Origin of the sequence: Cryobacterium sp. Y50 (assembly GCF_002929805.1) — a bacterium.
Lineage (GTDB): Bacteria > Actinomycetota > Actinomycetes > Actinomycetales > Microbacteriaceae > Cryobacterium.
Genome location: NZ_PJJM01000094.1, coordinates 1 through 57,671 on the forward strand (window position 1 = coordinate 1; position 57,671 = coordinate 57,671).

General features: G+C 63.8%; 47 protein-coding genes and 3 tRNA genes (1 of these 50 running past the window's edge). 29 read left to right on the forward strand and 21 right to left on the reverse strand.

All coding sequences use genetic code 11. The features are described 5' to 3' along the window. Positions 1-149: 149 nt before the first annotated feature. Genes CXY73_RS12045 through paaI form a run of 3 tightly spaced genes read right to left on the reverse strand, consistent with a single transcriptional unit; the run spans position 150 to position 2,555 of the window. Positions 150-749 carry a TetR/AcrR family transcriptional regulator gene (locus CXY73_RS12045; protein WP_104136255.1) on the reverse strand — a complete coding sequence of 200 codons (600 nt, stop codon included), beginning with the start codon at positions 747-749 and terminating at the stop codon, positions 150-152. A gap of 40 nt (positions 750-789) precedes the next feature. Next, positions 790-2,109, reverse strand: coding sequence for a phenylacetate--CoA ligase PaaK (paaK, locus tag CXY73_RS12050; protein ID WP_104177839.1), 1,320 nt, complete (start codon positions 2,107-2,109; stop codon positions 790-792). Between the two features lie 17 nt (positions 2,110-2,126). After that, a complete protein-coding gene (gene paaI, locus CXY73_RS12055; protein ID WP_104136250.1) occupies positions 2,127-2,555 on the reverse strand; it encodes a hydroxyphenylacetyl-CoA thioesterase PaaI in 429 nt (142 codons plus the stop codon). Positions 2,556-2,747: 192 nt separating this feature from the next. On the opposite strand from paaI, the gene paaA reads away from it, so the two are divergent. From paaA to pip, 17 genes are all read left to right on the forward strand, one after another. Further along, positions 2,748-3,737 (forward strand): 1,2-phenylacetyl-CoA epoxidase subunit PaaA, encoded by a 990-nt coding sequence (gene paaA, locus CXY73_RS12060; protein WP_104177840.1) that lies wholly within the window; start codon positions 2,748-2,750, stop codon positions 3,735-3,737. Beyond that, a complete protein-coding gene (paaB, locus tag CXY73_RS12065) occupies positions 3,734-4,039 on the forward strand; it encodes a 1,2-phenylacetyl-CoA epoxidase subunit PaaB (protein ID WP_092106867.1) in 306 nt (101 codons plus the stop codon). Before paaA ends, paaB begins: the two co-directional genes overlap by 4 nt. A gap of 11 nt (positions 4,040-4,050) precedes the next feature. Then, positions 4,051-4,884: a 1,2-phenylacetyl-CoA epoxidase subunit PaaC gene (gene paaC / locus CXY73_RS12070; RefSeq protein ID WP_104177841.1), complete on the forward strand. Its 834-nt coding sequence runs from the start codon at positions 4,051-4,053 to the stop codon at positions 4,882-4,884. Positions 4,885-4,886: 2 nt separating this feature from the next. Beyond that, entirely contained in the window at positions 4,887-5,423 is a 537-nt protein-coding gene (gene paaD, locus CXY73_RS12075; RefSeq protein ID WP_233198310.1) for a 1,2-phenylacetyl-CoA epoxidase subunit PaaD, read from the forward strand. After that, complete coding sequence (gene paaE, locus CXY73_RS12080; protein ID WP_104177842.1) at positions 5,423-6,568, forward strand: 1,2-phenylacetyl-CoA epoxidase subunit PaaE; 1,146 nt, start codon at positions 5,423-5,425, stop codon at positions 6,566-6,568. Before paaD ends, paaE begins: the two co-directional genes overlap by 1 nt. A 27-nt stretch (positions 6,569-6,595) precedes the next feature. Continuing rightward, a complete protein-coding gene (locus CXY73_RS12085; RefSeq protein WP_104136242.1) occupies positions 6,596-7,369 on the forward strand; it encodes an enoyl-CoA hydratase/isomerase family protein in 774 nt (257 codons plus the stop codon). Between the two features lie 445 nt (positions 7,370-7,814). Then, positions 7,815-8,012, forward strand: a complete 198-nt coding sequence (locus CXY73_RS21995; RefSeq protein ID WP_104136239.1) for an Ig-like domain-containing protein — start codon at positions 7,815-7,817, stop codon at positions 8,010-8,012. Positions 8,013-8,108: 96 nt separating this feature from the next. Continuing rightward, positions 8,109-8,735 (forward strand): hypothetical protein, encoded by a 627-nt coding sequence (locus tag CXY73_RS12095; RefSeq protein WP_104136237.1) that lies wholly within the window; start codon positions 8,109-8,111, stop codon positions 8,733-8,735. Between the two features lie 100 nt (positions 8,736-8,835). Continuing rightward, on the forward strand, positions 8,836-9,564 hold the full coding sequence (locus CXY73_RS12100; protein WP_104177843.1) for a YcnI family protein: 729 nt from the start codon (positions 8,836-8,838) through the stop codon (positions 9,562-9,564). Between the two features lie 4 nt (positions 9,565-9,568). Beyond that, positions 9,569-10,249 carry a copper resistance CopC family protein gene (locus CXY73_RS12105; protein WP_104177844.1) on the forward strand — a complete coding sequence of 227 codons (681 nt, stop codon included), beginning with the start codon at positions 9,569-9,571 and terminating at the stop codon, positions 10,247-10,249. 134 nt (positions 10,250-10,383) lie between these two features. After that, positions 10,384-12,468 (forward strand): DNA helicase RecQ, encoded by a 2,085-nt coding sequence (recQ, locus tag CXY73_RS12110; RefSeq protein ID WP_369831241.1) that lies wholly within the window; start codon positions 10,384-10,386, stop codon positions 12,466-12,468. A 175-nt stretch (positions 12,469-12,643) separates the two neighbouring features. Further along, entirely contained in the window at positions 12,644-14,752 is a 2,109-nt protein-coding gene (locus tag CXY73_RS12115; RefSeq protein ID WP_104177902.1) for an acyl-CoA dehydrogenase, read from the forward strand. 149 nt (positions 14,753-14,901) lie between these two features. Further along, positions 14,902-15,840, forward strand: a complete 939-nt coding sequence (locus CXY73_RS12120) for an ABC transporter ATP-binding protein (protein WP_104136230.1) — start codon at positions 14,902-14,904, stop codon at positions 15,838-15,840. After that, the gene (locus CXY73_RS12125) at positions 15,837-16,688 is read left to right on the forward strand and encodes an ABC transporter permease (RefSeq protein WP_104136227.1); all 852 of its coding nucleotides are present in this window, start codon (positions 15,837-15,839) and stop codon (positions 16,686-16,688) included. The genes CXY73_RS12120 and CXY73_RS12125 overlap by 4 nt, the downstream gene beginning before the upstream one ends. Positions 16,689-16,714: 26 nt before the next feature. After that, entirely contained in the window at positions 16,715-17,956 is a 1,242-nt protein-coding gene (locus CXY73_RS12130) for a sensor histidine kinase (protein ID WP_104136225.1), read from the forward strand. Next, on the forward strand, positions 17,953-18,633 hold the full coding sequence (locus CXY73_RS12135; protein WP_104136222.1) for a response regulator transcription factor: 681 nt from the start codon (positions 17,953-17,955) through the stop codon (positions 18,631-18,633). Before CXY73_RS12130 ends, CXY73_RS12135 begins: the two co-directional genes overlap by 4 nt. Before the next feature lie 37 nt (positions 18,634-18,670). Then, on the forward strand, positions 18,671-19,627 hold the full coding sequence (gene pip, locus CXY73_RS12140) for a prolyl aminopeptidase (RefSeq protein WP_104177845.1): 957 nt from the start codon (positions 18,671-18,673) through the stop codon (positions 19,625-19,627). Positions 19,628-20,232: 605 nt separating this feature from the next. Here the strand turns inward: pip and CXY73_RS12145 are convergent. Beyond that, complete coding sequence (locus CXY73_RS12145) at positions 20,233-21,510, reverse strand: oligosaccharide flippase family protein (protein ID WP_158254113.1); 1,278 nt, start codon at positions 21,508-21,510, stop codon at positions 20,233-20,235. 316 nt (positions 21,511-21,826) lie between these two features. On the opposite strand from CXY73_RS12145, the gene CXY73_RS12150 reads away from it, so the two are divergent. Continuing rightward, entirely contained in the window at positions 21,827-23,215 is a 1,389-nt protein-coding gene (locus tag CXY73_RS12150; protein WP_146071743.1) for a hypothetical protein, read from the forward strand. Next, complete coding sequence (locus CXY73_RS12155; RefSeq protein ID WP_158254115.1) at positions 23,208-24,272, forward strand: acyltransferase family protein; 1,065 nt, start codon at positions 23,208-23,210, stop codon at positions 24,270-24,272. Before CXY73_RS12150 ends, CXY73_RS12155 begins: the two co-directional genes overlap by 8 nt. A 99-nt stretch (positions 24,273-24,371) precedes the next feature. Here CXY73_RS12155 and CXY73_RS12160 read toward each other — a convergent pair whose 3' ends face one another. Next, positions 24,372-24,830: an adenylyltransferase/cytidyltransferase family protein gene (locus tag CXY73_RS12160; protein ID WP_104136273.1), complete on the reverse strand. Its 459-nt coding sequence runs from the start codon at positions 24,828-24,830 to the stop codon at positions 24,372-24,374. 403 nt (positions 24,831-25,233) lie between these two features. On the opposite strand from CXY73_RS12160, the gene CXY73_RS12165 reads away from it, so the two are divergent. Continuing rightward, positions 25,234-26,994: a delta-60 repeat domain-containing protein gene (locus CXY73_RS12165; RefSeq protein ID WP_104136208.1), complete on the forward strand. Its 1,761-nt coding sequence runs from the start codon at positions 25,234-25,236 to the stop codon at positions 26,992-26,994. Positions 26,995-27,022: 28 nt separating this feature from the next. Here the strand turns inward: CXY73_RS12165 and CXY73_RS12170 are convergent, their stop codons facing one another. Further along, positions 27,023-28,150, reverse strand: a complete 1,128-nt coding sequence (locus tag CXY73_RS12170; RefSeq protein WP_104177849.1) for a glycosyltransferase family 4 protein — start codon at positions 28,148-28,150, stop codon at positions 27,023-27,025. Between the two features lie 173 nt (positions 28,151-28,323). Here CXY73_RS12170 and CXY73_RS12175 point away from each other — a divergent pair, with 173 nt between their 5' ends. The 5 genes from CXY73_RS12175 to CXY73_RS12195 all read left to right on the forward strand — a co-directional run bounded on the left by CXY73_RS12175 (position 28,324) and on the right by CXY73_RS12195 (position 39,057). Next, entirely contained in the window at positions 28,324-29,049 is a 726-nt protein-coding gene (locus CXY73_RS12175) for a hypothetical protein (RefSeq protein ID WP_104136202.1), read from the forward strand. Between the two features lie 122 nt (positions 29,050-29,171). After that, positions 29,172-32,468 carry a LamG-like jellyroll fold domain-containing protein gene (locus CXY73_RS12180; RefSeq protein ID WP_233198298.1) on the forward strand — a complete coding sequence of 1,099 codons (3,297 nt, stop codon included), beginning with the start codon at positions 29,172-29,174 and terminating at the stop codon, positions 32,466-32,468. 99 nt (positions 32,469-32,567) lie between these two features. Continuing rightward, the gene (locus CXY73_RS12185; protein ID WP_233198299.1) at positions 32,568-33,515 is read left to right on the forward strand and encodes a glycosyltransferase family 2 protein; all 948 of its coding nucleotides are present in this window, start codon (positions 32,568-32,570) and stop codon (positions 33,513-33,515) included. A 116-nt stretch (positions 33,516-33,631) separates the two neighbouring features. Further along, complete coding sequence (locus tag CXY73_RS12190) at positions 33,632-37,912, forward strand: LamG-like jellyroll fold domain-containing protein (RefSeq protein ID WP_233198300.1); 4,281 nt, start codon at positions 33,632-33,634, stop codon at positions 37,910-37,912. 59 nt (positions 37,913-37,971) lie between these two features. Further along, the gene (locus CXY73_RS12195; RefSeq protein ID WP_104177851.1) at positions 37,972-39,057 is read left to right on the forward strand and encodes a glycosyltransferase; all 1,086 of its coding nucleotides are present in this window, start codon (positions 37,972-37,974) and stop codon (positions 39,055-39,057) included. A gap of 25 nt (positions 39,058-39,082) precedes the next feature. Here the strand turns inward: CXY73_RS12195 and CXY73_RS12200 are convergent, their stop codons facing one another. From CXY73_RS12200 to CXY73_RS12220, 5 genes are all read right to left on the reverse strand, one after another. Further along, the gene (locus CXY73_RS12200) at positions 39,083-40,087 is read right to left on the reverse strand and encodes a glycosyl transferase (RefSeq protein WP_104177852.1); all 1,005 of its coding nucleotides are present in this window, start codon (positions 40,085-40,087) and stop codon (positions 39,083-39,085) included. Beyond that, positions 40,087-41,544: a polysaccharide biosynthesis tyrosine autokinase gene (locus tag CXY73_RS12205; protein WP_104177853.1), complete on the reverse strand. Its 1,458-nt coding sequence runs from the start codon at positions 41,542-41,544 to the stop codon at positions 40,087-40,089. The genes CXY73_RS12200 and CXY73_RS12205 overlap by 1 nt, the downstream gene beginning before the upstream one ends. A gap of 150 nt (positions 41,545-41,694) precedes the next feature. Next, a complete protein-coding gene (locus CXY73_RS12210) occupies positions 41,695-42,468 on the reverse strand; it encodes a CDP-alcohol phosphatidyltransferase family protein (protein ID WP_104136188.1) in 774 nt (257 codons plus the stop codon). After that, entirely contained in the window at positions 42,465-43,718 is a 1,254-nt protein-coding gene (locus tag CXY73_RS12215) for a DUF1972 domain-containing protein (protein WP_233198301.1), read from the reverse strand. Before CXY73_RS12215 ends, CXY73_RS12210 begins: the two co-directional genes overlap by 4 nt. 1 nt (position 43,719) lies before the next feature. Continuing rightward, entirely contained in the window at positions 43,720-45,267 is a 1,548-nt protein-coding gene (locus CXY73_RS12220) for a sugar transferase (RefSeq protein ID WP_104136186.1), read from the reverse strand. A gap of 464 nt (positions 45,268-45,731) precedes the next feature. On the opposite strand from CXY73_RS12220, the gene CXY73_RS12225 reads away from it, so the two are divergent. Next, positions 45,732-46,781, forward strand: coding sequence for a dipeptidase (locus tag CXY73_RS12225; RefSeq protein ID WP_104177854.1), 1,050 nt, complete (start codon positions 45,732-45,734; stop codon positions 46,779-46,781). 326 nt (positions 46,782-47,107) lie between these two features. Here the strand turns inward: CXY73_RS12225 and CXY73_RS12235 are convergent, their stop codons facing one another. From CXY73_RS12235 to CXY73_RS12285, 9 genes are all read right to left on the reverse strand, one after another. After that, positions 47,108-49,006 (reverse strand): Na+/H+ antiporter, encoded by a 1,899-nt coding sequence (locus tag CXY73_RS12235; protein WP_104177856.1) that lies wholly within the window; start codon positions 49,004-49,006, stop codon positions 47,108-47,110. 30 nt (positions 49,007-49,036) lie between these two features. Beyond that, complete coding sequence (locus CXY73_RS12240; protein ID WP_104136176.1) at positions 49,037-49,966, reverse strand: aldo/keto reductase family oxidoreductase; 930 nt, start codon at positions 49,964-49,966, stop codon at positions 49,037-49,039. Between the two features lie 57 nt (positions 49,967-50,023). Next, the gene (locus CXY73_RS12245) at positions 50,024-50,695 is read right to left on the reverse strand and encodes a haloacid dehalogenase type II (protein ID WP_104177857.1); all 672 of its coding nucleotides are present in this window, start codon (positions 50,693-50,695) and stop codon (positions 50,024-50,026) included. Beyond that, a complete protein-coding gene (locus CXY73_RS12250; protein WP_146071744.1) occupies positions 50,692-51,198 on the reverse strand; it encodes an HAD domain-containing protein in 507 nt (168 codons plus the stop codon). The genes CXY73_RS12245 and CXY73_RS12250 overlap by 4 nt, the downstream gene beginning before the upstream one ends. Positions 51,199-51,579: 381 nt before the next feature. Continuing rightward, on the reverse strand, positions 51,580-52,218 hold the full coding sequence (locus CXY73_RS12260; RefSeq protein ID WP_104177860.1) for a peroxiredoxin: 639 nt from the start codon (positions 52,216-52,218) through the stop codon (positions 51,580-51,582). Positions 52,219-52,246: 28 nt separating this feature from the next. After that, on the reverse strand, positions 52,247-52,903 hold the full coding sequence (locus tag CXY73_RS12265; protein WP_104177861.1) for a GNAT family N-acetyltransferase: 657 nt from the start codon (positions 52,901-52,903) through the stop codon (positions 52,247-52,249). Positions 52,904-53,195: 292 nt separating this feature from the next. Next, positions 53,196-53,271 (reverse strand) — tRNA-Phe (locus CXY73_RS12275). A gap of 71 nt (positions 53,272-53,342) precedes the next feature. Continuing rightward, positions 53,343-53,416 (reverse strand) — tRNA-Asp (locus tag CXY73_RS12280). Between the two features lie 95 nt (positions 53,417-53,511). Continuing rightward, positions 53,512-53,584: transfer RNA gene (locus CXY73_RS12285), tRNA-Glu, on the reverse strand. 255 nt (positions 53,585-53,839) lie between these two features. Here CXY73_RS12285 and CXY73_RS12290 point away from each other — a divergent pair. Then, positions 53,840-55,201, forward strand: a complete 1,362-nt coding sequence (locus CXY73_RS12290; RefSeq protein WP_104136160.1) for a M23 family metallopeptidase — start codon at positions 53,840-53,842, stop codon at positions 55,199-55,201. 1,140 nt (positions 55,202-56,341) lie between these two features. Beyond that, positions 56,342-56,716, forward strand: coding sequence for a C40 family peptidase (locus CXY73_RS12300; RefSeq protein WP_104177864.1), 375 nt, complete (start codon positions 56,342-56,344; stop codon positions 56,714-56,716). A 60-nt stretch (positions 56,717-56,776) separates the two neighbouring features. Here CXY73_RS12300 and ppa read toward each other — a convergent pair whose 3' ends face one another. Beyond that, the gene (ppa, locus tag CXY73_RS12305; protein WP_104177865.1) at positions 56,777-57,268 is read right to left on the reverse strand and encodes an inorganic diphosphatase; all 492 of its coding nucleotides are present in this window, start codon (positions 57,266-57,268) and stop codon (positions 56,777-56,779) included. 45 nt (positions 57,269-57,313) lie between these two features. Between ppa and tilS the strand changes: the two genes are divergently transcribed. Further along, on the forward strand, positions 57,314-57,671 hold the 5' portion of the coding sequence (tilS, locus tag CXY73_RS12310) for a tRNA lysidine(34) synthetase TilS (protein ID WP_104177866.1). The gene runs 617 nt beyond the window's last position; 358 of the gene's 975 nt are visible here — the first part of the coding sequence; the start codon lies at positions 57,314-57,316; its stop codon lies beyond the right edge, outside the window.

Here is a 57,671-nt window from a genome sequence, read left to right on the forward strand (position 1 = left end):
GCCGGACTTAACTTAGAAACACCAGAAAGGCCATCCCTCACGGGATGGCCTTTCTGCTTTAACACACCACCCACGGGTGGCTTTTTCTGTTAACCAGATAGAGCGCGAGAGGCCATGCAGATTGTGCATGGCCTCTCGTCGTCAGAGAGCTAGCGGCGGCGCAGGCCGTCCAAGGCTACGGCTAGCACGTCGTCCGCGAGGTGGCCGGCGTCTTCGGGGCCTTCGGGGCGGTACCACTCGGCGATCGAATTGACCATGCCGAAGAGTAGGCGCGTGACGACGCGCGGGTCGATGTCGCTGCGCAATGAGCCCTCATCACGCGCTTCGATGACCAGCGCAGAGACCGCTCGGTCGAAGGCACGGCGACGGGTGAGCGCCAGGCGCTCGACCTCCGTATTGCCACGCACACGCAGCAGCAGGGTTACATACGGCAGCCGAGACGTTAAAATGTGCACGGCACCGCGTAGCACATGGGCCAGGCGGTCGATCGCGCTGCCGGTCAGTGCACCGGACTCCAGCAGAACGCCCTCGAGGCCGTTGAGCGCCTCGTCGAGGGCAAGTTGCAGCACTTCATCCTTCGAGGAGAAATGGTGGTAAATGGCTGCTTTCGATAGGGCCAGGCGTGTCGCGAGCACCCCCATCGAGGTGGCGTCGTAGCCAAATTCATTGAATGCGGTAACGGCGATCTCGAGGATGGCGCGCTGGTCGTAGCCGGGGCGCCCGCGCTTGGGGGTGTGTAGGTCAGACATAGGTCTTGAGTCTCTCACGCAGGGGGCCGGCTACGACAAACTAGCGCAGGTCGTATACGCGCTTGTGCTTTCCGGTGCTGCGCTCGAGGGTTCCGGGTTCAACGATGAGCACATTGACGCTCGACCCGATCCGGTCCTTGATTAGGGCAATAAGCAGGGCGCGGGCGACCGCGGAGGCGGCATCGTCGGCGTGTTCGTGCCGTTCGATGCGCACGGTGAGCTCGTCCATGCGGGACGGTCGGGTCAGTTCCAGCACGAAGTGCGGCGAGAGGTGTTCGATGCCGAGCACGATCTCCTCGATCTGGGTAGGAAACAGGTTGACCCCGCGCAGAATGATCATGTCGTCGTTTCGACCGGTGATCTTCTCCATGCGGCGCATACCTGGCCGAGCGCTACCGGGAAGCAATCGGGTCAGGTCCTTGGTGCGATAACGGATGACCGGAAACGCCTCCTTGGTCAGCGACGTGAATACGAGTTCGCCCGTTTCGCCGTCTGGCAGGCTGTGTCCGCTGTCACCATTGATGATCTCCGGCAGAAAGTGATCTTCCCAGAGATGCGGGCCGTCTTTGGACTCGATGCACTCATTACCGACCCCGGGGCCCATAACCTCGCTGAGGCCGTAGATGTCGAGTGCATCGAAGTCGAGTCGGTCTTCCAGCTCGAGTCGCATCTGGTTGGTCCACGGTTCGGCACCGAGCACGCCGGCCTTGAGACTGGAACGGCGCGGATCGAGACCGGCGGCCACCATGGCGTCGGTGATCGTGAGCAGGTAGCTCGGTGTTGACATGATGACGTCCGGTTCGAAGTCCGTGATCATCTGCACCTGCTTATTGGTCTGTCCGCCCGAGATGGGAATGGCGCAGGCACCGAGTGCTTCGATGCCGGCGTGGGCGCCCAGTCCCCCGGTGAACAGGCCGTAGCCGTAAGCGTTGTGCACTTTCATTCCGGGGCGAACACCCGAGGCGCGCAGGCTGCGGGCGACCAGCCCCGCCCACATCGCGAGGTCATTCTTGGTGTAACCGACTACGGTCGGCAGGCCGGTCGTGCCCGACGACGTGTGAATGCGTGCGACCTGGTCCATCGGTACTGCGAACATGCCGAACGGGTAAGAGACGCGCAGATCTTCCTTGGTTGTGAAGGGCAGCAGCGTCACGTCTTCGAGGGTGCGGATATCGTCGGGGTGTACGCCGACAGCATCAAATTTGCGTGTATATAGAGGTACGTTCTCGTATGCATGCCGCACGGTGTGCTTGAGGCGAATCAGTTGCAGCGCGCGGATCTCGTCGCGGGACATCCGTTCTGCCGCGTCGAGCTCCGCTAGTGCCGGTGCGTGCAGACGGGTCTTGGTCAGCGTTGACATGGTGCCTTCCGGAAGGGTTAGAGGTGGTTGCGAGCGGGAACGGGCAAGTTGGTGGTGCGGCTTCGGCCGCGAAATTCGGCGACCGTGACGTCGTCGTCGATGGTCACCCGCACGTCGTAGATGCCGCTTCGGCCGCTCTTGACCCGCAACAGCGCGGTTGCGGTCAGGTTCTGGCCGCTCGTGGTCGGCTTTAGAAAGGTGATGTCGGCGCCGGCCGCGAGCGTCACGTGATGCGAGTCATTGCAGGCAATGGCGAAGGCCGTGTCGGCGAGAGCGAAGATGAAACCGCCGTGGGTGACATCGAAACCATTGAGCATGTCGTCGCGCACCATCATCGAGACCACCGCGTGGCCCGGCTCGTTACGGCGCACGATCATTCCGAGAGAAGCGGATGCCCGGTCGCGCTGCATCATGGCCTGGCTGCCGGCGGGCGGTGCTTCCGTCATTCGGATCTCCTCGTTGAGTTGCTGTTCAAGCGGGGGTTGCCCGCCCAATAATGAGACTATATACTAACTGAACGATCGGTTGGTAATAGAAGGCCGTTCAGTGCGCGAAATTCTCGACGTGCATTACCTTAGCGTCGCCAGCTTGCACACGACAAAGATCCGACCACCGCAGTCAACGCAGACCAGGAGCCGATGATGACAAGCACCATCACGCCCGATACGAGCGCATCCGTTGCAATCAGTGTCGAAGAACAGCAGTTCAACGACTTGATTGAAGCCGATTCGCGCATTGAGCCGCGCGACTGGATGCCCGAGGGGTACCGCAAGGCGCTCGTGCGCCAGATCTCGCAGCACGCGCACTCCGAGATCATCGGTATGCAGCCCGAGTCGAACTGGATCACTCGCGCCCCGAGCCTCAAGCGCAAAGCCATCCTGATGGCCAAGGTGCAGGACGAGGCGGGTCACGGCCTCTATCTTTATTCCGCCGCGCAGACCCTCGGCGCTACCCGCGATGACATGACGGATGCCCTCATCGCCGGCAAGGCGCGCTACTCCTCGATCTTCAACTACCCAACCCCGAGCTGGGCTGACATGGGCTCGATCGGCTGGCTCGTCGATGGCGCTGCCATCTGCAATCAAGTACCGCTATGCCGGGCCAGTTATGGCCCGTACGGCCGTGCCATGGTGCGTATTTGTAAGGAAGAATCTTTCCACCAGCGTCAGGGCTTCGAAATACTGCTCGAGCTCATGCAGGGCACCGATGAGCAGCGCCAAATGGCGCAAGATTCGGTCGATCGTTGGTACTGGCCCGCGCTGATGATGTTCGGCCCGCCCGACGATGACTCACCCAACTCAGCGCAGTCGATGGCCTGGAAGATCAAGCGTCACTCCAATGATGAGCTGCGTCAGCGGTTCGTGAACATGCTTGTTCCGCAGGCGGCCGTGCTCGGCATTACATTGCCGGACCCCGACCTGCACTTCAACGAGGAAACCCAGCAGTGGGATCTCGGCGTGATCGACTGGACCGAGTTCCACGAGGTGCTCGCCGGCCGCGGCCCGAACAACGCCCAGCGCCTGCAGCGTCGTCGCGACGCCCACGACGAGGGCAAGTGGGTGCGCGAAGCAGCCGCGGCTTATGCACGTAAACAGTCCGCACGAACTGAAGAAATGGTAGCCTCATGACCACTCCTGGCGACTCAGCAGCAGAAATCTGGCCCCTCTGGGAGGTTTTCGTGCGCTCCAACCGTGGGCTCAGTCACGTGCACGTCGGCTCGTTGCACGCCCCCGACGAGACCCTCGCCGTGCGCAATGCCCGCGACCTGTACACCCGCCGCAGTGAGGGCGTCTCGGTCTGGGTCGTTCCCGCCGCCGCCATCACCACGAGTGACCCAGACGCCAAGGGCGCGTTCTTCGAATCGCCCGCCGGTAAGAACTACCGCCACGCGAGCTACTACTCCAAGAGCGAGGGCGTGAAGCACCTATGACGAGCCAACCTATGAGTGATGACGACAGTAAAGCGGATGTTCACGGCCACGTCGCCGTCGACGTTACCACCCTCGACGCCGAGTTGATCGAGGGCCCGTCCGTCGCTACCCCCGACGTCGCGGAATATGCCCTGTGGCTTGGCGATGACTCGCTTATCCTGTCCCAGCAACTCGGCGCCTGGATATCCCGCGCTCCCGAGCTTGAAGAAGACGTTGCCCTCGGCAATGTCGCCCTGGACCTGATCGGGCACGCCCGGTCGCTGCTTCACTACGCCGGCACCGCCACGAACCGCACCGAAGACGACCTCGCTTACTGGCGCACCGAGCCGGATTTTCGCTCCCTGCACATCGTCGAGCAGCCCAACGGCGACTTCGCTCACACGATCGCGCGCCAATTCGTCGTGTCCCACTACCTATTCGAGCTGTACAGTCGGCTGCGGGCATCCGCTGACGCGACCCTCGCCGCAATCGCCGCCAAAGCGGTGAAGGAGGTCGATTATCACCGCGACCACTCCACCCAGTGGGTACTGCGCCTCGCGCAGGGCACCGACGAATCCCGCCGCCGCATGATCACCGCCCTGAGCGATCTTTGGCCATACGTCGAAGAGATCTTTCGCGACGACCCACTCATCGACAGCCTCGAAGGAATCGCGGTTCGCCCGTCGACCCTGCGCCCCGCGTTCGACTCCGCCATCGCGCCGGTGCTCGCCGAAGCCGAACTTGAAATTCCGCGCGGATTTGTCGCCTCCGGCGGTGGCCGCACCGGCCGGCACTCCGAACACCTGGCCTTTCTGCTGGCCGAAATGCAGGTACTCACCCGCGCCCACCCCGGAGCGTCCTGGTGACCATCGACGCGCACGAATCCCTGGCGCGCCCGCGTCCCTTCGATGCGGCCTCGCTGGCTGCCTGGGCGATTGCCGCCCAGGTCGTCGACCCCGAGATTCCGGTGCTCACCATCGAGGATCTTGGCGTGCTGCGCTCGGTCAACGTCACCAGCGACGCGGTTGCCGTCACCCTGACCCCGACCTACAGCGGATGCCCCGCGATGGACGCCATGCGCGACGACGTTCTCACGGCGCTCACGAGCGCCGGGTACGAGAACGTCTCGGTTCGCTTGGTGCTCAGCCCGGCATGGACCACCGACTGGATGAGCGAGGTCGGCCAGAACAAGCTCCGTGAGTATGGCATCGCGGCTCCGACCGGGCATGCGACCGTACGCGGCTCAGGTCCGACCGGCCCGATCCGCCTGAAAATGGCTGTGAAATGCCCGCGCTGTTCCTCGCTGAACACTCGCGAGCTCGCTCACTTTGGCTCCACCTCCTGCAAGTCCCTCTACGAATGCCGAGATTGCCTCGAGCCGTTCGACTACTTCAAGGTGCTCTAATGGCTGCAACACGTCTCGAATCCACGAACCAGAGCGCCACTACCCGGGCGCCGGTCAAGCACCGCGCGCGCTTCCACACCCTGACCGTGGCCGAAGTGCGACCGCTCACCGCGGACAGCGTCGAGGTCACTTTCACCGTTCCGCCCAAATTCCAAGGCGCTTTTGGCTACCTGCCCGGCCAGCATCTCGCCTTGCGCGCAATGATCGACGGCCAGGAACTGCGCCGCAGCTATTCGATCTGCCGGCCGGAAACAGCAGGTGAAATCAGCGTTGCGATCAAACGTGACCTCGGTGGTCTTTTCTCGACCTGGGCCAACAGCGAACTGCACGCCGGCGACGAAATCGACGTAATGAGCCCGCAGGGTAGCTTCACTACAACGCTGAAAGACCTCGATTACAAGCACGTCGTCGGCGTGGCCGCTGGCTCGGGAATCACCCCGCTCATGGCGCTCGCTCACACAGTGCTCGCCGCCTCCGCGACGTCGATGTTCACCCTCGTATACACCAACCGCACCGCGCTTGACGTGATGTTTCTTGACGAACTGGCCGAGCTGAAGGACCGCTATCCGGCCCGCCTCGCGCTCTATCACGTGCTCTCCCGCGAGCAGCGCTCTTCAACACTGTTGTCTGGCCGCATCGACGAGAAGAAGTTTCGACGTATGCTCGACACCATTCTGCGTCCGGCCACGGTCGATGAATGGTTTCTGTGCGGCCCCTTCGAACTCGTGCAGCTCTGCCGCGACACCCTCGAAAGCACCGGCGTCGATCGCTCGCATGTGCGCTTCGAACTGTTCACCACCGGCGAGCCCTCGGCGGCCCGTGGTGATCGAGGCCGGCCGGTCATCATCGGCGCGGGTGACAAGACGTTCCAGATCGAGTTCACGCTCGACGGCCAGAGCAACACGGTCACCACCCCGGTCAACGCGAACGAGAGCATCCTGAACGCTGCCCTTCGCGTGCGTCCCGACGTGCCGTTCGCCTGCGCCGGCGGAGTCTGCGGTACCTGCCGCGCCAAACTGGTCAGCGGAGACGTCACCATGACCGAGAACTACGCGCTCGAGCCCGAAGAACTCGCTCGCGGCTACGTCCTGACCTGCCAGTCGCACCCGACCACAGACACCGTCGTGGTCGACTATGACGTCTAACGCGCTAACACCAAGAAAGCGGATGCCGTGATTGACCTCTCGATAGACAACGACGTCGCCCACGTGGTGCTGAACGCACCCGACAAGCTCAACGCCCTCGATGAAGCCGCGATCGTTGAACTCGACGCGGCCTACCAGACCGCCGAGCGGGCCGGCGTGCGGGCACTCGTGCTGCGCGGTGAGGGGCGGGCGTTCTGCGCCGGGCGGGATATTGCAGGCGTCGATCCGCGCACCGACGACGTGCTCGGCTACCTTGGCGATCTCGTCACCCCGCTGTTGCAGCGCATGAGCCAGTTTCCGGCACCGACCTACGCGGCCGCCCACGGTGCCTGCCTTGGAGTCGGACTCGGCCTGCTCATCGCCACCGACGTCGTCTACGTTGCCGACACCGCCAAGATCGGCTCACCGTTCGCGAATCTCGGCGCCACCCTCGACTCCGGCGGGCACGCCCTGTTTCTGGAACGCCTCGGCGCACACCGCACCCTCGACCTGATCTATAGCGGACGCCTCATGTCTGGGGCTGAAGCCGTCGCCGGCGGCCTGTTCAGCCAGGTCTTTCCAGCTGCGGAGCTGACCGAGGCGACCGTGCAGGCGGCGACGCGCACGGCAGCTGGTGCTACCCAGGCATTTCTGGCAAGCAAGGCGCTCGTGCAGTCGCTGCGCGACGAGCGCCTCGGACTCTGGCAGAGCCTGAGCGACGAGACAGCGGCCCAGGCCGCGCTGTGCGCCACCAGCGACTATCGCGAGGGCTTTGCTGCCTTTCAGGAGAAGCGCAAACCCGCCTTCACGGGCCGTGCCTGACCCTCATTGATCGCGCAAGCGGGTGCTGCGTCATCCGCTTGCGAAAAGGTGCTTGCCCTGGGCCACGTGCCGTGTTGCCCCTATATTCACTGTGGCCGTAGCAGAGTCATTCTCAACAAGGAGCGCGATCTTGACCCGAGCACAACGTACCTCGATCGATTAGTCCACCCCGCAATCTCCCCAGCGACCACACGACGTCGTCATCGAGCCGTCGCAAGTTTCACCCTGCTGTTCTTCGGATTTTTACTGATCTTCACGACGGCGATGCCGCCAACGGTGAAGCGGATGTCGTCATCCTGTTCCTGCACGAGGGCGCCGCCACAGGAAAGGTCGAATCCGCCACGAACGAGATCATGTTCGATGTGAGCGGTTTGGGAACGCAGTTCTCGATCCCGATCCTTATCAGCGGTGGGCCGGTCGTCCTGGGCATCACAACGACGGCACCGTGCCGACCGGAACCATCCAGGTGCACGACCGGGGTGAGCTCGTCAAGACCAGGCTGTTCACATCGCAGCATGACGGAGTCGTGACGACGGGCATCACCGGGCTGAGCCGCGGCGTGCACAAATTGACCGCGCATTATGGCGATAGCGACGCCCTGGGCGCATCGATATCGCGCCCGATCGGGGTGCTCGTCTACTAGCCCGCGCACTTCGGCCCCCACCCCAAGGGTGGCGCCCGAGCCAGTATTTTTGCAGGGTCGGTCGGCTACTCTGGAAACAAGCGGAGAGGGGTCGAGATGCACACACGCTGGGCCCGCTTTGCGCGCGGCTGGATCGTCGCCGTGTTTTCTACCTTTGTCGCCGCGCTGTCGCACACCCTCGGTGGTGGTCTCGCGCCCGGACTACTCGCCGTCGTCGTGTCACTCGCCTTCACCGGCATGGTCTGCGTCGCGCTGGCCGGCCGCACGCTGTCTTTCTGGCGGGGTGCTGCATCTGTTTTGATCAGCCAGGTCGTTTTTCACGGACTGTTTTCGCTCGGAGCACCGAATGGTGCTCTCGGGGCTGATGCCCTTGCCGCATCGGGCACCCATCAGCATGCGGCGTTACCCGGTCTGATCGACCCCACGATTTTGGGCGCGAGCGCGCACGACTTACACGATGGCGGGGCCATGGGGTTCGCTCACGTCGGTGCGGCGATCGTCACGATTCTCGCGCTGCGATTCGCCGAGCGAGCGTTCTGGGGTCTGGTCGAAAACGTTCGCCTGGGCATCCGTACCCTGTTCGCGCCGGCTCAACTGGCCGTGCCGGTCGTTGCCCCGCAGCGCATCGGGAACGTGGCCCCGGTGGTCGCACCGCGATATCTGCTTCTGGTGTTGTCGGCCATGCGGCATCGTGGCCCGCCGGCCTTCGCGCTCGCCGCCTGACGAACACACCAGACCATTTTTCCCACCGCACCGAACGATTAGCAGAGGCTTCGTCGGCCCCGTTCGGTTTGCTCCGGGCACCCCACGTTGAAGGATAATCATGAAGCACACGACCCCCATTCTCACCGTCACCGCTTTGACTGCTGGAGCCCTGCTTGCGCTCGCGTCCCCGCTCGCGGCGAGTGCCCACGTCAGTGCGACGCCGACCAGCACGGCCGCCGGTTCGTCGATCGTGCTCACGTTCTCGACCGCGCACGGTTGCGAGGGCTCGTCGACCACACAGATGACGATCGATATCCCCGAGAGCATCCTCAGCGTGTCACCGACCATTAATCCGGGCTGGACGGTCGAGAAAATCAATGTCGACCTGGCCACCCCGATCGATGACGGTCACGGCAACGAAATCACGACGCGCGTCGGCCAGGTCAGCTACACGGCCACGACGCCGCTGCCGGACGGTTTTCGCGACACCTTCGCGCTGAGCCTGCAACTGCCCGCCGAGGCCGAAGGTGAAACCCTCGAATTCCCCGTGCTGCAGACGTGCGAGGTGGGCGAAACCAACTGGAGTGAGTCCACCATCGACGGCGAAGACGAACCCGCCCTGCCGGCGCCGTTCATCACCTTGACCGCGGCGACCGGTGACGAGCACGGGCACAGCAACACCGACGCTGAAACAGTCGCCACGCACGACGACACGACGGCGATCGCGACCGACACAACGACCGCATCCGATGATGTGCTCGCCCGTGTGCTGGGGGCTGGCGGACTCGTCGTCGGAGCGATCAGCATCGTGCTAGCCATCACGGCCCGCCGCAAGCAGACGGTCTAGCAGCGTGCGCGGCAACACAACGCCCAGCGGCGCGACAACCGCGAATGTTCGCACCTGGGACGGTCGGGCGAGTCGGTCGCTGCTTCGCGGCGCGACGCGTGCAGCATTCGCGGGCGTCGTCGTTGTCGTAGCGCTCGGCGGGGCTGCGGCCCCGGCCTCCGCGCACAACTACGTCGTCGGATCCTCGCCGGCAGCCGACGCGGTCGTGACCGAGCAGCCCGGCGTGTTCTCGGTCACCACGAACGATCTGCTCCTCGATCTCGGCGGATCCGGCGCAGGCAGCGCCTTGGTCATCACCGGCCCGGCCGACGCGCCACTCTTCTATGGCGACGGGTGCGGAACAGTCTCCGGCGCCACCGTCGAGACTTCGGCGCAGCTCGGCGCCGCCGGAGAGTACACGGTCATCTGGCAGACAGTCTCGACCGACGGCCACGCGATCTCCGACGAGTTCACCTTCGACTGGCAGCCAGCGGCCGATCAGGCGCTCGCCGAGGGCGTCGCCACCGTACCGACCTGCGGCACCGAAACGGATGCTGCCAAATCGGATGTCGGCACCTCACTGCCCTCAGATCCCGGCACCGACGGCTCCCCGTCGACGGTCGCCTGGATCGGCGGCACCCTCGGCGCCGTGCTCCTCGCGGTCACCGCGACCCTACTCGTCCTGCGCCGCAAGCCCCGCACCTAAACTTCCGTCCTCAGGCTTCTCGCGAGAGCGAGAAAATCGTTGCTTCAGCACCCCGAAGCAACACATTTCCCGCTCTCGCGGAGAGGGGGTGCTGCGGAGGGAACGTGTCAGAGGGGCCGGGTACAGTTAGGCAGGTGAGTTGGAACGCTGAGCTGCCCTGGAATCCTGACGACGCTGAATCACCCCGCGACGTTGATGCACCGAGTGATTTCGACGGCCCCAGCGACTTCGACGCCCCTGACGACTACGACGCGCCGCCGCCCGAGGCCGACCGGCAGTTCGGCGACCAGCAGTTCCAGCGGCAGCCGGCCAACTCAGGCGCAGCATCCGCTTCGAACCAAGCCAGTGGCCACGCGGCCACCCGTCCCGCAGCACCCGTGCGCGCCGCGACTCGCAAGTTCAAGACCGCGGCCGAAGCCCTGCACACCGTGTTCGGCTACGACTCCTTCCGCGGCGACCAGGCCGAGATTATCGCACAGGTCATCGACGGCAAGGACGCCGTCGTGCTCATGCCCACCGGCGGTGGCAAGAGTTTGTGCTACCAAATTCCTGCGCTCGTGCGCTCCGGCACCGGCATCGTCGTCTCGCCGCTCATCGCCCTGATGCAGGACCAGGTCGACGCGCTCACCGCCGTCGGTGTGCGCGCCGAATTCCTCAACTCCAGCCAGGATTCCGTTACTCGAGGCCAGGTCGAGCGAGACTACCTCAACGGCGACCTGGACCTGCTTTACGTCGCCCCCGAGCGCCTCTCGAACGAGGCCACCAAACGGCTGCTCGACCGCGGTACCATCTCCCTGTTCGCCATCGATGAGGCCCACTGCGTGTCGCAGTGGGGACACGATTTTCGGCCGGACTACCTCGCGCTCAGCGAACTTGCCGACCGCTGGCCCGACGTGCCGCGCATCGCCCTCACTGCCACCGCGACGGACGCCACGCACCAGGAGATCACCACCCGTCTGCAGATGGGTGACGCGAAGCACTTCGTGGCGAGCTTCGACCGGCCCAACATTCAGTACCGCATCGTCGGCAAGTCCGAGGTGCGCAAGCAACTGCTGTCCTTCCTGAAGACCGAGCACCCTGGTGATGCGGGCATCGTCTACGCGCTCAGCCGCAAGACCGTCGACCAGACCGCCGAGTTTCTGCGTCAGAACGGCGTGAACGCCTTGCCTTACCACGCCGGACTCGACGCGGGTTTGCGCGCCCGCACCCAGTCCCGGTTCCTCCGTGAGGAGGGCGTTGTCATCGTCGCGACGATCGCGTTCGGCATGGGAATCGACAAGCCCGACGTGCGCTTCGTCGCCCACATCGACCTGCCCAAATCGGTCGAGGGCTACTACCAGGAGACCGGTCGTGCGGGCCGCGATGGGGCTCCGGCCACGGCTTGGCTCGCCTACGGCCTGCAAGACGTGGTGCAGCAGCGCCGCATGATTGACGAGTCGCCCGGCGACCTTAGCCATCGGCGCAAACTGTCCGCCCACCTCGACGCCATGCTCGCCCTGTGCGAAACAGTGCACTGCCGCCGCGTCAACCTGCTGCGCTACTTCGGGCAGACCAGTGAACCCTGCGGTAACTGCGACACCTGCCTTGAGCCCCCCGAAGCTTGGGACGGCACCATCCCCGCCCAAAAGCTGCTCTCCACTATCGTGCGGCTGCACCGCGAACGCAACCAAAAGTTCGGCGCCGGCCACCTCATCGATATTCTCCGCGGCAAGGAAACGCCTCGGGCAACGCAGTACCGGCACACGGAACTGAGCACCTGGGGCGTCGGCGCCGACCTCAGCGACCAGGCCTGGCGCGGTGTCGTTCGCCAGATGCTGGCGCAGGGCCTGCTCGCCACCTCCGGCGAATACGGCACCCTAATTCTTACGGATGCCGCCGCGGAGGTTCTGGGTGGGCATCGCGACGTGCAGTTGCGGCGCGAACCCGACCGCCCCGTGCGCTCCAGCGCGGCCCGCCGCCCGAGCGCAGGCAAGGTCGCTGCCGCCGACCTCAGTACCGCGCAGGAGACCTTGTTCGAAGCGCTGCGCGTCTGGCGCTCGGCCGAGTCGAAGGAGCAGGGCGTGCCCGCCTATATCGTCTTCGGTGACGCCACGCTGATTGCCGTCGCCGCAGCCGGCCCGACCACCCTTGCCGGGCTCGACGGCATCACCGGAATCGGAGCCAAGAAGCTCGAAGCCTACGGCGAGGCCCTGCTCGAGGTCATCGCCGCCCGCGCCTGACCACCTTATTTGTGGGGGAGCGCAGGTTGGAGGCGTCTGAAGTTGTACTGATCCTACAAAACCAATGCCGTGGACGGCATATATCGTTGTGGCCTCCGCACCGCGCATTTCGCGGCCACACGATGTGGTTCTAACGTGGCAATCACCACTTTCGCGCGAACAGTTAGGACCAATGATGGTTGACACGGCCCAGCGCTCCAACGTCCGATCGACGACGATCGAGCCCCGCCTTTCCGGCACCACTGACACCGGCCCCATCAAGACCATCGGTGACGAGACCGCGCTCAAGGTCAATGTCGAGCAGCTCGGACGCCAGCTGCTCGGCACCTGGGCTGACGTGCGCCTTGTCGCCCGAGAAGTGACTGCACGTCCCGAAATGCAGCGCATCGAAGGCCTCTCCATGGCCGACCACCGCTTGCGCGTACTTGAGCAGCTCAAGGTGCTTGCTGCCAACGGCCACGTGCTGCGCGCCTTCCCCAAACACCTTGGCGGACAGGACGACCACGGCGGAAACATAGCCGGTTTCGAAGAACTCGTCATTGCCGACCCGAGTCTGCAGATCAAGGGCGGCGTTCAGTGGGGCCTGTTCGGCGCCGCCGTGCTGCACCTTGGCACCAAACCACACCACGATAAGTACCTTCCCGGCATCATGGACCTCTCCGTTCCCGGTGCGTTCGCCATGACCGAGATCGGCCACGGTTCCGATGTCGCGAGCATCGGCACCACCGCAACCTTCGATGCCGCGAACGGCGAGTTCGTCATCAACACTCCGTTCCGCGCCGCCTGGAAGGACTACCTCGGCAACGCCGCGAAAGATGGCATCGCCGCAGTGCTGTTCGCGCAGCTCATCACCCGGGGAACCAACCACGGTGTGCACGCCTTCTACCTGCCCATCCGGGGCGCCGATGGCGAATTCCTCCCCGGTATCGGAGGCGAGGATGACGGCCTGAAAGGTGGCCTCAACGGCATTGACAATGGCCGATTGCACTTCACCAACGTGCGTATCCCGCGCGAAAATCTGCTCAACCGGTACGGCGACGTCGCCGAGGACGGCACGTACACCAGCCCGATATCAAGCCCGGGTCGGCGCTTCTTCACGATGCTCGGTACGCTCGTGCAGGGTCGCGTGTCGCTCGACGGGGCCGCCACCGCGGCATCCGCTTTGGCGCTGACCATCGCGATCACCTATGGGAGCCAGCGTCGTCAATTCACCGCGGGTAGCGATACCGATGAAGAGGTCATCCTCGACTACCAGCGCCACCAGCGCCGCCTGTTTCCGCGCCTCGCCACGACCTACGCCCAGACGTTCGCGCACGATGAGCTCCTGGTGAAGTTCGACGAAGTGTTCAGCGGCAAGGCCGACACCGACGACGACCGGCAAGACCTCGAAACCCTCGCCGCCGCGCTCAAGCCGCTTTCCACCTGGCATGCACTCGACACCCTGCAGGAAGCTCGTGAGGCCTGCGGCGGCGCCGGCTTCATGGCCGAGAACCGTCTCGTGGGGCTGCGCGCCGACCTCGACGTCTTCGCGACCTTCGAGGGCGACAACAACGTGCTGCTGCAGCTCGTCGCCAAGCGTCTGCTCACCGATTCCAGCCGTAAATTCGCCACAGCGGATGCCGGCGCCCTCGCCCGCTACGTAGTGCAGCACGCCGCTGGCCGCGCCTACCACGGCACAGGCCTCCGTACCCTGGGCCAGTCCGTTGCCGACCGCGGATCAACGGCCCGCTCGGTCGGTGCCCTCCGTGAAGCTGATGTTCAGCGCGAGCTGCTCACCGATCGGGTCGAGAGCATGATCGGTGAGGTCGCCGGCAAGCTGCGGAGCGCCACCAAACTGCCAAAGAAGCAGGCTGCCGACCTGTTCAACGCACACCAGAACGAGCTCATCGAAGCGGCCCGTGCCCACGGCGAACTGCTGCAGTGGGAGTCGTTCACCCGGGCGCTGGACGCTCCGATGGATGCCAGCACCAGGCAGGTACTGACGTGGCTGCGCGACCTGTTCGGCCTCGGCTTGGTGGAGAAAAACCTCGCCTGGTACCTCATCCACGGTCGGCTCTCGGCCCAGCGGGCCCAGGCCGTCACGGCCTACATCGACCGGCTGATCGCGCGCATCCGTCCGCATGCCCTCGATCTCGTCGATGCGTTCGGCTACTCCCAGGACCACCTCCGAGCCACGATCGCTAGCGGCATCGAGCGTGAGCGCCAGACCGAGGCCCGCGATTACTATGCCGACCAGCGTGCGTCCGGAACTGCACCCCGGGAAGAGAAAACCGCCCGCAAGTAGGCGGCATTCCTGTCGTACTCAGGTACGACACGGATTCCGCATAACCATCCGCAAGATTGATGCGCCACAGGGCAACTAACCATACCGTTTGGTATGGGGGCTTCAGCGCAGTGGATCGGGGCCTCACCCACCAACGAATTGAGGCAGTCGTGATCCAGGCACAGTCCCTGACCAAGCACTACGGAAGGAAGACCGCGGTCGACGCGGTCGACTTCACGGTGCAGCCCGGCAAGGTCACCGGTTTTCTCGGGCCGAACGGCGCGGGCAAGTCCACCACAATGCGCATGATCGTGGGTTTGGACCGGCCCAGCGCCGGATCGGTCATCGTCAACGGTAAGCCGTACCACGAGCACAAGGCGCCGCTGCGTGAGGTCGGAGTGTTGCTCGATGCCAAGGCCGTGCACACCGGCCGCAGCGCGTACAACCACCTGCGCGCCATGGCGGCAACCCACAGCATCCCCACCAGCCGGGTGCACGAGGTCATCAACCTCACCGGACTCGAGTCCGTAGCCCGTAAGCGGGTCGGCGGATTCTCCCTCGGTATGGGCCAGCGCCTCGGCATCGCCGCCGCGCTGCTCGGCGACCCGGCCACCCTCATTCTCGACGAGCCGGTCAACGGTCTCGACCCCGAGGGCGTGCAATGGGTACGCAAGCTCACCAAGCAGCTCGCCGCCGAGGGCCGCACAGTGCTGCTCTCCTCGCACCTCATGAGTGAGATGGCCCTCACGGCCGACCACATCATCGTGCTCGGTCGCGGCCGAGTGATAGCGGATGCCTCGGTTGCCGACATTATCGCCTCGGCCGCGCAGAACACGGTTCGGGTACGCACCCCGCACACCGCGGCCCTCGCTACCCTGCTGGCCCAGCCGGATGTGACCATTATCAACATCGAGCAGGGCGTGATCGAGATCAGCGGACTGACCGTGAATGAGATCGGCGACCGCGCCGCCGCTGCCCAGATCTCCCTGCACGAACTCACTGCAGTGAGTGCCTCGCTCGAGGACGCGTATATGAAACTCACGCAGAACGAAGTGGAGTATCGCACCGGCGATGCGTCCTCCCACACCGAAGCGGAGGTCACGCGATGAGCACCGTAACCCCCAGCCAGCCGTCCGCGGCCCGCACCTCCTTCGTGCCAACCGGATCCGGGCTCAGCATCACCGGCTTGCTCCGCTCCGAAACGATCAAGCTGTGGAGCCTGCGCTCCACCTACTGGACGCTCTCCCTCGTTGTCGTGGTCTCGCTCGGCATAGCCGTGCTGATGTCGTTCGCCATGTCGGCGTCAACGGCCGGGTTCGATCCGACCACCGGCGCCCCCATAGCGTTGGAGAGTGCGCAAATGTTCGTGCTCGTCTCCACGACCGGTCTCGGACTTGGCCAGTTGATTGTCGCCGTCCTCGGCGTGCTCTCGATCAGCGGTGAATACTCAAGCGGCATGATCAAGTCGACGCTGACCGCAGTGCCCAATCGTCTGCCCGCACTCTGGGCCAAGGTTGTCGTGCTGTTCGGTTTCACCTTCCTGGTCGGCCTGATCAGCGTGGTCGGATCGTTCCTCGCGGTCCTCCCCATCCTGGGCGCCAAGGACCTGACCGCGAGCCTGTTCGACACCGAGGTGATTTTGCCGCTGCTCGGTAACGCGCTGTTCCTTGCGATCATCGCCGTGTTTGCCCTCGGCATCGGCACAATTCTGCGCAGCAGCGCCGGCGGTATTGCGACGGTGCTCGGAATCACCCTGCTGCTGCCGACGGTGTTGGCCGTGCTGTCGATCTTCATTGAGTGGATCGCCGACATCATGCCTTACCTCTTCACCGTGGCCGGTACGACGATGATCACACCGAACACCATGGAGTCCTGGCAGGGCTTCCTGATCGTGCTCGTCTGGGTGGTCGTGAGCCTCGGCGTTGCCGCGCTGCTGCTCAAGCGCCGGGACGCCTGACCCACCACGACCCGTAGAGTCGATAGATGAGCACCAACAGTTCTCCCCCCGGGCGCGCTCTGGCGCCGGGGGGAGAACTGCTCCTGCCCACCCCGCCCGGAGTAGTGCGGCGGTTTTGGACCAGACATCCCTACCTGGCCGACGGCCTCGTCGCGGCGATTTACGTCGTGCCGATGGTGCTCACCCTAGTGCTCAACTTGCTCGACGATGCCCCCGCTCCGGTCCCGGATGTGTTGCTCAATGCCGGCATCATGCTGCTGCTGGCCGTCGCCCTGTTCTTTCGCCGACGGATGCCGCGGCTCGTCCTGGTTCTGACCTGGATCGGCCTGCTCACCTTCGCCGACTACGGCGAAGTGCACCTCATCGCCCAGCTCCTGGCGCTCTACGCGGTCGCGGTCTATTCGGACGTGCGCAGCGCCTGGAGCGGTTTCAGCGCATCCGTTCTGCTGGCCGGACTGGCCGCCTGGCTCACCGACAATCCCGACGAAGTTCCATGGATTCCGGTCGCCGTCCAGGTGGCGATCATGCTGCTCGCCGCGACCCTGGTCGGCGTCAATATGGGCAACAGCAAGCGCTACGTCTCGTCGCTGCTGGACCTGGCCGCGCAGCTCACCCGCGAACGCGACCAGCAGGCGCAGCTCTCCCGCGTCTCCGAGCGTGCCCGAATCGCCGGCGAAATGCACGATGTCGTCGCCCATAGCCTCTCGGTCATGGTGGCGCTCGCCGACGGTGCCCACGCCATCGCCCCCAAAGACGTGGAGCGATCCCGCGCGGCGATGCTCGACGTCGCAGCCACTGGGCGCCGGTCCATGTCCGAGATGCGCCGGCTGCTCGGAGTGCTCGAGGTGGACACGGACCCGGCCCCGCGTGCTCCGCAGCCAGGCATTGACCAGCTCGCCGACCTCGTGGAATCGTTTCGGTCGACCGGTCTTCCCGTTGTGTTGGAGCGCAGCGGGCGTGAGCCGAGCAATGCGAGCGTGCAGCTGACCATTTTTCGGCTCATCCAGGAGTCGCTGACCAACGTGCTGCGCTATGCAGACACTCCGACCCGGGTGGTCGTGCGCCTGCAGTGTTCGCCCGGTGCTGCCCAGGTCACGATTAGCGACAATGGGCGACATATGGCAGTGGCGAGCGAACGCGGCTTCGGGCGCGGCCTGATCGGAATGCAGGAACGTGTGGCGATCTACGGCGGAACCTTTGAGGCGGCGCCGGGATTCCGTGACGGCTGGCGCGTAGACGCGACCCTGAACTTTGAGGACGAACAATGACCCCCCGTTCCGCACTGATTAGCATCCTGCTGGTCGACGATCAGGCTTTGTTGCGGGTGGGTTTTCGCATGGTGCTGGAGGCGGAAGATGACTTCACCGTCGTCGGCGAAGCGAGCGACGGCGCGCAGGCGATCGCCCTCGCCGCCAGGCTGAATCCCGACGTGGTTTTGATGGACGTGCGCATGCCCGGCGTCGACGGCATCGAGGCGACCCGGCAGATCATGGCCGCCCAGCCGGAGACCCGCATCATCATCCTCACCACCTTCGACCTCGACGAGTACGCGTTCGGTGGTCTGCGCGCTGGTGCCAGCGGCTTCCTGCTGAAAAACGCCGAACCCGGGGAGCTGATCGCCGCGATACGCACGGTGGTCTCGGGTGAGGCATCCGTTTCACCGCGGGTGACCCGACGCCTGCTCGACCTGTTCGGCACCAAATTGCCGCAGCCCGAGACGGGAGTGGCCTCCAGTGCAACGGCGCTCGCGGCGCTCACCGACCGTGAAACCGAGGTTTTCCTGGCCATCGCCGAGGGGCTCTCCAACACCGAACTGGCCGAACGCTTCTTTCTCTCCGAATCGACGGTGAAAACTCACGTCGGGCGAATCCTGCACAAGCTCGGGCTGCGCGACCGGGTGCAGGCGGTCATTCTGGCCTACGAAGTGGGACTCGTCGGCAGCTGACCCGGGGCAGCGCACACGAGGGGCATAGGCTCGAAGCATGCGAACCTTCTACCCCGAGCTTGAACCCTACGAAACCGGCATGCTCGATGTCGGTGACAACCAGACCATCTACTGGGAGGCCTCGGGCAACCCCGACGGCAAGCCCGCGGTGTATCTGCACGGCGGCCCGGGTGGCGCGTCAGGCCCGGACCAGCGTCGGGTATTCGATCCCGCGAAGTACCGCATCATTCTGTTCGACCAGCGTGGCTGCGGCCTCAGCACGCCGCACGCGAGCGAGCCCGACATTGACCTGAGCGTGAACACCACCTGGACTCTCGTCGCCGACCTGGAAAAACTGCGCGAGCACCTCGGTATCGACCGCTGGCTGGTCTGCGGCGGATCATGGGGCAGTACCCTCGCCCTCGCCTACGCCGAGACCCACCCCGCTCAAGTCACTGAACTCGTCGTCCGCGGCATCTTCACCCTGCGCCCGGTCGAACTCGACTGGTTCTACGAGGGCGGCGCCGCCGCGATCTACCCCGACCTGTGGGAGTCCTTTCTCGCTCCCGTTCCCGAAAACGAACGCGGTCACTTGATCGAGGCCTATGGCCGGCTGCTGCACGCCCCGGACCAGTTCGTGCGCGAACGCGCCGGCGTGGCCTGGGCCACCTGGGAATCTTCGACGATCACCCTGCTGCAGGAGCCAAACAAGATCGCGCATTTCTCTGACCCAGCGTTCGCTGTAGCCTTTGCCCGCATCGAGAACCATTTCTTCGCCAATAAGGGCTGGTTCACGCCGAACCAGCTGATCGACAACGCCTCCAGGCTCGCCGAGATCCCCGGTGTCATCGTGCAGGGCCGGTACGACATATGCACGCCGGCCTTCACCGCCTGGGACCTGCACAAGAACTGGCCGGAGGCTGAATTCAAGCTGATCCCCGACGCTGGCCATGCCTTCGACCAACCCGGCATCCTGGACGCCATCATCGAGGCCACCGACCGCTTCGCCAGCTAACGCTGAGCAATGGTCATGTCGGCCCCAGGCGACTACCTCCGCTGGCGCCGCCCCAGCCTGGATGCGGCCTGAGAAGTAGTCACCCGCGGCGGTCGCCGCCAGTTGCTCACATCACTGCTGCCATTCCTGGCTGCGGCTCAGGGGCTCCGCGACGGCTCCGCCTACCGCCCGGCTCCCGACCAGGCCTCGTCGTCGTGCAGACTCGTTCGGTGCACTCCACATGGTTGTTGCCTTGTTGCCTTGTTGCCTTGTTCCAGGGTCACAACGTTCGAAATCACTGAACCGCTCATGCTGTCGAGTGTGTGTGATCGCCCTCTCGATCAGTGCGCTTTGTCTTTGGACGCTCCTGGGTGGGCGCCGAGCGCTCATTGTGAGCTACGCCTTGAAAAACGACAGCGCGTTCGAACGCAAGCTGGGCGTGAAAGCACGACTGCGCCGAGCCAGTACCGGTATCGCTGCCCGATTTGTCTGGCGGCAGACCTGCCAACCGTCGGCGGCCACCTCGCCACTGGCGCCTGGTTATTTGGCGGGGCCTAGAACGCTGGCGAATTTCGCCGGATCAGGCGCCGCAGTGAATGCACCGGCCAGGTCGAAGCGGATGCCGGTCAGCGCGTCTTGCGCCGCAGTATCCGCTTGCCGTAGCGGCTGATGGTGGCGATGTCTGAACGGCGCAGACCATAGAACTGCAGCATGCCGATTCCAAACACCCTCGACAGGAACAGCAGGTTGAGGTTGCTCGTGATGATGTTGCCGGCGAGCGTCGTGAGCGCCGCACCCATGGCTCCCAGCAGCGGCGCGAGGATGATGAGCAGCACAATGTTGATGACGCACGAAATAGTTAACGCGATGCTGCGCAGCCCGGGGCGGCCGCGCGCGCTCAGCCCGGCGCCGGCAATGGAACCCGGTGTGAGAAGTACAACGGCTACGAGGAGTACCGCGGCTATCGGAATCGATTCGCGAAAGCCTTCCCCGAACAGAAACGGCAGCCACCACAGCATGGACACTCCGAGTGCCAGTGCGGCCAGTGCCGATAGTGCCGTCGAGATTCGGGCAGACGAGCTCAGACGTTCATCCTCAGACTTGGCCGCTTCGTTGACGAACGAGACGTCACGAACCGCATGGTGAATGATCAACGGCAACTCGCTGATGCTCACCGCCACAACGTAGAGTCCGAGCTGGTAGGTGCCGGAGAGCGGCGTCAGCAGTACCTGATCGAGACGCGTCAGGAGCACGCCCGACAGCGAACCCACCCACATCCGGCTGCCATAGCTGAGGAGCCCGAGCATGCGTGCTTCGGGCGGAACTTCAAGCGCGCGCGGGTCGAGGCTTCGCATGCGCCCGATGTAGACGAACGCGCCGACCACGGGCATGGCAGCGACCGTGATCGTGGCCACGAGAGGGGTGAGCGTTCCCGTCAGCCAGAACGGGATGAGGACCGCGAGGCGCAGGACCGACGAGATGCTGCGTTCCATGGATACGAGCCGCCAGCTGCTCGTGGCCGAGGCGACACCGCGGAGTATTCCCACGAGAAGGTTGGGCACAATGGCCAGACTGGCGAACACGATCAGGAGCTGAACGCTCGGGTCACCACCACTCAACAAAGGTGGTGAAAAGACAATGGCGGCCATCGCGAATAATCCGGCGAAGCCCAGAATCAGCATGCCCCGACTCGCTGCATTTCGCGCCAACGCGGGCTTTTTCGCGATAATCCACGTGACAGCTTCGGGAATTCCAAACGTGGCTATAGTGACGACCAGTGCCAATGGTGCTGTTGCCGCTGCCACTGCGCCACGCCCGTCAACCCCCAGGGCCTGCGCCAGGATGGGGCCGGAGAAAAGTGCGACGAGCGGGGGAAACGCGTTGCCCAGCAATGCGACCGTCATATTGCGCGAAACTGTGCCCGTCCGATTAGGCAGTAGATCGGGCTTACGTTTCGTTGGAGCTGCGGGTGAGGCGTCCTCGGGCAAGGCGGTGGCTCCCATTGGCTCAGGGCGTGGATCAAGCTGAAAACGCCACTGTACACGCAGCCTGCCAGCAGGGTGCGACCCCCGATCGGGGGGGAATCGCAGGAGGAATTCACTCGGCCCCGGCCTTGATCCCCTGCCCACATGGACCTACTGTTATGCCGATGCGGTCGCGCGGCAGGAACAATACCCGAATTGTTTCGGGCGCGGCCCGGTGCGGGGCCGAACGACCTACATGCGTGAGACGACAAAACAGGCCGTGACAAAGCAGCGCTCGAGCGCACGCCAGACGCGCGAGCGGCCCGTACCGCTCGCCGTGAATCCCGGCCATGATCGGGTTCCCTCGACCGAGGTAGCGGTTCCGCGCTCGACCAAGATCATTGCCGTGCTGGTGCTGGTGCTGATCGGTCTGCGACTCGACCTGCCGCTCGGCATTACCGTCGGCTACCTGGCGGCCGCCGCGCTGATTCCGCTCTGGCTGCCGACGCTCGGCCGCTATCCGGGCGCGCTCACCCTCGTGCTGGTCGGCTTCGTCGCCGTCGGTTCCGGCATCTGGCTGTCCGTACTCGCTGCGCCCACCCACGTCATCGTGACGAGTGAACTGGCCGGCAACTCCATCGGACTGGCTGGCCTGTTGTGCTCCTTCGGCTTTGTGCTTTGGACCCGCAGCGTCCTGCCCGACTCGTGGGTGGCCCTGTGGTTTGGGCTCGGTCTGCTCGGGAGCGTAACCACCGACAACGCCCGGTTCTTCGACAATCCCTGGCGCTTCGGATTCTCCTTTGCACTGACGGTGGTCATCCTCGCCATCGCTCATATTCTTGATCGTCGCTGGTTCGACCTGTTCGCGGTGCTCGGGCTGACAGTCTTGTCAATGATCACCGATGCGCGCTCGTCCTTCGCGATCTTGCTTCTGACCCTCATTCTCGTGGCTTGGCAGATGCGCCCGACCAGCCGCCTCCGCTCCCTGCGCGTGAGGTCGGGCGCCGGGGTCGTCGTCGCCATCGGGGTGCTCGCCATCGTCGTATACAACCTGGGGCAGGCGGCCATCGTCGCGGGGCTGTTGGGCGAGGCGACGCGGGCTCGCACCATCGACCAGCTTAACACTGCCGGGTCGCTCATTCTGGGCGGGCGACCGGAACTGGCCGCGACGGCGTCCCTGATGGCACACCAGTCATACGGGTTCGGGGCCGGCACGCTGCTGAATCCGACCGATCTGCTCGCGGCGAAGACGGGAATGGCATCGATCAGCTACGACCCCGACAACGGGTACGTCGAAAACTACATGTTCGGCGGCAATATCGAACTGCACTCGGTGCTCGGCGACCTCTGGGCACGGTTCGGCATTCCCGGTTTCCTGCTGGCCGTCGTTATTCTTTTTCTGGTTCTGCGCGGGGTTGGAGCTGCGGTTGCCGCGAACCGCGCCAGTGGAATTCTGCTGTTTTTGGTTGTGAACACCGTGTGGGTGTTCTTCTTCGGCCCGCTGTACACCGCGGCGCGACTGCTCATCCTGGTGCTCGCACTGACTCTGATTCGCAAGGGTCCGGTTCTGCCTAGACCCGCCCATCGCCGGGTGGCAGCACTGTTCCCCTTCGGCAAGTCTCCCAAGACCGCGACCCGTGACTGACACCGCGTCGTTCGTCATTCGCGGCACGCCACGCGAGGCCTGGATCGACGTGGCAAAGGGCATCGCGATCACCCTCGTTGTGCTCTATCACTCGGTTATGTATCTCGACCGGGTAGGCCTGGCCGGTACCATGGCGCCGCTCAACCCTCTGCTCGACACCTTCCGTTTGCCGCTATTCTTTTTCATGTCTGGAATCCTTGCGGCCAAGGCCATCCGGTTGCCGTACTGGCAGCTGTTTCGTCAGCGGATGTCCCTGCTGCTGTATCTCTATACCGCCTGGGTTGCCGTCCAAACCCTGTTCCTGCTGGCCCTGCCGCCGATCGGCCCAGACGGGCCCGTCGCCAGGTGGTCCGACCTGGTTACCCTGTTCATCCGGCCGAATATAAATCTCTGGTTCATCTACGCCCTGCCCATTTTTCTCACCGTGGCCTGGCTGACTCGGCGCTGGCATCCGCTCATTGCCGTGTCTGTAACGGGGGCGCTCGCCGTGCTGTTCGGCGCGCAGATTCTGCACACCGCCACACCGTGGGACAAGATGGGGCGCTACCTGGTCTTCTTTTTGGCGGCGATCTGGCTGGGCCCGCGTGTGCGACACCTGATTCCGCGGGTGCGGTGGTGGCACATGGCCGGGCTGTGTGGCGTGTACGCCGGCGTTGTGCTCATCATGGTGAAGCTGTCGTTGACAAAGGTACCGTTCGTGCTCCTCGCCGTGAGCGTCCTGGCAGTTCTGGTGGGCATCAGCGCAGCTGTCGTGCTGTCGCGCGCTCCGGTATTTGATTTCATGCGCGTGCTGGGTAGTCGCACGTTGCCCATCTATCTGGTGCATACCTTTCCCATGGCGGCGCTCGCTGCGATCGTCATGGCCAGCGGCGCGACGTTACCGACGAATGCAGCAACGGCGGTTCCGCTGCTGCTGTGCGGCGCGGCAATCGGGCTGGCTCTGGCCACCTATCGACGATTAGCGGCCGTGCCGGGGGTGTTTACCGTGCCCGTTGCCTCTTGGGCAGCACCGCCGCGCAAAGCCGTGCGGGAGGAGCATTCTGAACCATTCGCGTGATTGCGCCCGAAGTACGCGTCAGTTAGGGGAATAACACGAAAAGAACGGGTTTCTTGGCCGAGAAACCCGTTCTTGAGTGGCTTGGCTGCGCGCCAACAGTTAGGGAGTGCTCGTGCGTGGTTGCCTGAGACCGGCCGCATCTGGGCGCGTGAGAGCGTCGAGCGCTCGACGCAAAATCGTGCTGGAGGTATTGACCGTGTAAGGGAAGTACACGACCTCAACGCCGACGGCAGCGAACTCGTTTTCGAGGTGTACCCCGCGGGGGGTGCCTCTCCAGTCGTCGCCCTTGAAGAACAGGTCAAAGCGGAGGTCGCGCCACGTGTCGAGTTTGTCCTCGACGACTTCGGCGACGGCCTCGTCCACGAAGGAAATGTGACGAACAATTTCGAGACGTTCGACCAGTGGCACGACGGGGGTGATGCCCTTGGTGAGTTGGAGCATCTCGTCGGACACAACGCCGGCGATCAGGAAGTCACACTGGCTTTTGGCGTGCTTGAGAATATTGAGGTGTCCAACGTGAAAGAGGTCAAACCCGCCAGCAGCGTAGCCGATGCGCAGCCCGTTTTTCCGGGCAGCAAGGCACCCGGGGGACTCGTCGCCAGCAGGCTTCAGCAGGTTCGCGCGGTTCGGTTTCGTTTCTGGAGGGATCGCTGAGGTCGGGTGCCGGGTGGTCGGGTGCTTGTAGGTCACAGATTGCTCAGATTTCTCTCAGGCTGCAGCGTGAGCTGCAACAGGATTCGGGTAAGAGAGGTAGTGAGGAATCCTAACCTTTATCCTTCAGCCTGACTAGGGGTGAACACTGACCATCGTCGTTCCGCCCGTGCACGCTCCGGCCGACCGACGAGGGTCGGGCACGCAGTTTTTTTCGTGGTGAGAGCTCGAAATTCGTGAAGTCGAGTATGATTCCTGCACCACGGGGCCGCCCGAAGGTCGCCGTCCGATTTGAAGTTGAGGTTTCCTTATGGCGCGGAGCGTTCGGTCTCCGATGGTGGCAATGATTGCTGCGGCAGTTTTGGTGGCGTCGATTTTTTTTGGTACCGGCGGCGCGCAAGCGGACACGGCACCGCCGAGTTCTTCCACCCCCAAAACTGTCGCAGCCGATGCGCTGCCGACCGCCCAAATCAACGGAGTGGTGTGGACCCAGGCGATCGTCGGAAACACCGTCTACGTCGGTGGCCAGTTCACTCGCGCACGCCCCGCTGGAGCCTCGGCCGGAACGAGCGAGGTGACGCGCAACAATCTCATGGCGTACAATCTGTCGACTGGTGTCATGACGTCATTCAACCCCAACCTCAATGGTGCAGTGCGGGCGATTACCGCCTCGCCAGACGGATCACGCATCTATGTCGGCGGAGCTTTCACCACAGTCGGGTCCGTGACGCGAACTCGGCTGGCGTCCTTCAGTACGGCCACCGGGGCGCTCGATTCCACCTGGAAGCCCACGGCAAACAACACCGTTCGGGCGCTCAGCGCGTTTGGGAGCACCGTCTTCGCGGGGGGAAGCTTCACCTCGGCTAACTCTCAAGGACGACAGCGGATCGCGTCGTTCACCGGTTCCGCCGGATCGCTCGGTACCTGGAAGGGCATGGTGCCCGACGGAGCAGTGAACGCACTAACAGTTTCGCCGACCGGTGACCGGGTCGTCATCGGCGGTTCGTTCACCTCGTACAACGGCGCGACGACTCCTGGCTATGGAATGGCGGCAACGGATTCCAGCTCTGGCGCCGGAATGACCTGGAACATTGGCAAGCTCATCAAGAATGCGGGCCCTAACGGTTCTATTCTGTCGCTCACCTCGGATTCCGGCGGCGTCTACGGCACTGGCTACGACTATGGCCCCGGGGCAATGTTCGAGGGAACGTTCCGGGCCAGCTGGAGCAGCGGCAACACCGTCTGGATCGAGGACTGCCATGGTGACACCTACTCGGCAGTTCCGGTCGGCGACGTCGTGTATACGACCGCGCACGCCCACTTTTGTGGAAACATCGGTGGTTTCTCGGAAACCAGTCCGCGAACCTTTCATCGGACTCTGGCCTTTACGAAGAATGCAACAGGCACCATCACTCGGAACCGCACGGGTGGTAGCTACTTCAACTTTGAAGGGAGCCCCCGGCCGTCGCTGCTGACCTTCTACCCCGACATCAATGCCGGTAACTTTACCGGTCAAAATCAGGGACCGTGGAATGTAGCCGCCAACTCCCATTACGTGCTCTACGGCGGCGAGTTCACGCTCGTCAACAACAAAAGGCAGCAGGGACTAGTGCGCTTCGCGGTGTCGTCTATCGCGCCAAACAAAGAAGGGCCGCGCGTGACCGGTGCCAGTTTCAAGCCAACGCTCACCACACCAAGCGCCGGAACGGTCAGTGTCACGTGGAAGTCGAACCACGACCGCGACAACGAATTGCTCACTTATCAGATCTTGCGAAACGGCGCTGTCGTGCGCACGCAAACCGGGCTCTCCGTAGATTGGAGCCGCCCCACGATCAGCTGGACAGACGCCGGCCGTACGTCCGAAACGACGTACTCCTACCAAATTCGGGTGAGTGACCCGTTCGGCAATGCCGTCACCGGTGATGCCGTCAGCGTGAGAGCTGCCAGCGCCGCTACCCTCACGCAGACACCGGATCCGACTGCACCCACCGAGCCGAAAACCGCACCCGACGTGAATTTGTTGCCGGCACCTGAGGTGGTTCCCGACCCGAAGGTGGTGCCTGAGCCGTAGGGGCAAGATTAGCCGGGCAGGATTAGCGCTAGCGGACAGCGCCGCGGGCTGGCTTGGCAATGGCCCGGCTGAGAACCTGGGTCAGCGCCCTCAGTCGGCGTTCCTCCGTAAAATGCGGGTTGACCGTCGACGGTTCGGGCAAGGCTTCCCGTGCTCGGATGGACCGCTCCAGAGTGCGGAGTGCCGACGAAATATCAGCGAGGGGTGCACCGGTGCGTGCCACGCCGATACCGCCGACGAGGGGCAACACCTCGCCGGCCCCTCCGTCGGCGAATCCCGCAGCCCGAACCCCCGCCCGCCATGCTTCAACGGGTACGAGACCAAACGACTCGGGCATGGAGGGAAAGCAGGCAACAGCATCGATCTCGCTGGCGATGGCTTCCACGGATTTTGTCTCCCCGCGGTATTCGATACGTGGATCGCCCTCGATCAGGTGCAACACCGCGGCGAGAGCGGACTCCTGGCCGGGGAATGGCGCACCGAACAGAAGCAGTCGCCAGGAAAAGCCGGTCGCCGGAAGATGGGAGCTCGTTACCGGCCACAGGGATTGGAGCGCGTGAGCCACCTCGAGGTGTCCCCGGCGACCATTGACGCGGCCGATGACGGCGAGGGTGAACGGGTCGTGGAGCGTCGGTGCGCTGACCATCAGGACCGGGTCGAACACGGGCGACGTCACGGTCAACCGCGTGCGGGAGACCCCGTTGCGCTCCAGCCACGCTGCCGTGGCTTCGCTGCAGGCGCAGATCGGAAAGCGGCCGGGGGCCAGGAGCGCCCGAACCAAGAGGTTTCCCAAGCGGTTGGGGAGAAGTTCGTGCACCGACAGGTAAAAACTCTTGCGTTTTAGGCGCAGGAGCGGAATGTACGCGGCGAGGGCGAGCGTCCACAAGACCACGACGTCAGCATCGGTAATTTCTGGCCGAAGACGAATTGGATGCAGTAGGTCTGAGATTTTGCTGAGCCTCAGGACCGACAGCCCTGGGTCAACGATGACGGTTGCAGAGAGGCCGGACTGAGCCAGCTCTTCTGCCAGTGGTCCGGGGTTGGGCACGATGACGGCCACGGTGTGGCCGAGGCTGAGGAGACAGGAAATTTCCTGAATGAGCACACGAGAGGCACCGTAGACGTCATTGTTCCCGTGCAAGATTGCGATGCGCATGTGTTGGCCTCATCAGTGGTCGGCAGCTTTTCACACACTGTACAGTGTGGGCGTGTACCCCCAAAGTGGGCTCAGGTGCCCCCTTGGAAAGAAAACCCCACGCGTGTATTAATAACTCAACGACGTTCTCACCCGATTCATTTTTGAGCGGGTCCTCAGCCTGGAGTTTGATCATGGCCGTGCACCATTCCGCCGATACCGGCCTCGACACCGCGGGAGGAAGGCGTCGGCTATGGTGGATTGCCGGGGCTGGACTCTTGGTCCTGCTCGTGGTTATCCTGCTCGTGACAAACGTTTGGGCGTCGCAGCGTGCCGGTTCGGCCGATGTCGCCGCGACGCAGTCCGTGACGAGCCCGTCCCCGACTCCCACCCGGTCGCCCGGCCGTTCGCCGTCCCCGTCGCCCAGCCCCGGGTCGGCCGAACCGGCGCCGCCTGTGCCAATTATCCCTGACCCGAACGCTGGAGTCGGCGTTCCATCGAGCGAGGTCGCTCCACCACAGGTTCAGGAACCGGTTCCACTGACGGACCCCGCCGTGGCCGTGCCCGGGGTCGTGTTCCGTATCAGCGAACTCGAGGCGGTCGAGGGTGTGGCGCGGGGACCGGGCGAGATTGCCGGTCCGTCGCTCCGGTTCGCCGTCTCCGTTCGCAACGACACTGCGGCGCCCGTCTCGTTGACGTCAACCGTCGTCAACTTCTTTTTTGGGGCTGTTCAGTCGCCGGCCACCGAACTTGCCGCGCCGGGCGGAGTCCCATTTCCCGATGAGGTCGCCGTTGGCGCGACCGCGCAGGGCGTGTTCGTTTTCACTGTCCCCGCTGATGAGCGAGACGAAGTGCAGATCGCCGTCGACTACTCGGCCGGCGTGCCGATCGTGCTCTTTGAGGGCGCGGCGCCACGCTGACCAAGCCTTGCACGTGACTGCCCCCCCATAGAGGGTATTCTATAATGAGAAAACCTCACTAGACTCCGTTGAATGCGACGGCCACCCGACGGCCTCGCTCCTCCTCCGAGTAAGGAAGCACCGTGGGATCTCTCTACGCGTCTCGACTGAACCGCGCACGCCTGACTTCGTTTCATAATCGGTCAGCACGCGCCGGTGCGTTCGGGTTGATGACCGCTCTCGCGGTAGTCGCCGCCGCCATCACGGTTCCACTCCAGGCCGTAGCCGACACAGCTCCTACCGATCCAGCCACGCCGGTGACGATGGCCGCGGATTCCCTTCCCACCGCTCAGATCAACGGTGTGGTGTGGGCCCAGTTGATTGTTGGCAATACCGTCTATGTGGGGGGCGAATTCACCAGAGCCCGCCCGGCTGGTTCCGGCGTCGGTGTGAATGAGGTGGTGCGCACCAATCTGCTCGCCTACAACCTGACGACCGGTGTGTTGATCCCGACGTTCAGCCCCAACCCCAACGGTGCAGTTCGAGCACTCGTCGCCTCTGCTGATGGCAGCAGAATCTATGCCGGCGGCTCGTTCACCTCCGTGAGCGGAGCGAATCGGTACCGCCTGGCGGCCTTTGACACCGGCACGGGCGCGCTCGTCGCGTCGTTTGCTCCAGTCCTGAACGCGCAGGTCAAAGCGCTCGGATTTTCGGGTGGCGCGTTGTTTGCTGGTGGGAGCTTTAGTACTGCCGGTGGTCAGCCGCGCCCCCAAATTGCGTCGTTTGACGCCTCCAACGGTGCGTTGAAGGCCTGGTCAGGAACCCCGAGTGGCGGTGCCGTCAACGCCCTCACCGTCTCGCCCGATGGTGCCAAAGTCATTATCGGCGGCGCCTTCACCTCGTACAACGGCGCCAGCACCCCCGGCTACGGGATGGCGGCCGTCGACGCCGTCACCGGTGCATCCCTGCCCTGGGCGGTCAACTCGCTGCTCCGCAACGGCGGAATCAACGGCGGAATCACAAGCCTGACCTCCTCGCTCGATGGTGTCTTCGGCACGGGATACGACTACGGCGCTGGCGCCAACTTCGAGGGCACCTTCCGCGCCAGCTGGTCGGACGGTTCAATCATCTGGATGGAAGACTGCCACGGAGACACCTACTCCGCGGCCCCGACCCAGAACGTCGTATACACCACCGGTCACGCCCACTACTGCGGCAATATCGGCGGACCGGTCGAGACGGCGCCGCGCTCCTACCACCGAACCCTGTCGTTCACGATGGCTACCACCGGATTCATTACGCCGAACGCCGTGGGCAACTACGACAACTTCGTCGGCAAACCTCGCCCGAGCCTGTTGAGCTTCTACCCGGACATCAACACGGGCATCTATACCGGGCAAGGGCAGGGGCCCTGGAACGTCGTGACCAACGGTCAATACCTGCTGTACGCCGGCGAGTTCACCAACGTCAACAACAAGGGGCAGCAGGGGCTGGCTCGATTCGCCAGCTCCACGACCGCAACCAATAAGGAAGGGCCCCGCGTGGCTAACGCAGCCTTCGTGGCGTCTGCTTTCGTTCCTGACCTGCAATCGCTCTCGAACGGCACGGTGCGCATTGGCTGGAAGTCGGCCTACGATCGTGACAACGAGCGACTCAAATACGAAGTTCTGCGTGATGGAGTGTCGGTCGGTACCGTATCGGGCCTGTCCGTCGACTGGTCCCGACCCAGCATGGGTTGGACGGACAGCGGGCTGACCCCCAGTCAAACGTATTCCTATCAAGTCAGGGTGAGCGATCCATTTGGCAACGTGAAGACCGGAAGTCCGGCATCCGTTAACGTCGCAAGTGTCGGGAGCTACAGCGCATACGCGTTGGCGGTTCGTGCAGACTCGCCGACGTCCTACTGGCCGCTCGGCGAAGCCAGCGGAACGACGGCCTTCGACTGGGTCGCCGCCGCCAATGCACAAACCGCCTCTGGCGTGACCAGGGACGTCGCGGGTGCCCTCACCGGTGACAGCGGCTCTGCTTCGCGGTTCAGCGGCACCACGACCGGGTTCGCCGCGTCCAGCGCGTTTGAAACACCGCGCGGCGCCTTCAGCGTCGAGTCCTGGGTCAAGACCACGACCAAGCGTGGCGGAAAAATTATCGGCCTCGGCAACAGCACCACCGCCAACTCCACTGCCTACGACCGTCACGTTTATATGGACAATGCCGGCCGAATCTGGTTCGGAGTCAAGCCGGGTGTTCTCCGCACGATCAATACGACGGGGTCCTATAATGATGGACAGTGGCACCACGTCGTTGCCACTGTCGGCGCAAACGGTATGTCGCTGTACATTGACGGAGTACTCGCCGTCCAACGCACCGACACGACCTCCGCGGCCCCGATTCAAGGCTACTGGCGCATCGGCGGCGACAATCTGAGTGGCTGGACCAGCCGGCCCCTGAGCGACTATATCGCCGCTGACATCGATGACGTCGCCGTGTATCCAAACGCGCTCGGGGCGGAATCCATCGCGAACCACTACTTTATAGGCAGCGCCGGTCCTCAGGCCAATGTGCCGCCGACCGCGGCTTTTAGCTACCAGACGTCACCATTCGCCGTTTCGGTGGACGCATCCGCTTCGACGGATGCTGATGGCACCGTTGCTGGCTACGCCTGGTCGTGGGGTGACGGGACAAATTCGACCGGCAAGACAGCCACGCACAGCTACACCGCCGCCGGCAGTTATCCCGTCTCCCTCACGGTTACCGATAATTCTGCCGCAACGGCCGTGACGTCGCAGAACGTGCTCGTGCCGGCCGCTGATCCCAATCTCCCCATGGCAACCGACACGTTTTCCCGCGTCTTGAGCAGCGGGCTCGGCACGGCCGATAGCGGAGGCGCGTGGACCACGACCGGATCGTCGGTGAATTACTCGGTCAGCGACGGTGCCGGGTGGTTCAAAGCCGCGGCCGGGGCCACAGTCAACGGATATCTGTCGGGTGTGTCCGCGGCTGACAGTGACGTGAGTGTGACGTTAGCACTTCAGCAGGCGGCCACTGGCTCGGGAGCGTATGCGTCGGTCATCGGCCGGCGAGTCGGCACCGATGATTACCGGGCCAGGGTCAAGTTCCTGGCCACGGGTGTCGTACAGCTGCAACTCATGCACGGTGCGACAACTTTGATGGTGCAAAACATCGCCGGGCTGACCTACACGACAGGAACCCAGCTTCGCGTCCGGCTGCAGGTTTTCGGCACCGTGCCGACGACCATCCGGGCTAAGGTCTGGAGCGCCGGTGGCACTGAGCCGGCGGCCTGGCAGCTCAGCACGACGGATGCCACACCCGCCATGCAGGCGCCTGGCTCTGTCGGACTGGCCCTCTACCTCGGGTCAACGGCTACTGTGACTCCGGTCACGACGATCTTGGACGATTTCGTCGCTACGCATGCAAATTGACCGATGCCGGCAGCGGCCGATCAGCGTGGCTGACCGGATGTCAGCAGCGCCGCTGCTTGTGCAGAATTTGTGATGGCGCAATGCCAAAGAGGGGGAGTCGTGACCAACGAATATCCGCGTGGTGAGGCCAGCGTCGTGATCGCGGTCCTCACCTATTGTCGCGCCCATGACCTGGCGGAGTTGCTGCCAGAGCTCCTTGGCCAGGCCGCCACAGTCTCTCGGTCGATCGAGATTCTCGTCGTGGACAACGATCCGCACGGCGGTGCACGTGACCAGGTGGCTGCGGTCGCCGCGTCGAGTAGCTTCGTTCCAGTGCGGTACGTGCATGAACCGATTCCTGGGATTGCGGCCGGTCGCAATCGGGCCTTGACGGAAGCAGATCATGCCCACGTGCTGATCTTCATCGACGATGATGAGCGGCCTACTGCCCAGTGGCTCATGCAGCTTCTCGACACCTACGCGACTTTTCGACCGGCCGCCGTCGTCGGTCCGGTGCTCTCGCGATACGCCACGGAACCCGAACCGTGGATTCGGGCTGGCGGTTTCTTTGAACGTCGCCGATTCGCCACGGGGACGCCGGTTTCGCTCGCCGCCACCAACAACCTCCTCCTTGATCTCGTTCAGGTGCGCCGCCTCGGCCTGAACTTTGACGAACGGTTCGGCATCTCCGGTGGTTCGGATTCGCTGTTCACCCGGCAGCTGCATCGCCTCGGTGGGCAAATGATCTGGTGCGACGAGGCCATCGTCATCGACGTGGTCCCGGCCAGCCGACTCACTCGAGAATGGGTGCTGCAGCGCGCTTTCCGCATGGGAAATACCTGGAGTCGAATCAACCTCGACGATACTGCGCACGGCGAGCGGATGCTCGTGCGAGCCACAATGGTCGCCCGCGGCACCGCACGGGTACTGGGCGGCCTCGCCCGCTACCTGACCGGATTGATCATCGGACAATTGCCCCATCGGGCCCGGGGACTGCGCACCGCCGCCCGCGGTGCCGGCATGCTGAGCGGCTCCGTGGGGTCGATTTATCACGAGTACAAGCGCTAGCCCAGCACCAATACCCCGTATGGGGGGCATTGATAACTGACAAAGACTCAATATACTGCGAACTAGTGCGGTGGCTACTCGAAGGCTACGGTCCAAACCCTAAGTGAGGCCTTCTGGTGGCTGTTCCTCTGCTCGTCGCTTCGCGCAGTCTTGTCGCTCCAACACCCAGCGGAACCCCGCGCCTGGCCAAATTGGCACGGGCAGGCTGGCTCGCTCTGGCGACGGCGGTCGCCGTGATCGCCGGAGTGCTGAGCGCCCCAGCCGTGGCGCTGGCGGATTCCGCGCCGGTCGATGTCAGCACTCCGGTCACGGTCGCCGCGGATTCGCTGCCGACGACACAGATCAACGGTGTCGTCTGGACTCAGCTGATCGTGGGGAACACGGTGTACGTGGGAGGGGAATTCACCCGCGCCCGCCCGGCCGGCTCGGCCCGCGGTGTCAACGAGGTGGTGCGCAACAACCTGCTCGCCTACAACCTCACCACCGGACAACTCATGTCCGCGTTCAACCCCAACCTCAACGGAGCCGTTCGTGCTCTGGTCGCCTCGGCCGACGGTACCCGGGTCTACGCCGGCGGGTCTTTCACCAAGGTCGGTTCGGACACTCGGTACCGCCTGGCGGCCTTTGACACGGGTACGGGCGCCCTAGTCTCCACCTGGAAGCCGGTCGTGAACGCCTCCGTGAAGGCGCTGGGAATCTTCGGCAACACGGTCTATGCCGGAGGAACCTTTTCCACCGCCGGCGGACAGGCTCGCACCATGACGGCTTCATTCGCTGCGTCCAACGGTGCCCTCGGCACCTGGACCGGTGAACCTGCGGGCGGCGGGGTCAACGCACTGACCATCTCCCCTGACGGGGGCAGAGTCATCATCGGCGGCGCGTTCACCTCGTACAACGGCAACTCCAACCCCGGCTACGGCATGGCTGCAACGGATGCCGCCACCGGCGCATCCCTGCCGTGGAAGATCAACTCGATCATTCGCAACGGCGGCAAAGACGCCGCCATCCTGAGCCTGACCTCGTCGGAACAGGGCGTCATCGGAACCGGCTATGTCTTCGGAACCGGCGGAACTCTCGAGGGTGCTTTTCGCGCCAGCTGGGACGAGGGTGCACTGATCTGGGTCGAGGACTGCCACGGCGATACCTACTCCGCAGTGCCAGTCGGCGACGTCGTCTACACCACTTCGCACGCTCACTTTTGTGGCAACATTGCCGGCCCGCCACAGACCGACCCATGGACCTTCCACCGCACCCTGACGTTCACGTCGGAGGCGAAAGGAATCATCACCAGAAACCGCACGGGCGGTTCGTATTACAACTTTGAGGGAACCCCCCGGCCTGACCTGCTGACCTTCTACCCCGATATAAATTCCGGCACGTACACCGGCCAGGGTCAGGGACCGTGGAACATTGCCGCGAATGAGGACTATCTGCTCTACGGCGGCGAGTTCACGATCGTCAACAACAAGGGGCAGCAGGGGCTGGCGCGGTTCGCGGCTCGCACCATCGCCCCAAATAAGGAAGGCCCGCGGGTCACAAATACCTCCTTTGTGGCCGCAGACTTCGTGCCGTCCGTCGCGTCCTTTGTGCCGGGGGGAACCCGGCTGAGCTGGATGAGTGCCTACGACCGTGACAACGAAAATCTCAGCTACGAGGTGCTCAGGGACGGTGCGAGCGTCGCGACAATCCTGGCCGACTCTACCGATTGGAACCGGCCGATGCTCAGTTGGAGTGACGCCGGGCTGACGCCGGGACAAAGCTACGACTATCGCATCCGCGTGACCGACCCATTCGGCAACAGTCGCACCGGCGCCGTGGCGTCGGTCACAGTAGCCGAGGGTGCGGGGCTGAGTGACTACGCGGCATCCGTTTTGGGTGACTCACCGCGGTCCTACTGGCCGCTCGGTGAGCAGGAAGGCACAACGGCCTTCGACTGGTCCGGCGGAGCCGACCTGGCCGTGCGGTCGGGCGTGACCAGAGATGTCTCGGGCGCCATCGCTGAGCAGGCCGCCTCGCGCTTCGACGGCACGGCAAACGGGCTGGCCTCGACCGCAACGGCGGAAGGATCGTCGAACAACTTCAGCGTCGAGGCGTGGGTGAAAACCACCACCACCCGAGGCGGCAAAATCGTCGGATTCGGCGACAAAGACACCGGCAACTCGACCGGATACGACCGCCACGTTTATATGGACAACAGCGGCAAGATCTGGTTCGGCGCCTACCCCAGCGCGATTCGCACCATTAACACGAGCGACAGCTATAACGATGGGCAATGGCACCACATTGTGGCCAGCCTCAGTCCGGCGGGCATGACGCTGTACATCGACGGCAAGCGCGCGGCGCATCGCTCCGACGTGACGACCGGGCAGGTTTACCAGGGGTTCTGGCGAATCGGTGGAGATACACTCAGCAGCTGGACCAGCCAGCCGACGAGTGGGTACATTGCGGCCGATATCGACGAGGTCGCGCTGTACAGCGGGCCGCTGAGTCGCCAGCAGGTGCTCGACCACTACGTCGCGTCCGGTCGCACCTCACCGGTACCGGCCGCGCCCGCCGATTCCTACGGTGCCGCCGTGTACGGCGCCGAACCCGACCTGTATTGGCGCCTGGGCGAAGCCGCCGGCACGACAGCCCTCGATGCTGGTCAGTTGGGCAATTCCGGAACATACTCCGGCGCCGTCACGAAGGGTGCGGACGCGCTGATCACCGGGACGAACAGTACCGCGGTGACCTTCAACGACGGAACTGTCAGCAGCGACACGCAATTCGTGAATCCGACCACCTACTCGCTCGAGGCCTGGTTCAACACGACCACGACCCAGGGCGGAAAAATCATCGGCTTCGGCAACCGTCAGACCGGGCTGTCGACCAACTATGACCGTCACGTCTACCTGCAGGATGACGGGCGTCTCGTCTTCGGAACCTGGACCGGCAAAGCAAACCTGGTGACCTCGGCCGCGTCCTACAACGATGGCGTGAGTCACCACGTGGTGGCCGTGCAGTCTCCCGCCGGCATGCAGCTCTACGTCGATGGCGCACTGGTGGGCACGAATCCGCAACCGGCGGCGCAGGCCTACTCGGGGTACTGGCGCATTGGCAGCGACCCCACCTGGGGCTCGAGCAGCCCGGCGCTAGCTGGCACCCTCGACGAGGTTGCGGTCTATCCCACAGCCTTGGAAGCCGCGGTCATCGGCCAGCACTTCGCGCTCGGATCGGGAGGAAGCGCGGCCAATCTGCCACCGACGGCAGCTTTCGTCTCCTCGGTCGACGGCCTGGCCCTGCAGGTTGACGCGTCGTCGTCGTCGGATTCCGACGGACAGATTACAGGCTACGCGTGGACGTTCGGCGACGGCGCCACCGGCACCGCCGTTCAGGCGAGCCACACGTATGCTGAATCGGGAACATATGAGGTCACCTTGATCGTGACCGACGATGCCGGGGCTACCGCGGCCGCCACTGAGTCGGTTACGGTCACCGCCGTTGAGCCGCCAGTTGAGGAGAATGCACCCCCGGTTGCGGCCTTCACGGCGACGGCCACCGATCTTGCGGTCGCCGTCGACGGCGTCGGCTCGAGTGACGCGGACGGCACGATCGCGGGCTACACCTGGACCTGGGGGGACGGCGCGACCGAATCCGCCGCTGTGGCAACGGCAACCCACGGCTACGCTGTGGCCGGAACTTATGAAATCGTGCTCACGGTCACCGACGATGCCGGTGCAACGGCCAGCGCTTCCCAGCGCGTTGTGGTCACCGACCCGGCGCCAGCGCCCGCGACGGCCTTCGCAGCGGATGCCTTCAGTCGAGCCATGAGCACCGGCTTCGGCACAGCCGACCTCGGCGGGTCATGGACCACGACCGGATCAGCGGCCAACTACTCAGTAGGTGACGGCGTGGCCACGCTTCATGCCGTGCCGGGCAGGATGCTCAACGGCTATCTGAGCGCGGTGTTATCCACTGAAACCGACTTGACCGTGACAACGGGCGTACAGCAGGCAGTGACCGGCGGCGGCGTTTACCTCACGGCGATCGGGCGTCGGGTGGGTACGGACGATTATCGGGCACGCGTCAAGTTGTTGGCGTCCGGGGCAGTGCAGGTGCAGCTCCTACGTTATGCGACGAGTCTCAAGTCCTTGACCATCCCCGGCCTCAGCTACGCGGCGGGGGATCAGCTGCAGCTGCGGGTGCAGGTCACCGGCACCGCACCGACCACGCTCAAGGCGATGGCGTGGAAGCTGGGTGAGCCTGCTCCCGATACGTGGCAGGTCAGCGCGACGGATTCGACGGCCGCCCTGCAGCAGGCCGGTTCGATCGGGGTAGCGTTCTACGTCAGTGGCTCGGCCACGGTGAGCCCGATGACGGCGACCTTTGACGACCTGATCGCAGTGGCGCCCCAGTAATTTGTACATGCAAGGAGCCATCCGATGACAGGCAACGAAGATGAGAGGGACCGCGCCGGATGCGGATCGTAACCACGAGGGCGAGGTTGTACCGAACCCTGCGCAGCGCTTATCTCGAGCGTGCCCACGTGTTGCCGGAGGCGACCATTCTCTATCGAGCGAAACGATACGACTTTCACGAATCCCTGGTTGAGGGGCTTAACGTTGTGCAGGCCGGGCCGGTGCGCGCCGCCTGGCTGCTGGCCCGGTCGAAGGTGATCACGCTCGAAATCAACGAACCGCTCATGCTCTCGAGCGTGTGGGGCAGTGCGCTGGCCATCAGCGGCTTGCGAGTGCGGTTGCTGTTCGGTGGCCCGCGCGCGACGATCGTCAGCTACGCCATGGAAAACTCAAATCCCCTGGTTCGCCCCGTCGGCGAGGAGGGTCGACTGCGGCGCTTCGCCAACAGCCACCTATCGCGGTTTGTCTGGCGGCACACCGATCGCATCGCGTTCGGCACTGATGCCGCGAGAATAACCTACGGCAGTGCCCTGCGTTGGCCATCGGTCGGAACCACGAGCACCGTCATCCCGGCCTTGCCGGCCCCGTGTGCCTGCCCGGTCGATTTCGGCCCTGGTGAGCCGCGCGTGGTCTTTCTCGGAGCCCTCGTGGCCCGGAAGGGTTTTCCTGAATTGCTTGCGGCCTGGCCGAACGTCACCGCTCTCATTCCTGCAGCTCGGCTGACCATCATCGGCAAGGGGACCCTCGAAGGCCGGGCCCGTCAGGCGGCCGAGCAGGACCCGACGATAGAGCTCATCATCGACCCGCCGCGAAGTGAAATTCACGCTCACCTGCGGCGCGCGGGAGTGCTCGCCCTGCCGTCTCAGCCCACGGCAACGTGGCGCGAGCAAATTGGTCTGCCCATAGTTGAGGGCCTGGCCCACGGGTGTAATATCGTCACAACGTCGGAGACCGGCCTCGCGGACTGGCTCACCGAGCACGGCCACGATGTCGTTGCCCCCGGGGCAGGGGTTCCGGCCTTGGCAAACGCGGTCATGCACGCCCTGCAGAAGCGGGTTGGAACCGGCGCGGCAATCGTTGCCGATCTGCCGGCGGTCGACGGGCGCTTAGCCGCCGACGCCTGGATGTTCGTCGGGGCGCGCTAGAACGGCCTGTTCGGTGGGTGGGTGCTCAGCGCGCTCGAACGGCGCGCACCGCGCACTCGTACGCCTCCAAGTGCCCGGCCACGCCGGTCTCCCAAGTGCGGGCCGAAAGATTGGGACGGGCCGTGTGGCACGAGAACCGCGCGGCGGCGAGCGCATCGGTGAGGGCCCGGGGCGAGAGTGCATCGGGGTAGGTCATTACCCAGTCGCCGCCTACCTCGTTCGCTAGCGCCTCGGTTACAGTGTTCCGCGGCACCAAAACGGGGCGGCCGAGAGACAAGGCCAACAGTGCGGCACCGGAATTGTGCATCTCCTGATAAGGGAGGACGACCAGCTCGGCCTCGCCGATCTCGTGGGCAAGCGTCTCGTCGCTGGCATAGCCCAGGCTGCATTCGATGCGCGGGTCTCCGGCCGCCAGAGCTCCCAGCGTTCGGGCCAGCTCTGGAGTGTGGGGCTGACCGACGATTCGCAGCGTTGCGGACGATTCCGTAGCATCCGTTAGTGCGGTGAAGGAGTTGATCAGTGTGTCGATGCCCTTATAGGGGCGAATCAGGCCGAAGTAGAGCAGGCGACCGGGAACTGTCGACGGGCAGGTGTGGCCGGCATACGACTCGCGGTAATCGCCGTGTGCAATCGTGCGTTCGAGCGCACCCACCGGCAGGGGAGTGAATGGATTGAGCCTGATCCACAGGGTGGTCTGGCGGTCGAACGCATGCAGCAAGCGCCGCTCGGTCGGTGACTTCTCTTCGTGGCTGCGCAGGTTGTGCAGCGTACGCACTACGGCCGTGTGGCGGAAACGCAGTCGCGAAAGCAGAAGTGCGAACAGCAGGCGCCGCACCAAAGCTCGCGCCGGGGTGCGCCCTTGCAACAAAATCTCAGGCCAGTGCACATGGAACACATCATATGGTGCCGTCAACGCCCGCCACCAGGAGAATCCGTCAACCTGTAGGTGTTCCCGCAGCCCTCGGTCGAGTTGAACGAGGTAGGGGTTGGTCGTGGCGCGGCCCTCCGGAAACGACTGGAGGACGCGCACTATTTGGTCCGCGCCGGTTCCGAGTCTCGGCGGCCGGAGTCATCGAACGCGGCTTTGGGTGCTCGGGTGGCCGTGACCCGGTTGGCCGGTCCGGTCATTGGTGCAGACACTCCCTTCACGGGTGCGAGCGGTCCGTAATAGACCTCGGCGCGATGTTCGCGCACTTGGTTCAGCACGATGCCGAGAATGCGGGCGTTGACCGCTTCGAGGGACTCGAGAGTGGTCGTGAGCTGCTGGCGGGTGGTCGTTTTGTAGCGAGCTACAACGATGGCACCGTCGGTGAGGTGGGATAATCCGAGGGCGTCGGTCGCCGGAAGCAGGGGAGGGGAGTCGACGACGATGAAGTCATAGTCTTCGAGCAGGCGTTTCATCAGCGTTTTCATCGCCGCCGAACCGAGCAGTCGTCCGGGATTGGGTGGCACGGCGCCGGACGGCAGTACATCGAGCCCATCGGACCAGCGCACGATAGCATCTTCGGGTCCGACGTCGCCGAGCAAAATTGTGGTGAGGCCGACGTCGCCCTCAAGATCGCACAGTTCGGCGATAGACGGGCGTCGCAGGTCGGCATCGATCAGCAGCACCTTCGCGGAGCGCTCGGCCATGGCTAACGCAAGGTTGATGGCGGTCGTGGATTTTCCGTCGCGAGCGACGGCGGAGGTGATAACTGCACTGTGCGGCGGGCTGTCAACGTCGATGAATTCGAGATTGGCGCGCACCCGGCGGTAGGCCTCGGCCAGAGCACTGTGGGGCATTACCCGCATGGCCAGACCCGCGGGGTCGGAGCGCCGTTTACGGCCGACCATGCCGAGCAGTGGGTCCGACGAGACTCGGTCGAGGTCCTTCTGCGTACTCACCCGGGTATCGAGGACCTCCCGGGCCAGAGCATAGAGTACGCCGACCATCAGACCGAGCAGCAGACCGGTCAGCACGATGAGCTTGGTATTCGGAGAAAACGGTGCACCGGGAAGTTGCGCGGGCGACACGGTCTTCACCGAGATCGACGGCAAATTGTCGGGGCCCTTGGGCGCCAGATTCTCGACCGTCGTGGCGAGCGACAGTGAAACAGCGTCGGCCAGATCGACGGCCTGCTCCGCTGACCCGCTGAAGGCGGTGATATTGATAAAGACGGTATTGAGCGGTGTGACGGCGGACACCTGGGCGGCGAGGTTCTGGGTGGTCGTATCAAGCCCTAATCGGGTGATCACCGGGCCGAGAACGGTCGGTGTCGTCGCGAGCTGCGCATACGACTGCACGAGATTCTGCGTGAAGGTGGAGGTCTGCAGGAGTTCGCTGGTGGTCTCACCGCGGTCGCTGGTAACAAAAACACTATTGGTGGCCTGGAACTGCGGGGGCTGGCCGGCCGCATAGCCCCACGCTGCCGCACCGCCGAGCAGCCCGACAATAAGGATGATCAGCCATCGCCTCGTGATTGTCCTCAAATAGTCGATCGGTTCCACAGCATTCTCCGTTCAGTTGCGCCCACACTACAATCAAGCTGATCAAAACTCACAATTGTCAGTTTGCAGTACATCCCCCAGTAGGGGGGTACGTCGCCGAATAGTTCAGGGACGTTGGAATATTCCGTCCAGATACGAGCGGATTTCCAGCTACGGCCGGGGCACTCCGACGCCTCCCAGCGCGGTCATGTCTCGAAACCACTTGGTCAAAGCGAGCGCCAGATACAGCGCATTAGCGACAAAGAGCACGGCGTACACCCCGAAGAACAGCTGGGGAGCGCCGAGCAGCACAAAGGCGAGGCAGAGCACGCCGTAATCGGTCGGCGCCCCCAGGAATGAGCGCAGCACCGTGCGGCGAGCGGTCGATGGCGCGGCCAGGGGATCGTGCTTGGCCTTGAGCAGATCGTTCAGGATCATCGCGAAGAAAGACACGGCCGCCACCACCGTAAACCCGATCGGAACCAGCAGCCAGGCCGGATCGTTAAAGGCAAAATGTGTGAACGCAGTGATCAGCACGGCCAGGTGGAGCGTAGAAATCTTGATGGCGTCGATGACATGGTCAAGCCATTCGCCGGAGGCTGAACCGCCTCCACGTAATCGTGCGACCTGGCCATCGGCCGAGTCGAAGGCGTAACCGACGGCTAGCAGCAGCCAGACAGCGATACCGAGGAGCCAACTCGGTTCGCCGATCGCGAGCAGCCCGATCGCGCAGAAAGTGAAGCCGGCGCTGATCGCCGTTACGTTATTGGGGCTGAGCCCTAGCTGATAGGCGCCGGCCGCGAGGTAACGGCCGACTCGTCGGTTCACGTATACCGAGTAGACCGGTGCCCCGCGGGTGGCGGTTTTTTGGGCGCACGACAACCGGCGCACAATGTCGAAATAGCTTTCCGCGGGCTGCGCGGCCGGGGCCGGAGTGCTGGTCATAGTGTGATTCCCCTGGACGGTGCGGTTGACGGTTGCCGGCTCATGGTCTCGGGAAGGCTCCAGGTCGACTCCTCGGCACGGCCGTTGCTTTGGCGGTGTGTGGTGTAGCCGGCGGCCACGCGTCGGGCAAGGCCCTCATAGCTTGCCGTGACGCTGTCCCAGTTGTATAACTTCGCCGCCCGCTCCTGCAGCGCGGTTCCGACCTCGGCGGCGCTATCGGGGCTGAGCTCGGAGTCTTCGATCAGGGCGCCGAGCGATTCCGCCCGGCTGAAGTAGGCACCGTGGGTGCTGAGCACCTCCCGGTTGAAGACGACATCCCAGGCGATGACCTTGGTGCCAGCGCCCATCGCCCGCAGAAGCGAGGGGTTGGTTCCGCCGACCGAGTGGCCGTGCAGGTAGGTGTGTGCGTGCGCGTACAGCTGATCGAGTTGGCTCTGATCCCACACGCTTCCGATCATGCGGATGCGCGAATCGCTGGCGGCGAGGTCGGCAATACGATTGATGTGATCGACCGCGTAGGGCGCAGAGCCGACCACCACGAGCGGCAGCAACGCGCCGCTGGCCCGGTACCCTTCGACGATCACATCGACATGGTTCTCCGGCTCGAACCGCGCGACGACGAGGTGGTAGCCACCGGGTCGGAGTCCGAGTTCGGCGAGCCGGTCGCACGGGGTGTCTCGCAGAATCTTGGTGCCGTAGGAGATCAGCTCGGTGGGCACCTCGAACTCATCCTGGTAGTAATCGACGATTCCCTGCGCGTCGGCGATGAGGGCATCCGCTTCACGAACAGCTACCTCTTCGGCCCACCGATAGTAGCGTCGGCCGGTTGGGCCCCACTTGTCGCGCTTCCACTCGAGTCCGTCCACATGCACCACGCTCGGAATTCCGCGCAGGCGCAACAGGGGGACGAACGGTGCATTGGCGGCGTTGAAGACGAACGCGACATCGGGGCGGTGATGCACGCTCGCGTGCAGCACCGAGAGCCCGGTGTGGCTGAGTGTTTCGAGAATCTTGTGCCGCATGGCTGGCAGCTCAACCAGCGTCATGCCGAGATATTCTTTCGGTGCCGGCTCCACTGTGTGGCGACAGTACACGGTTACGTCGTGGCCGCGGTCGACCATTCGTCGGCCGATTTCCTCGACGGCCGTTTCGAAACCACCGTAGGTGGCGGGTACGCCGCGGGTGCCGATCATTGCGATGTGCAGGCGTCGTTGGCTGGTGGGCGCAGTGTGTTCGGTCCCCGCGGTCATGTCAATATGCCCCTACTGGTTGAATGACGGTCTTGAAGGTGCGCCAGATGATCATCAGATCGCCGGCCAGCGACCAGTTCTCGACGTAGTACAGGTCGAGCCGTACGCTGTCTTCCCAACTCAGGTTGGAACGTCCGTTGACCTGCCACATGCCGGTCAGACCTGGCTTGATGTAAAGGCGTCGGTGCACGTGGGTCTCGTAGCCCCGTACTTCCTCCGGAAGCGGCGGACGGGGGCCGACCAGACTCATTTCACCCACAAAGATGTTCCAGAGCTGGGGCAACTCGTCGAGCGAATACTTGCGCAGCACCCGGCCGATCTTGGTGATGCGGGGGTCATTGCGAATCTTGAACAGCACCCCGGCGGCCTCGTTCTGGTCGAGGAGGCCCGCCAGGTCGTCTTCTGCCGTCTGCACCATAGAACGGAACTTGATCATGCGGAAGGTCTGGCCATTGCGGCCGCAACGCTCCTGGCGAAACAGCACAGGGCCGGGGCTGTCGAGCTTGATTAGCACAGCGATAGCGGCCAGGACGGGCAGCAGAAACACGATGGCGAGTCCGGTCGTCACGATGTCCAGGGTGCGTTTGAGGGCATGACGGCCCCCTTCGAACCGGGGGATTTCGACGTGGATCAGCGGGAGGCCGTCAACGGGACGGAAGTGGATGCGGGGACCAGCGACGTCCGTCAGCCGGCTGGATAGGACGAGCTCGGCAGACGTGCCCTCGAGGTCCCAGCCGAGGTTACGAATGTAGGAACTGCCACCGCTGGGCTGCCCGGCTACGATGACCGTGTCGACGCCCATGGCCGATGCGGCCGCGGCGACATGTTCGAGATCGGACACGATCGGCACAATACGGTCGCCAGCGGCTATCTCAGCGCCATCGCTCTCTTCGAGTGCGGCCCCGACGATGTAGTATGCGGCGCCGGACTTGGTGTCGATCTGGCTGACGACATACTCAACGTCCTCCCGGTTTCCCACCACGATGACCCGGGCGAGATAATGGCCGAACGTGCGTTGGTGCAGCAGCCATTTGCGCCACAACCACCGTTCGAATACGAGAGCGATAACGCCGAGGGGCAGCGCGAGAATGAAAAAGAGGCGCGCGATGTCAACCTGCAGAATGAGAAAGGCGATGGCGAGCATACCGAACGTCACGGCACTCGCGTTGACAACCTGTTTGTACTCGTGCGCTCCCACGCCCACTACACGCGAATCGCGGGTATGGAACAGCTCGAGAGCGACGAGCCAGGTCACCACGATCAGCAGGGACACCAGCCAATAGTTGGCGCTGAACGATCCGGGAACGGCCGGAATGCCGCGCACGCCGAACTGGAAGACCAGTGCAACAGCCACGGCCAGCACGATGACGGTGACATCGGTCAGGCGCAGCTTCGTGCGGTAGCGGCGCGCCCAGATAAGTCCCGACGACGGGGTGTCGAGGGCAATGTCGAGGGGCGCTGACGTGGCCTGGCCGACGAGACGGAGCTTCGGCACGCGGGGAAGGGAATTGCCTGCCGGAAGTGGCGCGGGGGAGTCTGGCTCAATCATGCGTTCTTCCCGGTGTGATCGAACGCCAGGGTGCTGCCAGATAGGGACACAGGGGTGCGCTCGACACCGGCCTGGCGCAGGTGGCGCTGACGGTGAAGTGGTGGGTCGGGGTGTGTGTCACGTTGCATTCCCTGCAGTCGGGTTTACAGGAACAGGTGGTCTTAGGTGACGATGCTGGCACTTGTCTTTCGGTGGAGCGCGGCAGTGAAACTGATTCTTTCTCAGTAACTTACTGGCAGAGACTACCCCGATTCACGTCGGCCGCGCTGTGACCTCAACGGGGGACACATTCCGCGTGCTGCGTGCAGCAGTCCGTCGCGGACTGTCCCGGTACCGCCACGGATGGTTCGGAGCCTCATTCATGTCCGATATTGCGGCGCACTTGCGCATTATTGGCGGCCGCGCACTCGCACGGTGCGGGTCGTAGGCTGATCGGAGCCAACGCATTGCCGGGGAGAATTCACATGACTGAAAGATTTACGAGATTGCCCGTCATCGACGGGCACAACGATCTTGCCTGGGCCAGCCGCGCACATCGTGAGTATTCCGTCAGCGGACTCGATTCCGAGCGGGATTCCGGACGCAGCGCGCTTCAAACGGATGTCCCCAAGTTGCGTCGCGGAGGCGTGCACGGCCAGTTCTGGTCGGTCTGGGTGCACACCGATCTGGAGGGGACGGATTCAGTGCAGGCAACCCTCGAGCAGATTGACTTCATTCACCGCCTGATTGCGGCGTATCCCGATGACTTCGAGCGGGCCGTCACGGCCGCCGACGTCGAGCGCGCCCAGTTGAATGGAAGAATCGCGTCGCTGTTGGGAGTCGAAGGTGGCAATCAGATCAACAACTCGCTCGCCGTGCTGCGCGGGTATGCCCGCCTGGGTGTGCGCTATATGACGCTGACCTGGAACTCCTCGACCGAATGGGCTGATGCAGCCGTGGGCGATGTGACCCACGACGGGATAAATGATCGAGGGCGGGCTGTTATCGCGGAGATGAACCGCATCGGCATGATGATCGACCTCTCGCACGTCTCGGCCGCGACCATGCAGGACGCGCTCGACGCGACCGAGTTGCCGCTCATCTTCAGCCACTCGTCGTGCTTTGCCCTCAACCCCCACCCTCGGAACGTGCCGGATGAGATTCTTACCCAGCTCAAGGCCAACGACGGTGTGCAGATGATTACCTTCGTGCCAGCGTTCATCTCGGCAGACTACCGACGCTGGGAAGACGAGGGCTCGGTGGGGGACAAGCCGCTCGTGACGGTCGTGCACGTTGCCGACCACGTTGAGCATGCCCGGCGGGTCGCCGGCGCCGATCACATCGGTCTCGGCGGCGACTTCGACGGTTGCCCCGATATGCCGGTCGGCCTGGCGGACGTGTCGGAATACCCGAACCTGTTCGCGGAGCTGGCCCTTAGGGGCTGGAGCGACGCCGACCTCGCCAAGCTCGGTTACCAGAACGTGCTGCGCGTGCTGCGCGCCAATGACCCCGCTTACCGCGCGTTCGTCGCGTAGCCGCTGGCCGAGGAGGATCAACCATGTCGTGGATTGTTTTGATTGTGGCCGAGCGTCATCTATAGCGGGGCGCTCGTGCTCAGCATGGCTGGCCTTAGGCCATGAGGAAGATTTTGATCTGAACGGCTTATACCGTATGGGTGGGAATCGGTGCCGCGCTGACGGTGACCTGGTCGATGGTCACCGGTGATAACAGCGTTTCCTGGCTGAGAATCACGCTGCTGCTCGGCCTGATCTGTTGCATCGTCGGACTCAAACTCGTCGATACCCCACCCAAAAGCTGCAGCTCTCGGGGACGGTTCTTCGAACGTGTCGACGAGCACGCGCTAACCGAGGAGTTCGTCAATGTAACACCAGCGCCATGATTCCCGCGGCTCAGCGCTGCACATGACGGCGTGGCCGGACTGTTGGAAATGCTTGGTCGCATACTGACCCACGGATGAATCGCAGCACCCCACATTTCCGCAGACCAGGCACATTCGAAGGTGTACCGGGGCTGTGCCTTCGCGCATGCAGTCGGTACACTCTGGGACCTGCGGCACTGAATGCTCGCCCACGACCCGTAGGTGCTCGCAGCCGCCCGCGCCCAGGCGGGCTTCGCCGTTGTCGCGCCGGTTGGCGGGTCGAGCTGGGGTGCGCGCGTCGATGTCCGCACCCTCGGGCGAGGAATCCAACATGGATTCCTCCACGTCGAGCATCTCCAGCACTTCACTGATCACCTCGTGTGCGTAATCGCCGGTGCGGCGCAGCTTCAGAACTCTGGCGCGCTCCGCATCGAGCATGGCCAGCCGCAGTTGCACGTAGCGCTTGCTGGGAGTGCGGAATGCGAGCTCTGAACGTCCGAGGCGTTCCCATGCTGCCCTGTTGCGTTCCTGCGTGCGGCGTTCAAGCATGGCCACCACCTCCGGAGAATCGTCGGGTCGGGTGTGCTGGCGCAGGTTGTCGATTCCCGCGGCGGTGGCTTGGTCCATCAGCGCGGCTTGGCTGAGCGCATCCGCGTGGGTATCTGGGCCATGCACGCCGAGGACCCTTACCAGCCATGGCAAGGTTAGGCCTTGCACAACCAGCCTTCCCGCCACTACTCCCAAAGCTGCGAGAACGAGGACGGGGCGGTGTGCGACGTCTTCTGGCAGGGCGAACACGGCAGCGAGGGTGACCACACCGCGCATACCCGCCCAGGACACGATGGTGGGCAACTGCCAGGGTGGTGCCGGGTCAGTCGCGCGAATTTTGGGTATCAGGCGAGGCAGATAAATCGCCGGAAACACCCAGACCGGGCGCAACAGGAGAACCGCAACAAAAACGACAATACAGGTGCCCCAGATTCGCGCGGCGCCAAGCGAATCGCCGGAGGTCGCCTCAATGATTGAGCGCACCTGTAACCCGATCAGTAGAAAGACGGAGTTCTCGAGCAAAAACTGGACGGTGGCCCAGTTGCTCCGCTGGCTCAATCGGGACGCGCCGCCGGGCATAGCTGGCGTCTTGGTGCCGATCACGAGGCCGGCCACGACGACAGCCAACACGCCCGATGCGTTGATCTCCTCCGCCGGGATATAGGCCACGAACGGGGCTGCGAGAGACATGGACGTGTTTATGGCGACGTTGCGCACCCGTTTTCGGATCTGCAATAGGAGCCACGCCGCGATCAGTCCGATCACGACACCTCCACCGGCGGCCAAAGCGATGCCAGACGCCACCTGCCAGACGGTGACGCTGCCGCCAATAGCAACGATCGCCGTGCGAAGAAGCACCAGTGCGGTCGCATCGTTGACCAACGACTCGCCCTCCAAAAGACTCACTACCCGGCGCGGTAGCCCAACTCGACGGGCAATCGTGGTCGCCGCTACCGCATCCGGCGGAGCCACCACCGCGCCCAGGGCGAACGCCGCAGCCAGCGGAATCTCCGGGATCAGCCACCAGACGGTGAGGCCGATGGCTACAGTTCCGAAAATAACGTAGCCGACCGACAGCAGAGCGATAGAACGCAGGTTTGTGCGGAACTCGACCAATGAGGTGCGGATGGCGGCCGCGTAGAGCAACGGAGGCAGGATGCCCACCAATACCAGTTCCGGATCCAGCTTGACCGCTGGAATGAACGGCAGGTATGAACCGATAACGCCAACGACCACCAGTAGCAGTGGACCGGACAGGTTCAGGCGCTTAGCAAGAGCGCTGGCCGCGCAGACGACGGCGACGAGAGTGAGCAGAACGAGTGCGACATCCATTTTTTACCGCCACGAGTTGCAGAGGACTGACTACGGCAAGATGTGTCCGGCGGCAGTGAAGAGTCGATACCACTCTTCCCTGGTGAGGGTGATATCAGACCCCGCGGCCGAATCGACGAGGTGCTGAACGTTGGTCGTTCCGAGCACGACCTGCATATGGGCAGGATGACGTGTGATCCAGGCCACGGCAATGGCAGCCGGGGGAGCATCATACGCTCGCGCGAGGTCATCGATGACCTCGTTCAACGCGGCGTAGTTTTCTCGATCGTTCAGAAAAATACCGTCGAAGAAACCCTTCTGAAAAGGCGACCAGGCCTGGAGCGTGATGTTGTTGAGTCGGCAGTAGTCGAGGATGCCGTTGTCCCGGTCGATTGACTGGTCCAGGCCGGCCATATTAGCCGAAACCCCGGCGGCGATCAGCGGCGCATGCGTGATGCTCAATTGCACCTGGTTGACGATTAGTGGCTGGGTCACTGATCGTTTCAGCAGCTCGACCTGCCCCGGAGTGTGATTGGAGACGCCGAAATTAAGCACTTTTCCCGCATCGTGCAGAATCTCGAAGGCCTCGGCGACCTCATCGGGTTCCACGAGGGCGTCGGGACGGTGCAGCAGCAGCAGGTCGAGGTAATCGGTTCTCAACGCCGCGAGTGATTCGTCGACGGACCGCAGGATGTGCTCCTTGGAGAAGTCCCAGAAGCCCGATCGAATGCCGACCTTGGACTGGATGGCGACGTTGGCCCGTTCCTCGGCGGAAAACGTGACCGCGTCGCCGAAACGCCGCTCGCATTCGTGGGGCTCGCCGCCATACACATCGGCGTGATCGAAGAAATTCATGCCGGCGTCTCGGGCGGCCCCAACCAAAAATCGAATTTCCTGGTCGGCGAGCGGAACAATTCGCATCAGCCCGAGAATGACATCGGAGACCGGGAAGTGTGTATTCGGTAGCGTCATTGTCCTCATGTACCCATTCTGGATGCAGACGGGCACAAACCGCCGTTCAGCGGTCACATTCGTACCTTATTTGAGTTTGGGGACGAGGTCGCTCAAAGCGGTGATCGTGTAGTCCGGTGCCGCAAAGTAGCTCGGGTAGGCTTCGTCGGTGCGGTTCAACCACGCGGTGCCCAGGCCTGCCCTGGCTGCCCCGTGGATGTCCCAGGGGTGCACAGCCACCAGCAGCAGGTCGGCCGCTTTGACCCCGCACGCAGCCACGGCATAGTCGTACGCAGCCTGAACCGGCTTCCACGCCGGTGCATCTTCTACCGTGAGTACGGCCTCGAAGTCGCTCCGCAGCCCGGCCCGGGTCAGCAGGGACTCGGCTACCTGATCCGATCCGTTGGACAACGTCACGAGGCGCATCCCCGCGCTTTTCAGGGCTTGGATTCCGTCAGCGATGTCCGGGTGCAGGGTCAATGATTCGAAGCCGTGCATGATGTGGGTCACGGCATCGTCGAGACTGCGCGTCGGGGCGACGTCGCGGAGCAGTCCGCGCAGAAGCTCCGAACCGATCGCCGAGAATTTGGCAGTTCCACCCGCGGCAGCGAGGGCGAATCCATCCCGCAGAAGCGCCGCGAACCAGATTCGGGCCAGGTCGGCCGGGGCGCCGATCTCTACGAATCGGGCGCTCAGCGGGGACATGTCGGAGAGAGTCTCGTTGACATCGAATACGATCACTGATGGTGTGCTGGTCATGGCTCGCTCCGTGGGTTGGTGGGTGTGTCGGTCGGTTTTAGGCTTCCGATGAAGAGGCGCGCGTCTTCGACCTGGGCCTCCGTGAGACCCTTGTTCCTATCGGGCTGCACCAGAAGTGTGGGCCGCGTCTGCGCCGAGGCCCAGTCGACGGCATCCTGGCGCAGGATATCATCGATCCAGATCACCGCCTCGGGTTCAGGATCCTGCCGGGCCAGCCAGCGGTCGACCCAGTAAAGTTTGGCGGTGGGTGCCGGCGCTGACGGATCAGCGTGCAGTTTGCGCGGAAAGGCGATGCCCTCCGTTTCTGCGGAAAGACCGAGGTCTTTGGTCAGGTGAAAGGTGTGCGTGGGCGACCAGGTGGTCGCCCAGACGATGGATCCGAGCTCGGCGAGCTGACGGATGAGCTCTGCGCGGGGTGGATCCAGCTTAAGTCGCTGGTTGACGACGCGCGGGTTCAGCACTCCATCGACGTCGAGCAGGATAAGAACGGTGCGCGTGATCACCATTTGAGCCTAGATGTTCGTTTCGGATGATGTCGCTACTGCCAGCTTTCACAGCTGTCGCTGCGGCTGGTCGCGGACTGTCGGCGGACGTTGATGATTACCGTCTGAGAGCAGGACTGGGGCTGATCCCGGACGACGCCGGACGAGTTACCGAAGCCAACAGGGTCCAAAACGCCAGCCAGCCTTGGTTCGGACCAGTTGCCAGGTAGAACTCACTGGTGGACCGGGTCGTCAGCATGGCCTCCGCCGCAAGTTGACGCTCGGCATCGTCTTCGGCCATCGCCGTCAGATAGTCGAGGTAGCCCGTCCCCTTCATCGCACCGATCGCACCGATCCTTGCTTGGGAGGCCTGCCCGCGGCCGTCCTCGCGACTTTACTGCGTTATCGAAAATCTAGCTCTGGGTCGATTTGTCCTGCGGCGTCCACTTGTCGGAATATCCGATCCGACAGCGATTCGTCTCGGGCCAGCAGTCCCGCGGGATTTGCTCGCAGCCAGTCACGGACTTGGTTCGCATGACCTTCCGCCGGGAATACGGGATAAAACACGTGCCGGATGACATACCCGTCGACGACGAGAGTCATCCGCTTGAGAAGCGTCAAGCTTGCGACCGTGAAGGTCGGGAGTTTGAGCGCTCCGGCCAATCGCCCATTCTCGTCCGAGAAGAGCGGGTAGGTCAGGTGCAAGCGCCCGACGGCCTCGCGTTGGTAAGCGCTGCTCTGCACGGAGAGCCCGGTCACGCTTTGGGCACCGGACTCATGGAGCTCACCCAAGTTGTCGCGAAAACTGCAGGCTTCGGCGGTGCACCCTTTTGCTCCAGCAATGTCTGTCCATCCGATTGGCTCGGCCTCGCCCGGGACACCCGTTCGTGGATAGATAAACATGATCCACCGCCCGGACGAGACATTCTTGATGCTCACCTCACCACCCGATGTCGATTCAAGGGCGATGTCAGGCAGGTGCAATCCGATCAGGTGATCGGCGGCACCATCGCCGATGGGCATCGGGAGGGCATCCGTCATAAGGCCACTTTTAGTGATGTGGAGACCGTCAAGGAGTCAGTCCGAGGAATTTCCGGAGTGGGCTGGTGCCGTCGACCGTGAACGCATGCCTGGGCCGGTTCAATGTTTCTGCAGTCACAACCAGTTTCTGACTCTGGGCTACTTCGCCGTCGCGCCTTTTGAGGCGGTCGACGCCGTTTTCCCGGTAGCCCACTTTGCGCGATACCGCCAGCGACGCCGGATTGTCGACAAAGGCGGCCGAGGTGACCTCGGCGGCATCGAGATGATCGAACATGAAGGCCGCAATGGCCTGACGCATCAGGGTTCCAATACCTCGCCCCTGATGTTTCGCGCCCAGCCAGGAACCCGTTTCACCCGTTCGAGTGACCAGATAATCCCTGGTGGAGATGCTCTGGCAACCAACAACGTCGCCGTTGAATCGGACCGTGGTCTCCAATGTCCAGGATGCTGGCTGCATTGTCGCTCGCTGCGCCCAGTGATACTGCAGGAGCCTTAGTTTGACCTCCTCGGTGGATCCCAGGGTCCACGGAAAACCGAAGGGCATCTCGGTCGGCGAATGGATCCCGGACTGGGCGAGCGCTACCAGGCTCGGCAGGTCGGAGTCGCGAACGGGCGTCAAGCTCAGCGGGCCACAGGTGATCATGAGCCCAAACGGCGGCCACAAATTTTCGATCGGTTCTGGCATTTCATCAGCCTATTGGTCTGGATCTTCAGCGTGCCTGGTGAACGAGCCGGCGGATGCAGACACTCTCATCGACAAACGGCGCGGAGATACCGATTTCGACACGGCATTTTTAGTCACGCTAGCCGGACCGCGGGCACCCGACGACGACGATTCGACTGAGCTGCAGCTCCTAAACCGTACTGTCGAGGGCCCTTTGACGGTGCTTGCTGGACCAGTTGCCCGAGCCTCGAAATGGGCATAAAAAAAGCCACTCCCCGATTTCCTCACAAATGAGTTTTCTAGGGAGTGGCGATGGTGGCCCCGACCGGCGTCGATCCGGTGACCTTTCAATTTTCAGTCGAACGCTCTACCAACTGAGCTACAGGGCCCCAAAGACACGTCAAAAACGCGTCTTCTAAGGAAAAAAGCCCTTCCTTTCGAAAGAGCTAGATTTCCTTTGCGACCCTGACCGGACTTGAACCGGCGACCTCCGCCGTGACAGGGCGGCGCGCTAACCAACTGCGCTACAGGGCCTCGATGTGAAAATTGTGAATCTGTGTGCGAGGCACTTGGTAAGACTATTCTATTTCTCGTTTTTTATTTACTACCGTGTACACGTGCGGTTTGCGTAGCCCCAACGGGATTCGAACCCGTGTTAACGCCGTGAAAGGGCGCCGTCCTAGGCCGCTAAACGATGGGGCCGTGAGCCATAAGGTTCATGGCTGCCGAAGAGTAAGCATACGGTCTTGTGGGGTGAAGGCCAAATCGACGCGCGCAGCATCCGCTTGAAAGCTGGCCCTTTTGTGACGCCAATTCGCACCGCGCCCACAAATGTGCGGGCCACAGGCCTCTTCGCGAGTTAGATTCGGCGTTGAAACTGGGCGAAACTTGCCCAATTTGTTACTCTAAAGAGTCTGCCGCGGCGCAAGCTGCGACGGTCAAGCCCGTTGGGAAGCAATGATTCGTTCTACAGCCGTGATCGGCCGCACCAGAAACTCTCCGGCCAGCCGTTTTCGAGTGAGTCGTCGGTGGCCGCGGCACGGCCTGGCGCTGACCAGCGTCGTGGCAGCCATGACCCTTCTGGTCACGTTGGTTGCCCCGGTTGCCCCGGCGCGAGCCGTCGACTACCCCTCGTGGCAGGATCTGGAGAACGCCAAGGCGAACACCAACGCCGCCGCCGTGCAGGTGACCGCGATCGAAAATCTCATTGCCGGTCTGCAGGTACAGGTGCAGGAGACGCAGGCCGCCGCCGAGAAGAGCGCCATCGAACTCGAAGACGCGCAGCGAGAATTTGACGATGCCACCCGTCGGGCCGAGGACATCCAGAAGCAGGCCGACGAAAGCAAGACCACAGCGGATGCCGCCACCAAGCAGGCTGGCCAGCTCGCCGCCCAGCTCTACCGCACCGGTGGCACGAATCTGAGCGTCAACCTGTTCCTGGAAGGCGAGGGGGACGGGGCCGATGCCGACCTGCTGCTGGCGAAACTCGGCAACATGAGCAAGCTGGTCGAGCGCAGTTCGGACGTGTACGACGACGCTCAGTCCGCCATGAACAACGCCCAGTCGCTCGGGGACCAGGCCAAGGTCGCCCAGGCGGAACGCGAAGTGCTGCGCGTCGCCGCCGAGGCCGCTCTCATTGCGGCCCAGGCTGCGGCCCAGGCTGCGGCCAATGCCCTCGCCGAATCCGAAGCCAAGAGCATCGAGCTGGAGCAGCAGCTCCAGTTCATGCGTGACACCCAGGCCACGACGACGGCCGGGTATGAAGCTGGAGTCGCCGAACGCGCCCGCCTCGAAGCAATTCGGGTGGCGGCCGAGGCTGAGGCAGCTCGGGTGGCCGCGGCCGCGGCCGCGGCTGCAGCGAGCGCCAGCGGCGGCTCCGGCGGAACCGTGAGCATGTCCGGCTGGGGCGTTCCGGCCAGCGGACGCATCACCGGTGGCTATGGCCCGCGCTCGACCATTTGCGGCGACGGCGGACAGTGCAGCGGAAGCTTTCACTACGCTACCGACCTCGGCACCGGTTGTGGCGCCCCCCTCTACGCCGCCCACGCCGGCGTCGTCACCTGGGCCGGGCGCCTCGGCACCTATGGCAACTTCGTGAAGATCAGCCACGGCGACAATGTCTCGACCGGCTACGCCCACATTCGCGATGGCGGCTACAACGTCCAATCCGGCCAGTCGGTATCGGCGGGGCAGCTCATTGCCACCTCCGGACGGACCGGTGCCGCCAACGGCTGCCACCTGCACTTCGAAGTTTGGATTGGTGGAAATCGCATCAATCCCGTTCCATTCATGGCCGACCGGGGAGCAACACTTGGCTGACAGCACTACACCCGCACGGGGCACCGCAGCGGTACCGAGCACCACGGCTCGTGTACGAGTTCACGAACGATCGAAGCGTCTGTTCTCGGCCGTCGCGATCGGCGCAGTATCGGCTGTGACGGCATCCGTTGCCGCGGCGGGCGGGGCGGCGTTTGCCGCGCCGGACTACCCGAGCTGGAACGACGTCGAGAAGGCCAAGCAGAACGAGTCGACCAAGCTGGCCGAAATTGCCACGCTGGGCGAGCTGCTGGACGGTTTGGCCGCCCAGGCGGCGACAGCCGTGACGGCCGCACAGATGGCGGCCGAGGAGTATCGCATCACCCAGGATTCTCTGGCTGCCGCCACCGAGCGGGAAGCCAGCCTGAACGAGCAGGCGAAAACTGCCGAGGCTAGTGCTGCGACGTCGAAGATGCGGGCCGGCCTGATCGCAGCCCACCTCGCCAAGTCCGGCGGCAACGGTCTCTCACTGAACCTGTTCTTGAATGGCAACAGCGCCGATGATCTGCTCAGCCAGCTCGGTACGGCCAGCAAGCTCAGCGAACAGTCCGAGCAGATTTACACCGAAGCGCGCCAGGACCAGAACGCGGCTGAATCGCTCGGCGACCAGGCGGCATCGGCAACCGACGAACGAGAACGCCTCACCATAGAGTCGAAGACCACCTTTGAGGCGGCAGCTGAGAGCTCAGCGGCGGCCGAGGCCGCCTACGACACCCAGCAACGCCGGTCGAGCGAGCTGTTCGAGCAACTCGCCCTGCTCAAGGACACGACGGCCGAGGCCGAGCGCAGCTTTCACGTCGGTGAAGAAGCGGCCGCTGCGGCGAAAGCGTTCGCGCAGGCTCAGGGCTCTGCTGCTGCAATAGCGAATGCTGCGGCTGCCGCAGCAGCGCAAGTGGCGCAGGACGCCGCGGCAGCTGAGGGTTCCGGGTCGGGCTCGGGTTCTGGGTCCGGTTCCGGGTCTGGCGCCGTCACTCCCGTGCTGCCGAGCACGCCGAGCACGCCGAGCACGCCGAGCACGCCGAGCACGCCGAGCACGCCGAGCACGCCGNGAGCACGCCGAGCACGCCGAGCACGCCGAGCACGCCGAGCACGCCGAGCGCTCCGGCCGGCGGCGGTACGACCGTTCTAGCGCCGAATGCGAGTGTGGTCGACACCGCTCTCGCCTTTGCCAACGACCAGCTCGGCGACCGGTACGTCTTCGGCGGCTCCGGCCCCGACGCCTGGGACTGCTCGGGTCTGACTAAGGCGGCCTACGCCGCGGCGGGCATCTACATTGGCACCCACTCGGCCACGAACCAGTACAACACCATGGCGCGGCAGGGCAAGCTCGTCTCCTTCGCGCAGGTTCAGGTGGGCGACCTGGTGTTCTGGGGCAGCCCCGGCAACTATTATCACGTGGCGATTTACGTCGGCAGCGGGCAGGTTCTGGAAGCCCCAAATCCCTCGGCGCGCGTGCGGGTGCACAGCATCTGGTCCTCTTGGGCGGTCGCGCCCTACGTCGGGCGCCCCGCCGCTTAACCTCAGAATGGGGCTTCTTCCACTGGCCTGCCAGCGGAAGAAGCCCCATTACCTTGCGGGTTAGTGGCCCTCTTCGGCGAGCTTTGCGATGCCGTCAACCACGATCTGGTTGGCTTCGGCGGCATCGCCCCAGCCCTCGATTTTGACCCACTTGTTCGGCTCGAGGTCCTTGTAGTGCTCGAAGAAGTGCTCGATTTCCTTGCGGGTGTACTCCGGAATGTCGAGGACATCCTGGATGTGGTCCCAGCGCGGGTCGCCAGCCGGAACGGCGATGACCTTGGCGTCTGAACCGCCGTCATCGGTCATGTTGAACACGCCGACCGGACGTACGGAGACGCCAACGCCCGGAAACAACGGGTAGTCGAGCAGCACGAGCACGTCGACCGGATCACCGTCGAGGCCGAGGGTGTTCTCGAAGTAGCCGTAGTCGGTGGGGTACATGAAGCTCGTGTACAGCACGCGGTCGAGATACACCCGGCCGGTCTCGTGGTCTACCTCGTACTTATTGCGGCTCCCGCGGGGGATTTCGATGACTGCGTCGTATTCGGCCATGGCCTTGTTTCTCCCTTGATCTAAGTCTGCGGATAACGTTACTGGATGGAATCCACCCGCCGCCCGCGTCTCACCCCGGCCATCGCCGATATTCGGCGGGCCGTGCGCACACTGCTCCCGGCCGAGGGCCTGGTTCTGGTCGGGCTCAGCGGCGGCGCGGATTCGCTCGCGCTCGCCGCTGCGACCGCCTTCGAAGCCGAACGGGCGGGCATCCGGGCCGGCGCCGTCATCGTCGACCACAACCTGCAAACCGGTTCAGCGGATGTCGTAGGCCGGGCCGCCGAGACCGCCCGCCGACTCGGACTCGACCCCGTGCTCGTGCTGAGCGTGACGGTCGGTAGCGACGGAACAGGCCCGGAGGCGGCCGCCCGCACGGCTCGCTATGCGGCGTTCACCGCGGCGC

Coding starts and splice junctions, on each gene's coding strand:
- CXY73_RS12195 (WP_104177851.1), top strand. CDS start 37,972: ATGCGGATCGTAACCACGAGGGCGAGGTTGTACCGAACCCTGCGCAGC.
- paaC (WP_104177841.1), top strand. CDS start 4,051: ATGAGTGATGACGACAGTAAAGCGGATGTTCACGGCCACGTCGCCGTC.
- CXY73_RS12220 (WP_104136186.1), bottom strand. CDS start 45,267: ATGATTGAGCCAGACTCCCCCGCGCCACTTCCGGCAGGCAATTCCCTT.
- CXY73_RS12225 (WP_104177854.1), top strand. CDS start 45,732: ATGACTGAAAGATTTACGAGATTGCCCGTCATCGACGGGCACAACGAT.
- CXY73_RS12150 (WP_146071743.1), top strand. CDS start 21,827: ATGCGTGAGACGACAAAACAGGCCGTGACAAAGCAGCGCTCGAGCGCA.
- CXY73_RS12235 (WP_104177856.1), bottom strand. CDS start 49,006: ATGGATGTCGCACTCGTTCTGCTCACTCTCGTCGCCGTCGTCTGCGCG.
- CXY73_RS12210 (WP_104136188.1), bottom strand. CDS start 42,468: ATGACCAGCACTCCGGCCCCGGCCGCGCAGCCCGCGGAAAGCTATTTC.
- CXY73_RS12095 (WP_104136237.1), top strand. CDS start 8,109: ATGCACACACGCTGGGCCCGCTTTGCGCGCGGCTGGATCGTCGCCGTG.
- CXY73_RS12290 (WP_104136160.1), top strand. CDS start 53,840: ATGATTCGTTCTACAGCCGTGATCGGCCGCACCAGAAACTCTCCGGCC.
- CXY73_RS12175 (WP_104136202.1), top strand. CDS start 28,324: ATGGCCGTGCACCATTCCGCCGATACCGGCCTCGACACCGCGGGAGGA.
- paaI (WP_104136250.1), bottom strand. CDS start 2,555: ATGACGGAAGCACCGCCCGCCGGCAGCCAGGCCATGATGCAGCGCGAC.
- CXY73_RS12215 (WP_233198301.1), bottom strand. CDS start 43,718: ATGACCGCGGGGACCGAACACACTGCGCCCACCAGCCAACGACGCCTG.
- CXY73_RS12145 (WP_158254113.1), bottom strand. CDS start 21,510: ATGACGGTCGCATTGCTGGGCAACGCGTTTCCCCCGCTCGTCGCACTT.
- CXY73_RS12135 (WP_104136222.1), top strand. CDS start 17,953: ATGACCCCCCGTTCCGCACTGATTAGCATCCTGCTGGTCGACGATCAG.
- CXY73_RS12115 (WP_104177902.1), top strand. CDS start 12,644: ATGGTTGACACGGCCCAGCGCTCCAACGTCCGATCGACGACGATCGAG.
- CXY73_RS12170 (WP_104177849.1), bottom strand. CDS start 28,150: ATGCGCATCGCAATCTTGCACGGGAACAATGACGTCTACGGTGCCTCT.
- CXY73_RS12100 (WP_104177843.1), top strand. CDS start 8,836: ATGAAGCACACGACCCCCATTCTCACCGTCACCGCTTTGACTGCTGGA.
- paaA (WP_104177840.1), top strand. CDS start 2,748: ATGATGACAAGCACCATCACGCCCGATACGAGCGCATCCGTTGCAATC.
- pip (WP_104177845.1), top strand. CDS start 18,671: ATGCGAACCTTCTACCCCGAGCTTGAACCCTACGAAACCGGCATGCTC.
- CXY73_RS12045 (WP_104136255.1), bottom strand. CDS start 749: ATGTCTGACCTACACACCCCCAAGCGCGGGCGCCCCGGCTACGACCAG.
- CXY73_RS12245 (WP_104177857.1), bottom strand. CDS start 50,695: ATGACCAGCACACCATCAGTGATCGTATTCGATGTCAACGAGACTCTC.
- CXY73_RS12265 (WP_104177861.1), bottom strand. CDS start 52,903: ATGCCAGAACCGATCGAAAATTTGTGGCCGCCGTTTGGGCTCATGATC.
- CXY73_RS12260 (WP_104177860.1), bottom strand. CDS start 52,218: ATGACGGATGCCCTCCCGATGCCCATCGGCGATGGTGCCGCCGATCAC.
- CXY73_RS12125 (WP_104136227.1), top strand. CDS start 15,837: ATGAGCACCGTAACCCCCAGCCAGCCGTCCGCGGCCCGCACCTCCTTC.
- CXY73_RS12165 (WP_104136208.1), top strand. CDS start 25,234: ATGGCGCGGAGCGTTCGGTCTCCGATGGTGGCAATGATTGCTGCGGCA.
- CXY73_RS12240 (WP_104136176.1), bottom strand. CDS start 49,966: ATGAGGACAATGACGCTACCGAATACACACTTCCCGGTCTCCGATGTC.
- ppa (WP_104177865.1), bottom strand. CDS start 57,268: ATGGCCGAATACGACGCAGTCATCGAAATCCCCCGCGGGAGCCGCAAT.
- CXY73_RS12130 (WP_104136225.1), top strand. CDS start 16,715: ATGAGCACCAACAGTTCTCCCCCCGGGCGCGCTCTGGCGCCGGGGGGA.
- paaE (WP_104177842.1), top strand. CDS start 5,423: ATGGCTGCAACACGTCTCGAATCCACGAACCAGAGCGCCACTACCCGG.
- paaB (WP_092106867.1), top strand. CDS start 3,734: ATGACCACTCCTGGCGACTCAGCAGCAGAAATCTGGCCCCTCTGGGAG.
- paaK (WP_104177839.1), bottom strand. CDS start 2,109: ATGTCAACGCTGACCAAGACCCGTCTGCACGCACCGGCACTAGCGGAG.